Source organism: Eisenbergiella sp. OF01-20 (genome assembly GCF_003478085.1).
Taxonomy (GTDB): Bacteria; Bacillota; Clostridia; order Lachnospirales; family Lachnospiraceae; genus Eisenbergiella.
Map to the genome: position 1 here is coordinate 1 of NZ_QUES01000038.1, position 57,671 is coordinate 57,671.

55 protein-coding genes and 1 tRNA gene (1 of these 56 running past the window's edge) are annotated in these 57,671 nt (G+C 47.5%); 49 read left to right on the forward strand and 7 right to left on the reverse strand.

Features of this window, described 5'->3' with window-relative positions:
- The first annotated feature begins 365 nt into the window (after positions 1-365).
- The 7 genes from DXA36_RS27325 to DXA36_RS27355 all read left to right on the forward strand — a co-directional run bounded on the left by DXA36_RS27325 (position 366) and on the right by DXA36_RS27355 (position 5,719).
- Positions 366-1,160 carry a hypothetical protein gene (locus DXA36_RS27325; RefSeq protein WP_118682437.1) on the forward strand — a complete coding sequence of 265 codons (795 nt, stop codon included), beginning with the start codon at positions 366-368 and terminating at the stop codon, positions 1,158-1,160.
- A gap of 84 nt (positions 1,161-1,244) precedes the next feature.
- Positions 1,245-1,853 carry an imidazole glycerol phosphate synthase subunit HisH gene (gene hisH / locus DXA36_RS27330; RefSeq protein ID WP_118682438.1) on the forward strand — a complete coding sequence of 203 codons (609 nt, stop codon included), beginning with the start codon at positions 1,245-1,247 and terminating at the stop codon, positions 1,851-1,853.
- A 15-nt stretch (positions 1,854-1,868) separates the two neighbouring features.
- Entirely contained in the window at positions 1,869-2,630 is a 762-nt protein-coding gene (hisF, locus tag DXA36_RS27335) for an imidazole glycerol phosphate synthase subunit HisF (RefSeq protein WP_118682439.1), read from the forward strand.
- A 31-nt stretch (positions 2,631-2,661) separates the two neighbouring features.
- Complete coding sequence (locus DXA36_RS27340) at positions 2,662-3,339, forward strand: uracil-DNA glycosylase (protein ID WP_118682440.1); 678 nt, start codon at positions 2,662-2,664, stop codon at positions 3,337-3,339.
- Positions 3,340-3,462: 123 nt separating this feature from the next.
- Positions 3,463-4,242 carry a TrmB family transcriptional regulator gene (locus DXA36_RS27345; RefSeq protein ID WP_243114756.1) on the forward strand — a complete coding sequence of 260 codons (780 nt, stop codon included), beginning with the start codon at positions 3,463-3,465 and terminating at the stop codon, positions 4,240-4,242.
- Positions 4,239-5,510 (forward strand): diaminopimelate decarboxylase, encoded by a 1,272-nt coding sequence (locus tag DXA36_RS27350; protein ID WP_118682441.1) that lies wholly within the window; start codon positions 4,239-4,241, stop codon positions 5,508-5,510. The genes DXA36_RS27345 and DXA36_RS27350 overlap by 4 nt, the downstream gene beginning before the upstream one ends.
- Before the next feature lie 126 nt (positions 5,511-5,636).
- Positions 5,637-5,719 (forward strand) — tRNA-Leu (locus DXA36_RS27355).
- Between the two features lie 162 nt (positions 5,720-5,881).
- On the opposite strand, the gene DXA36_RS27360 is transcribed toward DXA36_RS27355, so the two are convergent.
- From DXA36_RS27360 to DXA36_RS27365, 3 genes are all read right to left on the reverse strand, one after another.
- Positions 5,882-6,418 (reverse strand): hypothetical protein, encoded by a 537-nt coding sequence (locus DXA36_RS27360; protein ID WP_118682442.1) that lies wholly within the window; start codon positions 6,416-6,418, stop codon positions 5,882-5,884.
- 174 nt (positions 6,419-6,592) lie between these two features.
- The gene (locus DXA36_RS33185) at positions 6,593-6,751 is read right to left on the reverse strand and encodes a hypothetical protein (RefSeq protein ID WP_182479280.1); all 159 of its coding nucleotides are present in this window, start codon (positions 6,749-6,751) and stop codon (positions 6,593-6,595) included.
- Between the two features lie 404 nt (positions 6,752-7,155).
- Positions 7,156-8,070, reverse strand: a complete 915-nt coding sequence (locus tag DXA36_RS27365) for a LysR family transcriptional regulator (protein ID WP_118682443.1) — start codon at positions 8,068-8,070, stop codon at positions 7,156-7,158.
- Between the two features lie 115 nt (positions 8,071-8,185).
- Here DXA36_RS27365 and DXA36_RS27370 point away from each other — a divergent pair, with 115 nt between their 5' ends.
- Together DXA36_RS27370 and DXA36_RS27375 are read left to right on the forward strand one after the other, a co-directional pair.
- Positions 8,186-8,794, forward strand: coding sequence for a chromate transporter (locus DXA36_RS27370; RefSeq protein WP_118682444.1), 609 nt, complete (start codon positions 8,186-8,188; stop codon positions 8,792-8,794).
- Positions 8,782-9,375, forward strand: coding sequence for a chromate transporter (locus DXA36_RS27375; RefSeq protein WP_118682445.1), 594 nt, complete (start codon positions 8,782-8,784; stop codon positions 9,373-9,375). The genes DXA36_RS27370 and DXA36_RS27375 overlap by 13 nt, the downstream gene beginning before the upstream one ends.
- Position 9,376: 1 nt before the next feature.
- Here the strand turns inward: DXA36_RS27375 and DXA36_RS27380 are convergent, their stop codons facing one another.
- Positions 9,377-10,201: a MerR family transcriptional regulator gene (locus DXA36_RS27380; RefSeq protein ID WP_118682446.1), complete on the reverse strand. Its 825-nt coding sequence runs from the start codon at positions 10,199-10,201 to the stop codon at positions 9,377-9,379.
- A 152-nt stretch (positions 10,202-10,353) separates the two neighbouring features.
- Between DXA36_RS27380 and DXA36_RS27385 the strand changes: the two genes are divergently transcribed.
- The 4 genes from DXA36_RS27385 to DXA36_RS27400 all read left to right on the forward strand — a co-directional run bounded on the left by DXA36_RS27385 (position 10,354) and on the right by DXA36_RS27400 (position 15,733).
- Complete coding sequence (locus DXA36_RS27385; protein WP_118682447.1) at positions 10,354-11,679, forward strand: MATE family efflux transporter; 1,326 nt, start codon at positions 10,354-10,356, stop codon at positions 11,677-11,679.
- A gap of 98 nt (positions 11,680-11,777) precedes the next feature.
- Positions 11,778-12,518, forward strand: coding sequence for an ABC transporter ATP-binding protein (locus DXA36_RS27390; RefSeq protein WP_118682448.1), 741 nt, complete (start codon positions 11,778-11,780; stop codon positions 12,516-12,518).
- Between the two features lie 71 nt (positions 12,519-12,589).
- Positions 12,590-14,317 (forward strand): COG1361 S-layer family protein, encoded by a 1,728-nt coding sequence (locus DXA36_RS27395; protein ID WP_118682449.1) that lies wholly within the window; start codon positions 12,590-12,592, stop codon positions 14,315-14,317.
- An 18-nt stretch (positions 14,318-14,335) separates the two neighbouring features.
- Positions 14,336-15,733: an ABC transporter permease gene (locus tag DXA36_RS27400; RefSeq protein ID WP_118682450.1), complete on the forward strand. Its 1,398-nt coding sequence runs from the start codon at positions 14,336-14,338 to the stop codon at positions 15,731-15,733.
- 79 nt (positions 15,734-15,812) lie between these two features.
- On the opposite strand, the gene DXA36_RS27405 is transcribed toward DXA36_RS27400, so the two are convergent.
- Together DXA36_RS27405 and DXA36_RS27410 are read right to left on the reverse strand one after the other, a co-directional pair.
- On the reverse strand, positions 15,813-16,664 hold the full coding sequence (locus tag DXA36_RS27405; protein ID WP_118682451.1) for an SGNH/GDSL hydrolase family protein: 852 nt from the start codon (positions 16,662-16,664) through the stop codon (positions 15,813-15,815).
- Positions 16,665-16,752: 88 nt separating this feature from the next.
- The gene (locus tag DXA36_RS27410) at positions 16,753-17,721 is read right to left on the reverse strand and encodes an SGNH/GDSL hydrolase family protein (protein WP_118682452.1); all 969 of its coding nucleotides are present in this window, start codon (positions 17,719-17,721) and stop codon (positions 16,753-16,755) included.
- A 521-nt stretch (positions 17,722-18,242) separates the two neighbouring features.
- Here DXA36_RS27410 and licT point away from each other — a divergent pair.
- The 13 genes from licT (at position 18,243) to DXA36_RS27475 (ending at position 31,740) form a co-directional block, all read left to right on the forward strand.
- On the forward strand, positions 18,243-19,100 hold the full coding sequence (gene licT, locus DXA36_RS27415) for a BglG family transcription antiterminator LicT (protein ID WP_118682453.1): 858 nt from the start codon (positions 18,243-18,245) through the stop codon (positions 19,098-19,100).
- A gap of 28 nt (positions 19,101-19,128) precedes the next feature.
- Positions 19,129-19,611: a PTS sugar transporter subunit IIA gene (locus DXA36_RS27420; RefSeq protein ID WP_118682454.1), complete on the forward strand. Its 483-nt coding sequence runs from the start codon at positions 19,129-19,131 to the stop codon at positions 19,609-19,611.
- An 18-nt stretch (positions 19,612-19,629) separates the two neighbouring features.
- On the forward strand, positions 19,630-21,246 hold the full coding sequence (gene ptsP, locus DXA36_RS27425; protein WP_118682455.1) for a phosphoenolpyruvate--protein phosphotransferase: 1,617 nt from the start codon (positions 19,630-19,632) through the stop codon (positions 21,244-21,246).
- 89 nt (positions 21,247-21,335) lie between these two features.
- Positions 21,336-21,593: an HPr family phosphocarrier protein gene (locus DXA36_RS27430; RefSeq protein ID WP_118682456.1), complete on the forward strand. Its 258-nt coding sequence runs from the start codon at positions 21,336-21,338 to the stop codon at positions 21,591-21,593.
- A 96-nt stretch (positions 21,594-21,689) separates the two neighbouring features.
- Positions 21,690-23,147 (forward strand): N-acetylglucosamine-specific PTS transporter subunit IIBC, encoded by a 1,458-nt coding sequence (gene nagE, locus DXA36_RS27435; RefSeq protein WP_118682457.1) that lies wholly within the window; start codon positions 21,690-21,692, stop codon positions 23,145-23,147.
- Positions 23,148-23,355: 208 nt separating this feature from the next.
- Positions 23,356-24,081 (forward strand): glucosamine-6-phosphate deaminase, encoded by a 726-nt coding sequence (nagB, locus tag DXA36_RS27440; RefSeq protein WP_118682458.1) that lies wholly within the window; start codon positions 23,356-23,358, stop codon positions 24,079-24,081.
- Between the two features lie 36 nt (positions 24,082-24,117).
- The gene (nagA, locus tag DXA36_RS27445; protein ID WP_118682459.1) at positions 24,118-25,257 is read left to right on the forward strand and encodes an N-acetylglucosamine-6-phosphate deacetylase; all 1,140 of its coding nucleotides are present in this window, start codon (positions 24,118-24,120) and stop codon (positions 25,255-25,257) included.
- Positions 25,258-25,545: 288 nt separating this feature from the next.
- Positions 25,546-25,869, forward strand: coding sequence for a zf-HC2 domain-containing protein (locus DXA36_RS27450; RefSeq protein ID WP_182479281.1), 324 nt, complete (start codon positions 25,546-25,548; stop codon positions 25,867-25,869).
- Entirely contained in the window at positions 25,866-28,514 is a 2,649-nt protein-coding gene (polA, locus tag DXA36_RS27455; RefSeq protein WP_118682461.1) for a DNA polymerase I, read from the forward strand. The genes DXA36_RS27450 and polA overlap by 4 nt, the downstream gene beginning before the upstream one ends.
- Positions 28,515-28,528: 14 nt before the next feature.
- On the forward strand, positions 28,529-29,152 hold the full coding sequence (gene coaE / locus DXA36_RS27460; RefSeq protein WP_118682462.1) for a dephospho-CoA kinase: 624 nt from the start codon (positions 28,529-28,531) through the stop codon (positions 29,150-29,152).
- A 91-nt stretch (positions 29,153-29,243) separates the two neighbouring features.
- Positions 29,244-30,044, forward strand: coding sequence for an MBL fold metallo-hydrolase (locus DXA36_RS27465; RefSeq protein ID WP_118682484.1), 801 nt, complete (start codon positions 29,244-29,246; stop codon positions 30,042-30,044).
- A gap of 33 nt (positions 30,045-30,077) precedes the next feature.
- Positions 30,078-30,350 carry an ACT domain-containing protein gene (locus DXA36_RS27470; protein WP_118682463.1) on the forward strand — a complete coding sequence of 91 codons (273 nt, stop codon included), beginning with the start codon at positions 30,078-30,080 and terminating at the stop codon, positions 30,348-30,350.
- Between the two features lie 25 nt (positions 30,351-30,375).
- Positions 30,376-31,740: a PFL family protein gene (locus tag DXA36_RS27475; RefSeq protein ID WP_118682464.1), complete on the forward strand. Its 1,365-nt coding sequence runs from the start codon at positions 30,376-30,378 to the stop codon at positions 31,738-31,740.
- Between the two features lie 61 nt (positions 31,741-31,801).
- On the opposite strand, the gene DXA36_RS27480 is transcribed toward DXA36_RS27475, so the two are convergent.
- Positions 31,802-33,052, reverse strand: a complete 1,251-nt coding sequence (locus tag DXA36_RS27480) for a tRNA(Met) cytidine acetate ligase (RefSeq protein WP_118682465.1) — start codon at positions 33,050-33,052, stop codon at positions 31,802-31,804.
- Between the two features lie 273 nt (positions 33,053-33,325).
- On the opposite strand from DXA36_RS27480, the gene pta reads away from it, so the two are divergent.
- From pta to ffh, 23 genes are all read left to right on the forward strand, one after another.
- Positions 33,326-34,327, forward strand: coding sequence for a phosphate acetyltransferase (gene pta, locus DXA36_RS27485; protein ID WP_118682466.1), 1,002 nt, complete (start codon positions 33,326-33,328; stop codon positions 34,325-34,327).
- A 17-nt stretch (positions 34,328-34,344) separates the two neighbouring features.
- Positions 34,345-35,553, forward strand: coding sequence for an acetate kinase (locus DXA36_RS27490; protein ID WP_118682467.1), 1,209 nt, complete (start codon positions 34,345-34,347; stop codon positions 35,551-35,553).
- A 144-nt stretch (positions 35,554-35,697) separates the two neighbouring features.
- Positions 35,698-36,318, forward strand: a complete 621-nt coding sequence (locus tag DXA36_RS27495) for a carbohydrate-binding family 9-like protein (RefSeq protein WP_118682468.1) — start codon at positions 35,698-35,700, stop codon at positions 36,316-36,318.
- A gap of 462 nt (positions 36,319-36,780) precedes the next feature.
- Positions 36,781-38,274: an anthranilate synthase component I gene (gene trpE / locus DXA36_RS27500; protein ID WP_118682485.1), complete on the forward strand. Its 1,494-nt coding sequence runs from the start codon at positions 36,781-36,783 to the stop codon at positions 38,272-38,274.
- The gene (locus DXA36_RS27505) at positions 38,271-38,858 is read left to right on the forward strand and encodes an anthranilate synthase component II (RefSeq protein ID WP_118682469.1); all 588 of its coding nucleotides are present in this window, start codon (positions 38,271-38,273) and stop codon (positions 38,856-38,858) included. Before trpE ends, DXA36_RS27505 begins: the two co-directional genes overlap by 4 nt.
- A gap of 65 nt (positions 38,859-38,923) precedes the next feature.
- Positions 38,924-39,931 carry an anthranilate phosphoribosyltransferase gene (trpD, locus tag DXA36_RS27510; RefSeq protein ID WP_118682486.1) on the forward strand — a complete coding sequence of 336 codons (1,008 nt, stop codon included), beginning with the start codon at positions 38,924-38,926 and terminating at the stop codon, positions 39,929-39,931.
- A gap of 68 nt (positions 39,932-39,999) precedes the next feature.
- Positions 40,000-40,782, forward strand: coding sequence for an indole-3-glycerol phosphate synthase TrpC (trpC, locus tag DXA36_RS27515; RefSeq protein ID WP_118682487.1), 783 nt, complete (start codon positions 40,000-40,002; stop codon positions 40,780-40,782).
- Complete coding sequence (locus DXA36_RS27520; RefSeq protein ID WP_118682470.1) at positions 40,779-41,435, forward strand: phosphoribosylanthranilate isomerase; 657 nt, start codon at positions 40,779-40,781, stop codon at positions 41,433-41,435. The genes trpC and DXA36_RS27520 overlap by 4 nt, the downstream gene beginning before the upstream one ends.
- A 78-nt stretch (positions 41,436-41,513) precedes the next feature.
- Positions 41,514-42,698 (forward strand): tryptophan synthase subunit beta, encoded by a 1,185-nt coding sequence (trpB, locus tag DXA36_RS27525; protein ID WP_118682471.1) that lies wholly within the window; start codon positions 41,514-41,516, stop codon positions 42,696-42,698.
- Positions 42,691-43,470 (forward strand): tryptophan synthase subunit alpha, encoded by a 780-nt coding sequence (gene trpA, locus DXA36_RS27530; RefSeq protein WP_118682472.1) that lies wholly within the window; start codon positions 42,691-42,693, stop codon positions 43,468-43,470. Before trpB ends, trpA begins: the two co-directional genes overlap by 8 nt.
- Positions 43,471-43,647: 177 nt before the next feature.
- On the forward strand, positions 43,648-45,084 hold the full coding sequence (locus DXA36_RS27535; protein ID WP_118682473.1) for an MBOAT family O-acyltransferase: 1,437 nt from the start codon (positions 43,648-43,650) through the stop codon (positions 45,082-45,084).
- Between the two features lie 12 nt (positions 45,085-45,096).
- Positions 45,097-46,338, forward strand: coding sequence for a GDSL-type esterase/lipase family protein (locus tag DXA36_RS27540; protein WP_118682474.1), 1,242 nt, complete (start codon positions 45,097-45,099; stop codon positions 46,336-46,338).
- Between the two features lie 99 nt (positions 46,339-46,437).
- Positions 46,438-46,962: a YceD family protein gene (locus DXA36_RS27545; protein WP_118682475.1), complete on the forward strand. Its 525-nt coding sequence runs from the start codon at positions 46,438-46,440 to the stop codon at positions 46,960-46,962.
- Between the two features lie 3 nt (positions 46,963-46,965).
- Entirely contained in the window at positions 46,966-47,148 is a 183-nt protein-coding gene (gene rpmF / locus DXA36_RS27550) for a 50S ribosomal protein L32 (RefSeq protein ID WP_009256444.1), read from the forward strand.
- Between the two features lie 265 nt (positions 47,149-47,413).
- Positions 47,414-48,427 (forward strand): phosphate acyltransferase PlsX, encoded by a 1,014-nt coding sequence (gene plsX, locus DXA36_RS27555; RefSeq protein ID WP_118682488.1) that lies wholly within the window; start codon positions 47,414-47,416, stop codon positions 48,425-48,427.
- A 15-nt stretch (positions 48,428-48,442) separates the two neighbouring features.
- Positions 48,443-48,670 (forward strand): acyl carrier protein, encoded by a 228-nt coding sequence (acpP, locus tag DXA36_RS27560; protein WP_118682476.1) that lies wholly within the window; start codon positions 48,443-48,445, stop codon positions 48,668-48,670.
- A gap of 92 nt (positions 48,671-48,762) precedes the next feature.
- Entirely contained in the window at positions 48,763-49,506 is a 744-nt protein-coding gene (gene rnc, locus DXA36_RS27565) for a ribonuclease III (RefSeq protein WP_182479282.1), read from the forward strand.
- Between the two features lie 4 nt (positions 49,507-49,510).
- Positions 49,511-53,125: a chromosome segregation protein SMC gene (smc, locus tag DXA36_RS27570; RefSeq protein ID WP_118682477.1), complete on the forward strand. Its 3,615-nt coding sequence runs from the start codon at positions 49,511-49,513 to the stop codon at positions 53,123-53,125.
- Positions 53,126-53,156: 31 nt separating this feature from the next.
- Entirely contained in the window at positions 53,157-54,131 is a 975-nt protein-coding gene (ftsY, locus tag DXA36_RS27575; protein ID WP_118682478.1) for a signal recognition particle-docking protein FtsY, read from the forward strand.
- Between the two features lie 72 nt (positions 54,132-54,203).
- Positions 54,204-55,415 carry a threonine ammonia-lyase gene (gene ilvA, locus DXA36_RS27580; protein WP_118682490.1) on the forward strand — a complete coding sequence of 404 codons (1,212 nt, stop codon included), beginning with the start codon at positions 54,204-54,206 and terminating at the stop codon, positions 55,413-55,415.
- A 154-nt stretch (positions 55,416-55,569) separates the two neighbouring features.
- Positions 55,570-56,451 carry a YitT family protein gene (locus DXA36_RS27585; RefSeq protein ID WP_243114757.1) on the forward strand — a complete coding sequence of 294 codons (882 nt, stop codon included), beginning with the start codon at positions 55,570-55,572 and terminating at the stop codon, positions 56,449-56,451.
- Positions 56,452-56,650: 199 nt separating this feature from the next.
- Positions 56,651-56,965, forward strand: coding sequence for a YlxM family DNA-binding protein (ylxM, locus tag DXA36_RS27590; RefSeq protein ID WP_118682492.1), 315 nt, complete (start codon positions 56,651-56,653; stop codon positions 56,963-56,965).
- 25 nt (positions 56,966-56,990) lie between these two features.
- Positions 56,991-57,671 carry the 5' portion of a signal recognition particle protein gene (gene ffh, locus DXA36_RS27595; protein ID WP_118682479.1) on the forward strand. 672 nt of this gene lie beyond the right edge of the window, so the window shows 681 of its 1,353 coding nt (coding positions 1-681); it begins with the start codon at positions 56,991-56,993; its stop codon lies beyond the right edge, outside the window.

Sequence of the window (57,671 nt, forward strand, 5' to 3'; positions counted from 1 at the left end):
ATGGAGCTGACCAGTACTAATCGGTCGAGGGCTTATCCTGAAGGTAAGAAAGAAGTTTTGGAAAAGATTAGATTCAATGTTCGGTTTTGAGGGTATGGATTTTATTCATTGTTATTTACCTTATCTGAAAACAGATAAGGTTTTTTTGTGTTATGAATCGGAAATAAAGAAAGAGGATTGGGTATGTATCCTTGACAATATACATCCTACAGTATGCATCCTTACGATATACATCCTTACTTGAAGCCCAGCTTTCAATATGGTACTATTAACAGGGTTATGGAACCGGAACGGCTGTTCCTTGATGCCTGCCTGGTGCGGTTCCTGAAAAGATTAACTTACGATTTTATGGAAGAGGAAGAAAAATGACGAATGAATTGCTGGAACAAATCGCGGATTCCCAGATGATTCTTATTGGAATCGGGAAAGAAATGGAAGAAAATTATCAGGGTATGGATGAAGATGATTTTTATAGGCCCCTTCTTGCCCAGGCACAAGACGAGAAAGACAGTGCCGCTATTATCCAGTATCTCAGGTGCCATTATGTGCGCAGGCATCCGAATCAACGCATAAAAGAATCCTATGAGAAACTGTCAGATATTTTAGATGGAAAAAATTATTTCATTGTATCTTTGACAGAAGATGATTATATTTATAATTCAACTATGGAAAAGGACCGTATTGTTACGCCCTGCGGCGGATTCAGAGCCTTACAGTGCAAAGAGGAATGCAGTACAGATCAGGAAGCGCTTGTTACGGATGAACATGTTATTTTACAGGTGCTTGAGAAAATAGATCATTGTGAGGGAACCCTTTCCTCTGTGGATTTTCCGGTCTGTGCGCAGTGTTGCCAAACGCTTTGGTTTAACCGGATAGAAACACCCGGTTACAGGGAAGAAGGGTACCTGCCCCAGTGGGGAAAATACACCGAATGGCTTCAGGGAACTCTCAACAGAAAACTTTGTATAATAGAACTTGGGGCCGGAATGGAATATCCTTCCGTAATCCGGTTCCCATTTGAAAAAGTTGCTTTCTTTAATCAAAAAGCTTCGTTTTTCCGAATCCACGGCAAGCTCCCTTATTTAACTGAAGAATTGGCAGGAAGAGCAACTTCTTTCAAGATTAATCCTGTGGATTTCTTATTAGGTGATGAAAAATAAAGGCTGAAATATTGCAGAGATACCTTAAGTATGCTACACTACGGTAATGGAATAAAGTAAGGTGCTTAAGAAGGGATGAGAAGCATGATAGCAATTATCGATTATGATGCCGGAAATATTAAGAGCGTGGAAAAAGCCCTGCAGGCTTTGGGCGAAGAGGCTGTGATTACAAGGGATAAGAAATGTATTATGGAAGCCGGCAAGGTAATACTTCCCGGTGTAGGAGCCTTTGGGGATGCTATGGAAAAGCTTCGTTCCTTTGGATTGACAGATGTCATTAGGGAAGTTGTGAAAAAGGGAACACCATTCCTTGGAATCTGTCTTGGCCTACAGCTTTTATTTGAACGAAGTGAGGAAAGTGAGGGGGTGGATGGTCTGGGTATTCTTCCGGGAGAAATTCTTCATATTCCGGAGAAGCCAGGAATAAAAATTCCCCATATCGGATGGAATTCTTTATCTTATCCTAATCCGGGGCGTCTTTTTGCAGGAGTGCGGGAGAATTCTTATGTTTATTTTGTCCATTCTTATTATTTGAAGTCGTCAGAACCATCGATAATTACAGCGGAGACTGAATATGGTACCCGCATTCATGCATCGGTGGAAAAGGATAATATTTTTGCCTGTCAGTTCCATCCCGAAAAGAGCTCTTCCGTGGGACTCGCAATATTAAAGAATTTTGTTTCCCTTACATAATAAGGAGATATCACGATGCATACAAAAAGAATAATACCTTGTCTGGACGTACATAACGGAAGAGTGGTAAAAGGGGTAAATTTTGTTAACCTTCAGGATGCCGGTGATCCTGTGGAGATCGGCGAAGCTTATGACAAAGCAGGTGCCGATGAACTTGTTTTTCTAGATATTACAGCTTCCTCCGATAACAGGAATACCGTAGTTGATATGGTACGCAAAGTGGCTGAAAAGGTGTTCATACCATTTACTGTAGGGGGAGGGATCCGGTCGGTAGAAGATTTCAAGGTCCTTCTGCGTGAAGGGGCGGATAAGATATCCATTAATTCTTCCGCTATAAACAGACCCGAACTGATAGCGGAGGCAGCGGATAAGTTTGGGAGCCAGTGTGTGGTGGTAGCTATGGATGCTAAAAGACGCCCGGATGGCAGTGGCTGGAATATTTATAAGAACGGCGGAAGGGTAGATATGGGAATTGACGCTCTTTCCTGGGCGGAAAAGGTAACCCGGCTGGGTGCGGGAGAGATTTTACTTACCAGCATGGACTGTGATGGGACAAAGGCAGGATATGATATTGAATTGACACGGCAAATTGCGGATCTGGTTCCTGTACCGGTGATTGCTTCCGGTGGGGCAGGAACACGGGAACATTTTTATGATGCACTTACAGAAGGAGGTGCACAGGCCGCTCTTGCAGCCTCCCTGTTCCATTACAAGGAGCTGGAAATCCGGGAGGTGAAAGCTTTTCTACGGGCCAGGGGAGTTTCCGTACGCTTATAATAAAAATAACGAAAAGTGGGAGAAACAAAAGATGGGAATGATTCAGAATGACTGGCTGGAGGAAATCAATGAAGAATTCAGAAAGCCATATTATGCGCAGCTGTTCCGTTTTGTACAGAAGGAATACTCCACATATGTGGTGTATCCTCCTGCCGATGAAATTTTTAATGCCTTTCATTTTACACCGTTAAGTAAGGTAAAAGTAGTAATTTTAGGACAGGATCCCTATCATAATGAAAATCAGGCACATGGCCTCAGCTTTTCCGTAAAGCCGGAGCAGAAGGAAATACCGCCTTCTCTGGTGAATATTTATCAGGAACTGCAGGAGGATCTGGGCTGTTATATTCCCAATAACGGTTATTTAAAGAAATGGGCCGATCAGGGTGTGCTTATGCTGAATACCGTATTAACGGTCAGGGCACATCGGGCAAATTCCCATCAGGGACAAGGATGGGAACAGTTTACAGATGCTGTGATTGAAGCGGTAAACCGTCAGGACAGACCGATTGTATATATGCTGTGGGGCAGACCTGCCCAGAGCAAAATTCCTATGCTCACCAATCCAAAGCATTTAATACTAAAGGCTCCGCATCCAAGCCCCTTGTCTGCATTCCGGGGATTTTTTGGATGCAGGCATTTCAGTAAAGCCAATGATTTCTTAAAAAGCAATGGTGTGGATCCTGTTGACTGGCAGATAGAAAATATCTGACAGGCGGGAAGCTCAATACCAATCTTTTGCAGGATAAAAAAGTCTTGTCAGGATTAAAATTCTGATGAGGCTTTTTATCATTTCCGTTTTTACGGCTTGACAAATGATTTAGGAGAGTTTATAGTGTTCCTGTATGAAACTACTAATGGATTTGAGATGAGGCAGCTTATGGATGAGATGAGTTATGTTGAAAAGCTGATGATGTTCGGTCTTACCAGACAGGAGGCATCCATTTACCTGTGTCTGAACAGGAACGGAACACTTACCGGATATGAGGCGGCAAAGCTGACTGGAATTTCACGGTCAAATGTCTATAATGCTTTAGCAGGATTGACAGAAAAAGGTGCCGCTTATTTGATGAAGGGAAGCAGCAGTAAGTATATGGCCGTTTCTGTGGAGGAATTTTGTGATAACAAGCTGCGTATGCTGGAGAGTACCAGGCAGTGGCTGGCAGAAAATATGCCGGCGGCGGACGAACCCAGCGACGGTTACATCACTATTGAGGGAGAGCAGCAGATTCTCGATAAGATGCATCATATGATGGAGCAGGCGGAAAAGCGGATATATCTTTCCGCATCAGGAACCAGACTTGCGGAAATGGAAAAGGACATATTGCAGCTGCTTCAGAAAAAAATAAAGGTGGTACTTCTTACTGATAAAGTTCCGGAACGGCTGAAAACTGCAGTCTGCTATAAAACAGAGGGAAAGGAAAACCAGATCCGTCTTATTTCCGATTCTAAGTATGTCCTGACAGGCGAATTGACGGGGAGCAGCAGGGATATCTGTCTGTATTCCGGCCAAAGGGTATTTGTAGATGCCTTAAAGGAAGCCATGCGGAATGAGATTAAGCTGATAGAACTTACTGGTAAGAAAAAGAAAGCAAAAGGAGACATAAGAGAATGAATAAAATACCTTTCGTGACCAAAGAACAAATAGAGGAAATTGTGAAAACGTATCCCACTCCCTTCCATATATATGACGAAAAAGGAATCCGGGAAAATGCGAGGAAGCTGAAGCAGGCTTTTTCCTGGAATAAAGGTTATAAAGAATTTTTTGCGGTAAAGGCTACTCCTAACCCCTTTTTAATGGACATACTGAGAGAATTCGGCTGCGGCTGTGACTGTTCTTCGCTGACGGAACTGATGCTCAGTGAGGCTATGGGTATCAGCGGGGAAGATATCATGTTTTCTTCCAACGATACCCCTGCTGAAGAATTTGCATATGCGGCAAAGCTGGGAGCGACAATCAATCTGGATGATATCACACATATCTCCTTTCTGGAAGATATTGTGGGAAAGCTTCCTGAGACTATTAGCTGCCGCTATAATCCGGGCGGCGTATTTAAAATAAGCAATAGTATTATGGATAATCCCGGAGATTCCAAGTACGGATTTACCACAGAACAGATGTTTGAAGGCTTCCGTATCCTGATGGAAAAAGGGGTGAAACATTTTGGAATCCATGCTTTTCTGGCAAGCAATACAGTCACCAACGAATATTACCCTGTTCTCGCAAAGGAAATGTTTGAGCTGGCAGTGCGGCTGAAAAAGGAAACAGGGGCGGATATCCGCTTTATTAATCTTTCTGGGGGTATCGGAATCCCTTATCTGCCTGACCAGGAGGAGAATGATATACTGGCAATCGGAGAGGGGGTCAGAGCGGTATATGAAGAGGTTCTGATTCCTGCCGGAATGGGAGACGTGGCTATTTATACGGAGCTGGGCCGGTTTATGATGGCACCTTATGGTCATTTGGTTACCCGGGCCATACATGAAAAGCATACGCATAAGGAATATATCGGCTGCGATGCCTGTGCCGTAAATCTGATGCGGCCTGCAATGTACGGAGCATATCATCACATTACGGTTCTTGGGAAAGAAAAACAGGACTGTGATCACAGGTATGATATTACAGGTTCCCTGTGTGAAAATAATGATAAGTTTGCTATTGACAGAATGCTTCCCGAAGTGGAGATGGGTGACTATCTGGTCATTCATGATACCGGGGCCCATGGTTTTGCCATGGGGTATAATTATAATGGTAAGCTTAAATCTGCCGAGCTTTTGCTGAAGGAAAACGGAGAAGTGCAGTTAATCCGCAGAGCGGAGACCCCTAAGGATTATTTTGCAACATTTGACTGTTTTGAGATATATGATAACTTTCATTTCTAAGTCAGACGGTACGTAACAGTTCAGACGGTACAAAGTTTTTGAAAAAGTAAACGGAAAAAGCTTGTCAGAAACTTCCGGATATGGTATTATTAGTTTCGGCTGAATTGGAAACAAGGAAGCTGGAATGCCGGCGTGTCGGAATGGCAGACGAGGCAGACTCAAAATCTGTTGTGGGCAACCACGTGCGGGTTCAAGTCCCGCCGCCGGCAGTGTGAAACCTCTGAGTTTATCAGGGGTTTTTCTTTTTGTGTTGTATTCCGTGCTGCACTTTTTGGGATTCTATTTGTTACGGACCGGGCAGCTTGTCAGAACATAAAAGAGGGGTGCGATCCCCTCTTCAATAGTTTCATAGGTTGTTTAAACAAACACTTTTACTCATCATATTTATTCAAAACAGAAGAATATATATCACTTATGTTTATGTAAGTGATTTCTTTATTCTCTTTAGAAGTATTGATGTATGCTTGAATTCCGTCTTTGAATTCCATATCTCTTATATTAACATCGTCGTTTTGTTCATATTTATCACCAGTCTGTTTATAATTAATGGTGCTGTCTAAATGCTGCCCATCCATTTCGAACCCATACTTTTCATAATCGGTGCTGCCAAGGCCTAATCCATTAAGCAGTGTAACATCTGAGTCTCCACTAAATTTAATAGATGATAAAAGGCCTTCGGTATAAGCCAGGCTTATAAATCCATAATCATATGTATGAAAAAAGTCATTATATTCATATTCATAATCGCTCATGATGTCTTCTGCTTTTTCACGGCTCATATATAATTCCAATTTTTTTCCTGACGGAAGTTTTACCCCAAACATTTTCTCTGTGGAATTACCGGAGCACGAGCATAAAAGCATTCCTAAAATTATAACAAGCGCATGAGATAGTAATTTCTTTTTCATAGATTTCCCCCTGATAAGTATTTTTTATACAAACATAATAAGGCATTTACAGATAATTTACAACAGAATAATACTAAAAATGAAGTAAGAGACATTCGGAACCGCTCCGGGTGTCCCCAACACCTGGAGCGGTTGTTTCCTTAAAAACTTTACTGACCTTCCAATATTTTCAGCTCAGAATGATTGATCTTCCTCAGAGACTATTTTCTCCAGAACATTGATTAAATCATAAACATTATTAATTTTAACATTTCTTTCTAATATATTATTTTTTAAATCAATGGATAGTGTTTCGAATTTTTCCCGAACTTCCGGGGATACATATGATGCCATGCTATCACCTCTTTTCGATAGTATGTGCAAGTGATAATAAGTTATGTAATAAGTCTGAAAAGAAACGTATGCAGGAATCTTAATTTCAACAGACAAAATCATTTTCATAGTCAAGCTAATCGCCCAGATGTGCAGTGCTCAGTATTGGTGAATCCCCTCCGGCTGCCCGGAGGGGATTGGCTGTATGGAATTAAGTTAGGAAATAGTCCAACAGCCTTTCAGTCAGATACTGAACAAAGACCATTATTACAGATATAAGGATTTCCTCTTTCATGAGCAGACACCTCCCTTCCTGTGTTTGAAGGGTAAGCTCTGCCGGATAGTCAAAACGGTGCTGATTGGCCTCTAAGGACCCTTTAGCATGTAAAAAAACCGGTATGGTTCAAATTTGTAGTATATATCATTTAATTGTCCGGATGCGGCAATAATTCTGACTTGTCCGAATTGCTGCCATTCGTTACCAAAAGGTTCACAAGTTCTGAGAGAGGGGCAGAGAGATATTTATCCCTGTGCATAACCAGAAGCAGTTCATTTACCAGGGAAAGATCTTCGATTTCCAACGATATCAGACTCCCCTTTTCCAAAGCTTTTTTTACCAATATGTCCGGCAATATGGTAATGCCCAGACCGGCCCTGGCAGCTTCTATAAGTGCCGGGGAATTCACGCTTGTCCACAGGGGATAGGCAGTATAGCCATGAAGATAGAGAGCGCTGTCCAGAACATCACGGATAGCGCTTCCTTTTTCCCGGAGAAGAAGCCGTTCTTTGCATAAAGAGGAAAGAGACAGCGGCTGGGAGAGACGGGGATAATCCGGTGCACAGACGGCAAGCAGGGGATAGGAGGAAAAGGGGATACTGCGATAGGGACCATGGGGAGGCAGCCCTTCTATGAGAGCGATATCGGCATACCCGGCCTGCAGCTCTAATATGGCATTTGCGGCACTCACCACATTTACGGTTACGGGGATTTCCGGATGGACGGCTTCGAAGCGCCGGAGTGGACCCGGAAGAAAATAAGAAGCAATGGTTATGCTGGAAACAAGCCGTATGGGGGCGCACCGCTCCAGCTTTTTGATTTTAGCTTCCAGGGCTTTGCAGGAAGCCAGGATGGGGAGAACATCCTGCAGAAGCAGACTTCCGGCTTCCGTCAGCCGGATGGTTTTGGACAGGCGGTCAAAAAGAAGGGTGCCGGCTTCTGTTTCCAATTCCTGTACGGCATGAGATACCGCGGATTGTGTAATGTATAAAAGACGGGCGGCTTTAGTAAAACTTCCGGTTTCTGAAACCGCCTTCAGAATTTCCATATGCCTAATAGTCATGAATGTTATTTCTCCGTTCTCTAATGATGAATAAAAGTAATAGATTTAATTAAAATATATCATTTTACTAATGGATAAGCAAGTTATATAATAAACCGGATGGGAGGATATATTTATGGGCGGAGAGAAAAAAAAGCGGTATTTATGGCTGCTGGGTATTCATATGTTTATCAGTGCCTTTACCTTCGGCGGAGGCTATGTGGTCGTTCCTATGATAAGAAAATATTTTGTGCTGCAGAAAAAGCTGTTTGGGGAGGAAGAACTGGCGGAAATGGCCGCTGTATCACAATCTGCCCCAGGTGCAATTGCCGTAAATCTGGCGGCGGTTACCGGTTACCGTGTGGCTGGAGCAGCCGGAGCACTAATCGGTGCATTTGCATCGGTGCTGCCGCCTTTTCTGATTATGGCGGTGATATCGAACAGCTACCAGGCGTTTATCGCCAATCACGTTATGGCGGCCATCCTGAAGGGGATACAGGCCGGGGCGGCGGTGCTGATTGCAGAGACCGCTGTTGGAATGTGCAGGAATATATGGCGGGAACATAATTTCCTGTTTACATTGATGATACCCGGAATTTTTATTTTCTGTTTTCTTGGAAAGGGGAGTGCGGCATTGGCTCTGCTTGCAGGTTGTATATTGAGTCTGGTACAGGCTTTGTATTTTTTACGCAGACATAAAGAAGATACGGAGGCGGTGAAGGAGGGACGGGAATGGGAATTATAGGAAAGCTGTTCGGCGTATTTCTTCAGATTGGGCTTTTCAGTATAGGAGGAGGCTATGCGGTCATAGGACTGATTCAGGATAAAATTGTAGGCAGATATGGGTGGCTGACTGAAAAAACGTTTGGGGACATCATTACGATTTCACAGATGACGCCAGGCCCTTTGGCTGTGAACGCTTCTACGTTCGCAGGCTTCCAGCTGGCAGGGACAGGGGGAGCTGCTGCCGCCACTGCAGGCTGTGTGGCGGGAGGGATTGTTTTGTCGCTGCTGTTGTATGTTTTTTTCAGGAAAAAGGGCGGATCTTTTTATATGACACAGCTTCTGAAGGGGTTGAAAGCGGCATCTACGGGATTGATTCTTTCTGCGGCCGGTACGATTGTACTGCTTACTTTTTGGGGAAGCTCTGACATCACTCAATTGTCCTGGAGGGAGATAGACGTGTGCAGTGTTGTACTTTTTGTATCGGCCCTTCTGCTTCCGAGGATAGTGGTGCCTCTTGTTACCAAAGGAAAGGGGAAGGGACTTGGTCCTGTTGCCCTGATGCTCCTGACAGGGGCGGCCGGTTTTTTTCTGTATCGGTAGGTCAGCCCGTCTGAATGGATATTTCTATTACATAATTATCTGATTCTCCGGTCGCCAGATAGTTAAGCAATTCATGTTCGTAGGAATTGCCTGTTATCTGAAGGCCGGTTTTTTTGATGTAATCCTTGAGAACGGAATAGGAATGGCAGAGGGTTTCGTAGGATCCCTTATGGTTCAGCATGGCATAGGTCCCTGCAGGTTTAACAAAAAGAAGAGGGTTTTGTATGGGGGCGGAAAGTTTGCTGCAGTAAAAGTCCTCTTCATAGCTGTTGCAGCAAAGGTTCTCTTTTAAAATAATGGAACCTAACGGATACTCCTCCCCCAGCAGGTTGGCTTCCAGATATTCCAGCAGTGCTTTCACCGTTTCGGACTGGTTGCGTTCGTGATCCTCATATTCTTTGGAAAAGGGCATCGCTATGAAATATTCTTCCGGACAAGCCTTGAGAAAGGGAACATTATATTCTGTCTGAAGAGCATGCTTTGTTAATGTGATGGTATTGCGCATCAGGCGGTGGATATGCATCAGCCGTTCTAATTCCGCAGACAAGAGCTTGTCATTTTCTTCCATAAGAGCCAGAAAGGAGGCCGGTTCCCTGGAAGTGATATATTCCCGGATTTCCTTTAACGGTGTGCCGCATTCCTTCAGCATGGCAATGATATCAAATAAATAAAGCTGATTGGCAGAATAATAACGGTAGCCGTTGTCACGGGTAATTTCCGGCTTCAGCAGCCCTATTTCATCATAATAGAAAAGAGTGTCCTTTCGTATGTTACAAAGCCTGGCAAATTCACCTGAGGTGAAAAGCGGTTTCGAATTATTGTTCATGATTCCTCCGCGGCGGCCATACCCTGCGGATGCCCGGAAAAGAAGCAGCGGGGTATAAAAAAGTATTGACTATGGGGTTACTCCATACATTATAGTAGGCTTTTGCGGGGCTTGCAAGCCCTGGTAATGCTAACAGGTCAGGAGGACGGAAAATGAGCCATTCTATTTCACAAAACTTTAAGGGAAGGACGTTATTAAAATTTGCATTCCCTACTATTATCATGATGGTGTTTATGTCCATGTACACCATGGTGGACGGATTTTTTGTGTCCCGGTTTGTGGGAGCGGATGCCCTGTCTGCTATCAATATTGTTTATCCTCTGATCGGGCTGGTCGTAGGTATGGGAATTATGCTGGGGACAGGGGGAAGCGCCGTGATCGCAAGGCAGCTGGGCTTTGGCCAGGCTGAAGAAGCAAGAAAAAATTTCACCCGGATTCTGGTGTTCGGACTGGTTCTCGGTATCCTTTTCACTATAGTAAGTATGGTATTTCTGGAACCTTTCTTGGATCTTTTAGGGGCAAGTGAAAGACTGATGGGTTATTGCAAGGAATATATGATCATTCTGCTCCCTTTTATGGCGCTGCAGATGCTTCAGACAATACTCGGAGTCCTTTTTGTAACTGCAGGAAAACCAAACCTGGGATTAGGGCTTACCATAGGCTCCGGTCTGGCAAACATGGTACTGGATTATATATTTATAGCGGTTTTAGGCTGGGGAATCGGCGGAGCCGCCCTGGCAACGGCGGTAGGGTATGCCATCATGCCTGTCTTTGCTTTTTTCTATTTTTTGAAACCCAGGACCGATCTATACCTGGTTAAGGCATCCTTCCAGAAAGCTGTGTTATGGGAAAGCTGTATGAACGGTTCCTCTGAAATGGTCAGTAATCTTGCCGCCAGCGTAATAACCTGGCTTATGAACCTGCTGATGATGCATTTTGCCGGGGAGGACGGTGTGGCGGCAGTTACGGTGGTTCTGTATACCCAGTTCTTTTTTACTGCTGTTTTCCTGGGCTTTTCCAATGGAGTCGCCCCGGTAATCAGTTACAACTACGGCAGCAGGAATACGAAACAGCTGAAAACCGTATTCCGGATCTGTCTGAAAAGTATGGTGCTGTGCTCCTTTCTGATGACCGGAGCTTCCATGCTGCTGGCAAAGCCTTTGGTAGGGCTGTTCCTTCCTCCGGGGACATCGGCGAATGAGCTGACCTATCAGGGATATTTATTGTATTCAATCAATTATCTTTTTGCCGGGATGAATATTTTTGTATCCTCTTTGTTTACGGCACTGTCCAATGGAAAAATATCGGCGATGATTTCCATGGTACGTACCTTTGGCTTTACCGTTGCCGGAATTCTTCTGTTTTCCTGGCTGTGGGAGATAAACGGGCTTTGGCTGGCAGTTCCGGCGGCAGAATGCGCCACACTGATCCTGGCAATGTACCAGGTAAAAAAATACAAAACTGTTTATGAATATTAAAAAAATCTTAAATAGGAAAAGCTATAAGAGTATGATATAATGTCGAAGGAAGAGTTGCAAAAATGCAGGATTTTTGTATGGCAGATTGAGAGGGATTCATGGGAACGGATACGAAGCCTGTAATTCAGGTTAAGAATTTATATAAGGTATACCGGGTGGGCGACAGCCATGTACGTGCGCTTGACGGTGTGAACCTGGAAATATACAAGGGGGAGTTCTGTTCTATAGTAGGTACCTCCGGTTCCGGTAAATCCACCCTTCTGAATATGCTGGCGGGGCTGGAGAAACCTACCAAGGGTGAAATTATCATAGCAGGAGAACATATGGAGAATAAGACGGAAAACCAGCTGGTTAAATTCCGCAGAGAACATATCGGCTTTATTTTCCAGTCTTTTAATCTGATGGGAACCATGAATGCGGTGGAAAATGTGGCTTTGCCCCTCACCTTTCAGGGAGTGGATAAGGATATCCGTATGAAGAAGGCGTCCAGGGTTCTGGATATGGTGGGTCTGAAGGAGCACAAGAAGCATAAGCCGACGCAGATGTCCGGCGGGCAGCAGCAGCGGGTGGGAGTGGCAAGGGCCCTGGTAGTGAATCCGGAAATCATTTTTGCTGACGAACCTACCGGCAACCTGGATTCCAATACCTCAAAGGAGGTAATGGAGCTGATGCAGAAGGTGGTCAGGGAGCAGAAGCAGACACTTGTCATGGTTACTCATGACAACTATCTGGCCAGTTTTGCCGACCGTATTTTTCATATCATTGACGGCAAGATCGTTAAGATAGAAGATAGGCGTAACCAAGCAGACAGGTCTGCGCATTTACTGTCCAGGCCGTAAAAAGCAGTGGAAACAGGCAGCCGGCGGGCAGACAATACAAGAGAACGTATAAAAGTACAGAGGGGAAGAAAATGAACGCAGGAAAAAAATTCATCATCAGCATCAGTGTAACATGTGCTTGCATAGCGCTGCTTACGGCAGTGCCGTTTCAGGGAAATGTAGGCCGGGTAGCCGCCTCGGCAACCAGCGGCAATACAATTGACCGTTCCTCACCCAATGTAATAACCGACGACGACAGGGCGGATGCCGATGCCCAGCTGAAGGCGCATGTGGACAGCATCCTGAAAAGAACACATCCGGATGAGTATACGCTTCAGAAGCTGAACGATACCTTTTACAGCGCGGTATATTATATTGCGAATACGGAGATGAGCGTCAGTGAACTTTGGGCGTATGTAAGCGAAATGAAGGCTAAGCTGGATGCGGTGGTGCCCGATACATCGGTAACCAAACCTACAACGGAATTCCTCCAGGTGGGAAATAACTGGGAAACGCCGTCGGTGAGCTACGGTCAGCAGGTATCCATTGTTCTGCCTATTATAAATCTGGGTAGTGAGAATCTTACGGATCTGGTGGTAAAGCCGGTTGTTTCCAATGATGTTAAGGTATGGCCCTTTGAACCGGATACGACAGGTTACGTGCAGTCTTTTGCGGAGATACCGGGCAATCCCTTCGGCGGAAATTATGAAGCGGGAATGTTTGCCAGAAGAGAGCTGACCTATAATTTTACGGTAAGGGACGATGTTATGACCGGTTATTATCCGCTTACGTTTGAAATCTGGTATACGAAGGCGGGCGTGAGGTGTGAAGAGCCGGTATCCATTTCGGTTTATGTATATACCCAGGGCAAACCGGGGGCCGGCCATATCGGCGGAGATGACGGTGCGGTGGAATCCAAACCCCGTATTATTGTAACCGGTTTTGAAACAAATCCCAAGGAAATATATGCCGGCGATACTTTTATGGTAACTATCCATGTAAAGAATACCTCCAGGGATAAAGCGGTTAATAATGTATTGTTTGATATGCAGGCGGTGGAAAGCGGAACGGAGGCCAACACCACCTATGCCGTATTTCTTCCCACATCAGGCTCCAGTTCCGTTTATACGGATTCCATTGCTCCGGGCAGTGAGTTCGACATTAACATAGAAATGACGGCAAAGACGGATCTTACCCAGAAGCCGTATGTTATTACTGTGAAAATGAAATATGATTCGGGAAAGGATATCGACCTGACAGATGAAGCCAAGGTATCCGTTCCTGTGCTTCAGGAAGCGAAATATGATACCAGCGACATTGAGGCTATGCCTTCCAGCATTTCCGTAGGCAATCAGTCTAATGTTATGTTCAGCATTTACAATACAGGTAAGACCACGTTTTATAATCTTCAGGTAAAATATGAGGGGGCTTCCATTGAAGGCGGAGACACCTTCCTGGGAACGCTTAAGCCGGGAGAAACCGGGAGCGTTGATTCTATGATCACCGCCATTGCACCCAACACAGACGATGGGACGATTAAAGTGAATATCTCCTTCGAAAATGAATCAGGGGAAGTGGTGAGCTTTGAAAGGAATTTTGTGCTGGATGTGTATGAGGAGGTTTATACCGATCCCATGATGCCGGAGGAACTTCCCCAGGAAGACCAGGGGGGCATTAATCTCGTACTGGTTTTAGGCATTGCTGCTGCTGTGACAGCTGTGGCAGCCGTGATAATCATCGCGGTAATCAGAAAAAAGAAAAAGAAAGCGGCAGCTCTGAAGCTGGAAGAAGAACTGCTGGAAACGGACAATGAAGAATAACCAGGGGCAGGAGCGGATATGAAATTTTTGGATTTGCTGCGGTTAAGCAGCAGCAGCCTGTGGAAAAGAAAAGTGCGTACCCTGCTTACGGTACTGGGAGTAACCATCGGCGTGGCATCCATTGTAGTGATGGTTTCTCTGGGCCTTGGACTGAATAAATCCTCCATGGAGGAAATGGAATCCTATGGCAGCCTTACTGCAATAACCGTCAACCTTTCCGGAGGTGGTGGGTATTCCTACTCTTCCTCCGGCGCCATGATGGTGCAAAGCTCTTCTTCAGGTAAGGAAGAAGAGGAAAAGCGTCTTGACGATGAACTGGTGGAAAACCTGAAGGCGATTCCTCATGTGAATCTGGTTTCTCCGGTCCTGAGTGTGGATGTTATAGCCAGAAGCGGGATTTATGAAGGTAATTTCAGGGTACAGGGAATGACGCCCGAAGCCTTTGAAGCGATGAAACTCCCTCTGGGCGAAGGAACTTTTCCTCAGAAAGATGCGGAAAAACTCGAATTTTTTTACGGGAACATGGTTCTGCAGAGCTTCTCCAATTCCAGGACCGGAAGCTATCCTTACTATGAGAAGGGGGAACTGCCGGACGTTGACTTGCTGAAAGATCCTATTTTTATTATTTTTGACACGAACGCCTATTATAATAATAAATACGGGGACGGCAGTTCCTCTGCCGCAAAGTCTCCTCCTCCCAAGAAGTATCTGATCGACACCTGCGGCATGATAGAAGGCGGGCCGGAGGACTGGAGCAGGTACAGCTATGATGTATATTGTGATATAGATGCGCTGAAAACGGAATTGAAACGTATCTTTAAAAATAAGGCGATACCGGGTCAGCCCACCACCAAGACTGGCAAACCATATAAAGAGATCTATTACAGTTCCCTTTATGTGGATGTGGATGATATGGAAAATGTGGCTGAGGTACAGAGTGCAATTAATGCCATGGGATATCAGGCTTCCAGCAATGCGGAATGGGTGCAGGCCATGCAGACCCAATATGGATATGTGCAGCTGGTTCTGGGCGGCATCGGTGCGGTGTCTCTTCTGGTAGCTGCCATAGGGATAACCAATACGATGATGATGTCTATTTATGAGCGGACAAAAGAAATCGGTATTATGAAGGTATTGGGCTGTGATCTGAGAAATATTCAAATGATGTTTTTAATGGAAGCGGGTTTTATCGGATTTATAGGAGGCATTGTGGGACTGGTATTCAGTTTTGCCATATCAATCCTCATTAACCAGATAGTGGCTTCTATGGGCAATATGATGACACTTTCCTATATTCCTCCCTGGCTTGCTCTTTTATCCCTGGTATTCGCCATTCTGGTAGGAATGGTTGCGGGATTTTTCCCGTCCCTGAGAGCCATGAGGCTGAGTCCTCTGGCAGCAATAAGAAACGAATAAAAAAGGCCTCCGGTTTTCCGGAGGTCCTTTTTATGTGTGCCCGCTGGGTACAGGTTTCAATCCGTACGTTTTGACGGGATCAGGAGTTCATTAAAGCAGCAGTAACACAATTGGCAAATAACTGTGCACCGGGAAGGTTCGGATGTACACCATCGCTGGTAAAAACAGATAAATTCTCATAAGTAATACCGCAGTTATACACATCGATGACAGACGCGCCGTATGCGGTGGCAATCGCCCGTATTTGCTTATTAAAATCCTTGATGGTATTACCATTTCTGTTTACCGGATTATTGGTGCCTGGGGCCCTCAGCCCGGGGTCTCTCGCAAAAAGGGTACAGCAGTATACAGACGCATTGGGATAAAGGCTCTTTATTTTCAGCAGCATTAATTCGTAAGCACTGCTGAAGGTGGTCTGCATTCCTTCTGTCTGAATGGAAGGAGATTGGAAGGAACCAAGAGGAATATCCCTGGCAAAATCATTGACGCCCATATATATGATAATAACATCCGGTGAAGTGCCGTCAGCTCCTTTTAAATCCATAATACGGCGGAAGCTGCAGCCTGGCGCAGAACCGTCTGCGGCAACAGAATTTCCTGTGACATTGGTATTGGCTGAAGAAGCATTACTGCATAAACGCATGCCGGTGGCATTCAGTACCTGATACCACCAGGTCCCTTCCACCATAGGAATACCGCTGTTTCCGGGATAATAAATATTATAATCAACAGGTATGTAATCATTGAAGGTAGATATGCTGTCGCCCAGGATAGAAAGGCTCAGTCCGGTATATTTCGTAGGAACATTGGAAGATTCCACTGTTTTCAGCGGAGTAGTTGCGGCTTGGGCGGTAATGCCGCTGCACAGCGGATAAGAAAACATCAGTGTAGCCGCCAGGGTCAGGGCTGTGAACTTTACTCCTTTTTTCATAAAATAAAAACTCCTTTTCTCATTTGTTATCCAATAAAAAAGGTAGCACAGAGAAAAGGAGTTTGTCAAGTTATGTCTGCTTTAGAAGTTAATATAAAAGGAAGTTGGTAATATATTCCGCAATAAGCCGGGCGCCTTCAGCGTTTGGGTGGACCCCGTCGATGGTATACTGCGGGAGATTATCATAGGTAATGCCGCAGTTATGAACATCAATTACCGTATAATTGTAGGCGGAGGCGATTGTGGCAATTTCTGCATTAAAATCGGCTATTGTATTACCGTTTTCGTTGGTGGCAGGGAACTGCTCGGGGTTATCATCCACATCCCCTGCACTTGTTTCCAAAAGCGTGCAGAAATAGATCTGCGTATTGGGAAAGGTTGCCGCCAGCTTTTGCAGCATCAGTTCATATGCATCGCAGAAATTATTGATTTCTCCTTCCTGCTGTGCTTCCGGTGTTGTGAAATTACCCAGTTCGACACTTCTGAGAAAGTCATTTACGCCCATAAAAACAATAAGAAGATCGGGAGCCGGGCCATTATCTCCGGGAGTTAAATCATTGATGCGTTTAAAACTGCATCCGGGAGCGCTGCCTGTGGTATCGGAAGAATCTCCCGAAATGGTAGTATTGGAAGATGACGCATTGGCATTCAGTTCCATCCCTGTGGCAGAGATAACCTGAAACCACCATGTTTTTTCTACGGTTGAAATATCTCCGTAATTAGGATAAAAGATATTATAGTCTGTCGGTATATATCCATCAAAAGTGGAAATGCTGTCCCCAAGAATAGAGAGCTTCAGGCCGGTAAGATTACGGGCTTCCTTTGGTTCGGAGGCTTCTTCAGATGATGGGGCTTGACTTTCCTGCAAGGATGCGGAATTATCGGATACGGTACCGATTTCGGAGAAAGTTTCCGGAGGCGTATTCTCTTCCGGGGATTCCGGAGAAGAAGGCTTGCCGCAGCAGACAAAGAAAATGCTGAAAACAGCTACGCATAAAAACAGCAGACATAACACACCTATGCCGATAAGATGACCGGATGATTTTCTTTTTTTCATGAGAACTCCTACCTGATTATTTTAGTATAAGTCTATGCCTGTTATTATAACATGATTCATAATGAATAGGCGGAAAAATTTTCTTAAGATTATTTCTCTGCTGCGTGAAAGTGATAGCATACAAAAGTAAAGGATTGGATACTTTATATAGAACCAGAGAAATAGAAATTGCCGGAAAAGATATGAATTGGATAATATGCATAAAAACAAGACTCTGAATCTGTGAAAATAACACGAATTTGCCTGTATGCCCTTGACATTGATTGTCAAGTTTGATATGCTCAATGCAGTTGAGGGAACAAGATAAATAGGGAGTGGGTTGTTACTGTCAGGCAGGCAAAACCAGATTTTATAAGTTAGTCGCAGCAGGTACATTGTGTACAGGTTGGTGAGGTTAACTTATAAGATTTGGTTTTTTTTATTAGCAAATTACATTCCGGATGGTATTTTGGGAATGCTAACAGCATAAGAGAAACCTGAACCCAGAATTATACTGTAAATCTCCATAGCAGAGGACAGGTATGATAATCGGAAAAATAATTAATAATAACGTAGTATCCTCCTGGGATGAGGAGGGTAAGGAAATAATTATCATGGGCCGCGGCCTTGGCTTTCAGAAAAAAGCGGGGCAGGAGGTGGCGGAGGACGGCATAGAAAAAATATTCCGCCTGGAAAGCAAGGATGTACGGGAACGTTTCAAAGACTTGCTTGCCAGCATGCCGTTAGAATATATTCAGGTATCTGCGGATATTATTTCCTATGCAAGAAAAAATCTGAATACCAAGCTCAGCCAGAATGTGTATTTAACGCTTACCGATCATATCGGATTTGCTATAGAACGCTTTAAAGACGGAATGGATTTTTCCAATGCCCTTTACCGTGAAATCAAACGGTTTTATCCCCAGGAGTTCGGAATTGGGATGCATGCGCTCTGTCTGATTGAAGAACGAACAGGGATCCGCCTTCCTGATGATGAAGCGGCTTCCATAGCCATTCATCTGGTGGATGCTGAATTTGATATCAAGGTCAGGGATACATGGGCTATGACCAATATGATTCAGGATATGATGCAGATTCTTGAGGGGAGCCTGAACCTTCCGCCGGAGGATTCCCTTTACAGGGACAGACTGGCGTCCAATCTGAAATTCCTTGCTCACCGTATGCTTCTCCTGCCTCCTGTGGAAGGCAGGGAGGATGAAGTGTTCCGGGATTTTGTAAGGAATCATTGCAGCAGGGAGTATGGACTGGCGGAGAAGGTGAAAATGCATGTTAAGGAGAAGTACGGCTGTGAAATGACCGGGGAAGAACAGATTTATCTGGCCCTGCAGCTGAAACAGGCCGGCAGTTTTACAGATATCATACAGAATAATAGAAAATAATCAGTCAAAAAAGAAGGGATGGAAGAAGATGGGATTGTTTGATGTTTTTAAGAAAAAAGGAATTATACTCGGGGCACCGCTGGAAGGGGAATGCGTTTCCCTCAAGCAGGTGAATGACCCTACATTCAGTGAAGAGATACTTGGTAAAGGAATTGCGATTGTGCCTGCCGACGGAAAGGTTTACGCTCCTGCCAACGGAGAAATAAGCACGGTATTCCCCACGGGCCATGCGCTGGGTCTTACCACGGAGGACGGTGTGGAGGTCCTGATTCATATCGGGCTGGATACGGTTAAGCTGAACGGACAGCATTTTACCATCCGCGCAAACGCCGGTGATAAAGTGAGAAAAGGGGATTTGCTGATAGAAGCGGATATCGAACAGATTAAGGCTGCCGGCTACGATGTTATTACCCCTATGATTATCTGCAATACAACGGATTTTGCCTCTGTTGAGGGAAAGACCGGAAAAACGGTAAAACCCGGCGATGATTGTCTGGAAATAACCAAGTAAAATCTGGGAGGAATAACCATGATTAAATGTTCCGGGAAAAGTGTATTAAAAGGAATTGCCATAGGAAGAATATATCTGTACAAAAAACAGGAATATGTCCTCAAGCAGGAAACGGTTGAAAATCCGGAAGCGGAAGCGGAGAGGCTGGAAAAGGCAAGGGTAACTGCCGGAAGCCAGCTGGAAGAGCTTTACCAGAAGGCTCTTGTGGAAGCCGGAGAAGAACAGGCCATGATCTTTGACGTGCATAAGATGATGCTGGAAGACGAGGATTATCTGGATTCCATACGCGGCATGATCCGGGATGAAAAAATGAATGCGGAGTATGCCGTAAGCCTTACGGGTGATAATTTCGCCGGCGTTTTTGCAAGCATGGATGATGAATATATGAAAGCCCGTTCGGCAGATGTGCTGGATATCTCCAAACGTTTAATCCGGATACTGGCAGGTGTCGGAGAAGAAGGAATGGTATCCGAGGAACCGGTAATACTGCTGGCGGATGACCTCTCGCCCAGCGAAACGGTGCAGATGGATAAGAGCAAAATACTTGCTATTGTAACCAAGCACGGGTCTACGAATTCCCATACGGCAATACTGGCCCGTTCCATGAATATTCCCGCACTGGTACAGACGGATGTAGCGCTTCTGGAAGAATATAATGGGGCAAAAGCTGTTGTGGATGGGTTCGGCGGCACCATTATCATCAATCCGGAGGAAGATGTTCTGGAAAGAATGATACAGAAAAAGATGGAATACGAAAAAGAGCGTACGGCTCTTCAGGAACTTAAGGGCAAGGATAACGTAACTTCTGACGGCCGCAGAATTAATTTATATGCCAATATCGGAAATGTTTCGGATGTGGATAAGGTACTGGAATCGGATGCCGGCGGAATCGGTCTTTTCCGGAGCGAATTCATCTATCTGGGACGGGAAGATTATCCCACGGAGGAAGAACAGTTTCTTATATATAAGGAAGTTCTTTCCAGAATGGAAGGGAAAAAGGTAATAATCCGTACCCTGGACATAGGGGCCGATAAGCAGGTGGATTATTTTAAACTTCCCCGGGAAGAGAATCCTGCAATGGGATTTCGGGCGATACGTATCTGCCTGGAAAGACCGGAAGTTTTTAAAACGCAGCTGCGGGCTATATACAGGGCTTCTGCCTTCGGTACTGCCGCGATAATGTTCCCCATGATTATTTCCGTAGGGGAAATCAGGAAAATAAAGAAGATTGTGGAAGAGGTTAAAAGCGAGCTTACCAAAGAAGGGATCAGCTTCAACCGTGTGGAGCTGGGAATTATGGTGGAGACACCGGCGGCGGCGGTTATCAGTGATGAACTGGCAAAGGAAGTGGAATTTTTCAGTATCGGTACGAATGATCTGACTCAGTATACACTGGCTATTGACAGGCAGAACCAGAATCTGGACGATTTCTATGATTCCCACCATGAAGCGGTCCTCAGATTGATTCGAATGACAGTGGAAAATGGCCATAAGGCAGGAATTTGGGTGGGAATCTGCGGTGAGCTTGGCAGTGATACCACACTTACCAAGAAGTTTGTGGATATGGGCGTGGATGAGTTGTCTGTGTCTCCCACCTATGTACTGAGTGTGAGAAAAGCGGTAAGAGACTTATAAGCCAAAGCTGTATAGTAAGGTATCTGCCATGGCCCGCGTGCAGCGGACGTGGTTAAGATAGATAATATTAGGAAGGGAGAGAGATTGACATGAAAGAATTCAAGTATACAATTACGGATGAACTGGGGATCCATGCAAGACCCGCCGGCCTTCTGGTAAAGAAAGCGGCAGAATTTGCAAGCACGGTTACCGTGGATAACGGAACCAAGAAGGGGGACGCAAAGAAAATTATGTCCCTGATGATGATGGCCGTAAAACAGGGCCAGACGGTTACATTCACTATAGAAGGACCGGATGAAGATGCGGCAGCGGAAGCGCTGGAAGCTTTCATGAAGGAAAATCTGTAAACCAAGTAGTATTCTGAAGGAAGGAGAATTCCTTTTGAATAAAGAAAATGTTCTGTAGCTAGGGCGGAACAGAAAAAGAAGGGGGCATTTTTAATTATGATGAAGTATTTGCAAAGATTAGGTAAATCCTTAATGCTGCCGGTTGCTTGTCTGCCGGTCTGCGGTATCCTGATGGGCGTTGGATACATTTTGGCACCTGCCGCAATGGCAGGAGAGGTTGCCGGCTTTACTGCGGGCGGTGTTGCCTATACTATCGGTTTGTTCCTGATTAAAGCCGGTGGTGCTCTGATTGATAACATGGCATGGCTTTTTGCCATTGGAGTTGGTGTCGGTATGTCTGATGACAATGACGGCACGGCAGGCCTGGCAGGTCTGGTATCTTTCCTGATGATAACCACACTGCTCAGCTCCGGAACCGTTGCTGGTCTGACCGGCGCGGACGCTAATCCCGCATTCGGGAAAATCAACAACCAGTTTATCGGTATCCTGGCCGGTTTAATTGGTGCTACATGCTACAACAAATTTAAAGGAACCAAGCTTCCCGACGCGCTTTCTTTCTTCAGCGGCAAACGTGCGGTTGCAATTGTAACAGCAATGTTTTCTATCGTTGCTTCCGCAATCCTGTTCTTTGTATGGCCTCTGCTTTACACAGGACTGGTTAAACTGGGAGAAAGCTTCCTGGGAATGGGCGCTGTTGGTGCCGGTATTTACGCATTCTTCAACCGTCTGCTGATTCCTTTCGGCCTGCATCATGCGCTGAACTCCGTATTCTGGTTCGACGTTGCAGGAATTAACGACCTCGGAAACTTCTGGGGGAATACAGGTGTTTACGGACAGACTGGTATGTACATGACAGGATTCTTCCCGTTCATGATGTTCGGTCTTCCCGCTGCCTGTCTGGCAATGTACCACACAGCAAAATCCAATAAGAAGAAAATCGTTTACGGTCTGCTTGCATCCGCAGCATTCTGTTCCTTCTTCACCGGTGTAACAGAGCCTATTGAATTCTCATTCATGTTCCTGGCTCCCGGACTGTATCTTGTTCATGCATTATTAGCAGGTATTACAGCTGGTATTACCGTAGCACTCCCCATCAGAGCAGGTTTCTCCTTCTCCGGTGGTGCTATCGACCTTGTACTCAGCTCCTTTACACCTTTGGCTGAGAATCCCTGGCTGGTAATACCGATTGGTATTGTGGTAGGTATCATTTATTATATTGTTTTCCGTTTTGTTATCACCAAATTTAACCTTAAGACACCTGGCCGTGAAGATGATGATCTGGAAGCCGAAAAGAGCGTGGTTCTGTCCAATAACGACTTTACAGCGGTTGCCAAGGTAGTTCTGGAAGGTATCGGAGGCAAAGATAACGTAAAATCGCTGGATAACTGTATTACTAGACTTCGTTTCGAAATTAAAGACTACACCAAGGTTGATGAGAAGAAGATCAAATCAGCAGGTGTCGCAGGTATTATCAGACCCAGCAAGACATCCGTTCAGGTAATCGTAGGGACCAAGGTTCAGTTTGTAGCGGATGAAATGAAGAAAATGCTTTAATAAAAAGCAATTCGGAACCCAAAATTTCCTGCCTAGCACAGTCGGAAGCTCCGTTACAGGAGCTTCCGAATTTGGTTATAAAGCTTTTCGGACAAATATGATTAAAAAAAGACCAGATTGTACATAGAACAGTCTGGAGCCTGGTTGTATAATGGTTTATAATATAAGAGAAATGTATATACTAAATTCATGAGAAGGAGCAGTAAATATGAAAATTATCAAAGCCAAGGATTATAAGGACATGAGCAGGAAAGCTGCCAACATTATTTCCGCCCAGGTTATTATGAAGCCTGATTGCGTACTGGGGCTTGCTACCGGTTCCACTCCTGTGGGAACCTACAGGCAGCTTGTGGAATGGTACAATAAAGGGGATCTGGATTTTTCAGAGGTTACCTCCGTTAATCTGGATGAATACAAGGGGCTTACCAGGGATAATGACCAGAGCTATTATTATTTTATGAATGACAATCTTTTCAAACATGTAAATATTAATAAGGAAAGGACGCACCTTCCTGACGGAACCGAACCGGACAGTACAAAAGCATGCACCGATTATAACAGGGTAATTGCTTCGGTGGGGGGTGTTGATCTTCAGCTGCTCGGGCTGGGCCATAATGGACATATCGGTTTTAATGAGCCTGCTGACAGCTTTGAGCTGGAAACACACTGCGTGGATCTGACGGAATCCACCATTAAGGCAAATCAGCGCTTCTTCGCATCTTATGATGAAGTTCCCAAGCAGGCGTATACCATGGGAATTAAAACCATTATGCAGGCGAAGAAGGTACTGGTAGTAGTAAGCGGGGAAGATAAGGCAGAAATCGTCAAAAAGGCTTTCTTCGGACCGGTAACGCCTCAGGTACCGGCATCTGTTCTCCAGCTTCACAATGATGTGATAGTTGTAGCGGATGAGGCGGCTCTTTCCAAAATCTGACAGAACCTTCCCAAAGCATTCAAGGAGGATATTTTAATGGTAATACAAAGTAAACGGGTATGGATAGCCGGACAGTTTCTTGCCATGCAGCTGGAAATAAATGACGGGAAAATAACGGATATCCTCCCTTATGGTACAAAAGACGCGGATGAAGATTATGGAGAAAAACGTATTCTTCCCGGTTTTATCGATGTTCACACCCATGGAGCCTATGGCTTTGATACGAATGATGCCGAGCCGGATGGCCTGCGTGACTGGATGAATCGTATTCCTGAGGAAGGCGTTACGGCTATTCTCCCTACTACGGTTACCCAGATGCCGGAGGTGCTGACCAAAGCGCTTGCAAATGTGGCCGCAGTCGTTAAGGATGGCTATGAAGGCGCGGAAATCCTGGGGGTTCATTTTGAGGGACCCTATCTGGATATGGAATATAAGGGAGCACAGCCGCCGGAGGCTATTGCCACGGCAGCGGTTGAACAGTTTAAAAAGTACCAGGATGCGGCGGAAGGCCTGATAAAGTATATTACCATGGCTCCTGAGCATGACAAAGATTTTGCGCTGACCAGATACTGCAGGGAAAACGGTGTGGTGGTAAGCATGGGGCATTCCTCCGCCACTTATGAGCAGGCGATGCTGGGGATTGCCAATGGAGCCACCAGCATGACCCATGTATATAACGGAATGACACCCTACCACCACAGGAAACCCGGTCTGGTAGGCACGGCTTTCCGTGTCAGGGATATTTACGGTGAGATTATCTGTGACGGCTGCCATTCCCATCTGGCTGCTTTAAACAACTATTTCCAGGCAAAAGGCAGGGATTACGGAATTATGGTGAGCGATTCCCTCCGTGCAAAGCATTGCCCTCCCGGCGGCAGTTACCAGCTGGGCGGCCATGATATTGAAATCGGCGAAGATGGACTTGCCAGGCTGAAGGGCACCGATACAATAGCGGGAAGTACCCTGAATATGAATAAGGGCCTGCAAATCCTGGTGGAAAATGCGCTGATTCCTCTGGATACGGCAATAAACTCCTGTACACTGAATCCTGCCAGATGCCTGGGTGTGGATGACCGCAAAGGCAGGCTGGTGGTTGGATACGATGCGGATATTGTGGTCCTGGAAGATAATTATGACGTAGTACAGACCTACTGCAGAGGAAAAAGGATGCTGTAATGGGATGGACGTTTGTTAAAATTGGAAACCGGGACAAGAGATATCCGTGTTAATACATTAGAAAATGAAATGCGCCGCATGAAAGAAAAAATAAATAGTTTTGCATAATATAAATCGAATGGTTCAGGTATATAAGGGAGTAAAGCTACTATGGGGTTTACTCTCTTATTTTTTTGTCTTTTTTCAGAAAAATCTTTTATATCTTCTTGTTTTAGTATATATTAATATAAGAGTGGAGGAAACTATACGTAGGTTTCCTGCATGGTTAAAAGGAAGGAGGCCGTCCGGATGGACTGTAAACAGGCGGAAAAACTGATTCCCGATTTTATTAAAGGAGAGATGGAAACCAGGGCGGCAAAGCAATTCCTGGAGCATGTAAAAAAGTGTCCGTCCTGTAAGGAGGAGCTGAGCATTCAGTTTCTGGTTACGGTGGGAATGGAACGGTTGGAGGACGGAGACGCTTTTAACTTAAATGATGAGCTTTCCGCAAGACTGCAAACTGCGGAGAGCCATGTAAAAATACGCCAGAGGCTGCAGTGGGGGCTGTATTATTTTGAAGTGATAGCTATACTGACAGTGATTCTGGTTATGACGACGGTGGTATTTATATGAGTAAAAAAATGGTTCTGATTGACGGGCACAGCATACTGAACAGGGCGTTCTATGGTGTGCCTGATTTGAGTAATGCCCAGGGGCTGCATACCAATGCGGTATATGGCTTCCTGAATATTATGTTTAAGATTCTTGAGGAGGAAAAACCGGAATTCCTGGCGGTTGCATTTGATGTACATGCCCCTACCTTCCGGCATGAACTTTATAAGGAGTATAAAGGGACAAGAAAACCCATGCCGGAGGAACTGCGGGAACAGGTACCGGTAATCAAGGAAGTGCTGCAGGCAATGGGTATTTGTACGGTGGAAAAGGCCGGACTTGAGGCGGACGATATTCTCGGCACGCTGGCAAAACGGGGAGAAAAGGAAGGTATGGAAGTGGCTCTGGTATCCGGAGACCGGGATCTGCTGCAGATTGCCAGCGACCATATCAAAATCCGCATACCCAAAACAAAGGGCGGAAAGACGGAAATTGAAGACTATTACGCCAGCGATGTGGAAGATGCATATCAGGTAACTCCGGAACAGTTTATTGAACTGAAAGCGCTGATGGGGGACTCTTCCGACAATATTCCGGGTGTTCCCAAGGTGGGGCCTAAAACCGCAACGGATCTCATGGTGCAGTATGGTTCCCTGGAAAATATATATACCCATTTGGATGAGATCAGCAAAAAAAGCATCCGGGAGTCGTTGGCTGAAAACAAAGAGCTGGCAGATTTAAGCAAGGTGCTGGCAACAATCCATACGGACTGTGAACTGGATGTGACATGGGATATGGTAAGCATGCAGGCGCTTTTTACACCGGAGGCCTATACGTTATTTAAGCAGCTGGAATTCAAAAACCTGCTTGGACGGTTTGAAGAAGAAGCAGTGACGAAAAATAACCAGAAGGACTTCTTTTTCATGACATCCGATCTGCAGGAAGCAGAAGCGGCCTTTGAGGAAGCCGGGAAAGCGGAAAGAGCGGCTTTTCTTGTTCTGGAAGACAGCGGCAGGGAAGAGGATTTTGCTGCGCTGGCGCTGGCGGCGGCTTCGGATAAAATATGGATTTTAAGGCCGCAGGGCTTTTTGACGAAAGAATATCTGACGGATAAGCTGGCTGCGCTGGCCCAAAGGGGAGCGGAGCTTTCCACCTTCCAGATCAAGCCGCAGTATGCCTATTTGAAGCAGGATGGGACAGAGCAGTTTTTTGATGTGCTGATTGCCGCGTATCTGCTGAATCCGCTGAAAAATGATTACAGCATAGAGGATATCGCCAACGAGCAGCTGGGACTGATGATCCAGAGCCGGCAGCAGCTTCTGGAGAAGCTTCCTCTTGCGAAAGCGGCTGGTGAAAGGGAAGAGGCATTCCGGGAATATGCGGGATTCGCCGTTTATACCATTTTCATGGCACAACCCCTGCTTTGGGGAAAGCTTCAGGAAACACAGATGGATAAGCTGTTCTGCGAAATAGAAATGCCTTTGACAAAGGTCCTTCATGAGATGGAAACAGAAGGGGTGGAGGTTCGTCCCGAGGAGCTGAAGGCCTATGGGGATGCGCTGGTGGACCGGATTACCGAATTGGAGGATTCCATTCACAGGCAGGCAGGCGAAGATTTCAATATCAATTCGCCCAAACAGCTGGGAGAGATCCTTTTTGAAAAAATGAAGCTTCCCGGAGGAAAGAAAACGAAGACCGGCTATTCCACTGCAGCTGATGTCCTGGATAAGCTGGCACCGGATTATCCCGTAGTATCGGAGATTCTGGAATACAGGGGCCTGACCAAGCTGAAGTCCACCTATGCGGATGGCCTGGCGGTTTATATCGGGGAAAACAACCGGATTCATACCACACTTAACCAGACTATCACGGCAACCGGCAGAATCAGCTCCACGGAACCGAATCTGCAGAATATTCCTATGCGAATGGAGCTGGGAAGGCTTATCCGGAAGGTTTTTGTGCCCAAGGAAGGCTGTGTATTTACCGATGCGGATTATTCCCAGATTGAGCTGCGGGTTCTTGCCCATATGTCCGGGGACGGGCAGCTTATTGAGGCGTACCGTTCCGACGCGGATATCCATCGGATTACCGCATCGAAGGTGTTCCATACTCCTTTTGAGCAGGTAACGGATCTGCAGAGAAGAAATGCCAAGGCGGTAAATTTCGGTATCGTGTATGGGATAAGTTCTTTTGGTTTGAGTCAGGATTTGAGCATTTCCAGAAAAGAAGCGTCCCAGTATATTGAGGAGTATTTTAAGACCTATCCCAAAGTGAAGGAATTCCTGGATGAAGAAGTGGAAAAGGCAAAAGAAAACGGCTATTCCGTAACGATGTTCGGAAGAAGAAGGCCGGTTCCGGAGCTGAAGTCCAGCAATTTCATGCAGCGCTCCTTCGGGGAACGAGTGGCTATGAATGCACCGATCCAGGGAACGGCGGCAGATATTATTAAGATTGCCATGATACGTGTCTGGAAGCGTCTGAAAGAGGAAAAACTAAAGTCCAGGCTGATTCTGCAGATCCACGATGAGCTTTTGGTGGAAACGGCACAGGATGAGGTGGATCAGGTTGCGGCTATCATGGAAACGGAAATGAAGAATGCCGCGGATTTGGCGGTGTCTCTGGAAATTGATCTTCATACGGGAAAGAACTGGTATGAAGCGAAGTAGGGGGAAGGATTAAGATGAAGCTGATTGGAATTACCGGCGGCGTGGGGGCGGGAAAATCCCAGGTGCTTATCTTTCTGGCTTCCCATTGCAATTGCCGTATCCTGCAGGCGGATGATGTGGGAAATGAAGTCAAGCTGCCCGGGCAGGAATGCTACGGGCAGCTTGTGAAGCTGCTGGGTGAAGATGTGCTGGAGGCGGACGGCAGGATAGATAAGGGAAAAATGGCCGCCCGCATCTTTGTGGACAGTAAGCTTCTTGCTGAAGTGAATGCGATTATCCACCCTGCCGTAAAAAGGTACATAGTAAAGGAAGTGGAGAAGGAAAAAAAAGCCGGGAGGGCAGATTTCTTTTTTTTGGAAGCCGCACTTTTGATTGAAGAGGGTTACGGGCAGATCGTGGATGAACTCTGGTATATCTATGCGGATGAAGAAATCAGGCGCAGGCGTCTGAAAGAAAGCAGAGGTTATACGGATGAAAAGATTACCCGTATTTTTGCCAGCCAGCTGCCGGATGAGGAATTCCGCAGGCACTGTGCACGGGTGATTGAGAATAACGGAGATTTGCGGGAAACCTGTCTGCAGCTGGAGAAAGCGCTGGAAAGTAACCGTTCAGGCAGGCCTGCGCTGGAAAAGGCCTGATTTTTTCAAATCCGGCTTTTTCCCTTGCAAGAATGATCCGGATATGGCATATTAGTACATGGATATTGCAGAAGATAAGGAGTTAAAAATTATGAGACTGTGCAGCATTGCCAGCGGCAGCAGCGGAAACTGCATTTATGTAGGAACGGATACGACCCATGTACTTGTGGATGTGGGGATCAGCAGAAAGCGGACGGAGGAAGGGCTGAACAGCTTAGGGGTGTGTCCGGGCGATCTGGATGCGATATTTGTAACTCATGAACACAGTGACCATATCAGCGGGCTGGGGGTGTTTTCCCGTAAATATAACGTTCCAATATATGCCACTCCCAGGACGGTGGAAGCGATCCGGGGATGCAAAAGCCTTGGGGCTATAGACGGCGATCTGTTTCAGCCGGTAAAGGCGGATGAAAGCTTTACCATTAAGGATATGACAGTAAATCCCATGCGTATTTCCCATGATGCGGCGGAACCTGTGGCTTACCGTTTTTCTTACGGGAAGCAAAAGATCGGGGTTATAACGGATCTTGGCACCTACAACGATTATACAATAGAATCCCTGAAGGGAATGGACGCCCTTCTCCTGGAAGCAAACCATGATGTGAATATGCTTCAGGTCGGCCCCTATCCTTATCCGTTAAAACAGCGGATACTGGGCGACCGCGGACATCTTTCCAATGAAAATTCAGGAAGGCTGTTAAGCCGTCTGCTGCATGACAAGCTTCAGTATATCGTCCTGGGACATCTCAGCAAGGAAAATAACCTGCCGGAGCTGGCTTATGAAACGGTGAAGCTGGAAATCACCCAGTCGGATACCTGTTATAAGGCGGGGGATTTCCCGATTCAGGTGGCTAAACGGAGCGAAGTTTCCCGGTTAATCGAAATCGCATAGTACATCGCATAAGGAAGAGTGGAGGAAGAGTAAATGAAAAAAACAATTATTACGGTAGTGGGCCACGATACGGTTGGGATTATTGCCAGAGTATGTACCTATCTGGCGGAAAATAATATCAATATCCTGGATATCAGCCAGACGATTGTCCAGGGATATTTCAACATGATGATGATAGTGGATATGAACCATACCGGCAAGCCTTTTGGTGACATCACGGATGAACTGACCGGACTGGGAGAGAAAATTGGTGTTATTATCAAATGCCAGAGCGAAGAAATCTTTAACCAGATGCACAGGCTCTGATAACGGGAGTGAAGAGGTTTAAGGTATGATTAATATATTTGAAGTCAATGAAACGAATAAAATGATCGAGAAGGAAAATCTGGATGTGCGGACCATAACCTTAGGTATCAGCCTTCTGGATTGTATCGATGCAGATCTTGACCGGGTAAACGATAAAATTTACCGTAAAATCACGCAGGCGGCCAGCAATCTGGTACAGGTCGGTGAAGAGATCTCCCGGGAATATGGGATACCTATTGTAAATAAGAGAATATCCGTCACCCCTATAGCACTGATAGGCGGAGCCGCCTGCAAAACGCCGGAGGATTTTGCAACCATAGCTGATACTCTGGACAGGGCGGCAAAGGAAGTGGGCGTGAACTTTATCGGAGGTTATTCGGCTCTGGTGTCCAAAGGAATGACACCGGCTGACGAACTGTTAATCCGCTCTATCCCCATGGCGCTTGCCAGAACAGAAAGAGTCTGCAGCTCTGTGAATCTGGGTTCCACCAAAACGGGAATTAATATGGATGCAGTCCGGCTGATGGGACAGATCATTCTGGAAGCGGCGGAATATACAAAAGAAACAGATTCCTCCGGCTGCACCAAGCTGGTGGTATTCTGTAATGCGCCGGATGACAATCCCTTTATGGCGGGGGCCTTCCATGGAGTGACGGAGGCGGATAAGATCATTAACGTGGGTGTCAGCGGGCCGGGTGTTGTGAAGACGGCGCTGGAAAAGGTGAGAGGAGAGAATTTTGAAGTTCTCTGTGAGACTATCAAGAAAACTGCATTTAAAGTAACCCGGGTGGGCCAGCTGGTAGCAAGAGAAGCCTCCAGAAGACTTGGGATCCCTTTTGGTATTGTGGATCTTTCCCTTGCCCCCACTCCTGCCATCGGCGACAGTGTGGCGGATATCCTCTGTGAAATCGGCCTGGAGCATGCCGGGGCGCCCGGGACGACGGCTGCGCTGGCACTGCTGAACGATCAGGTGAAAAAGGGCGGCGTTATGGCATCCTCCTATGTGGGAGGTTTAAGCGGTGCATTTATTCCCGTGAGCGAAGATCAGGGAATGATAGATGCAGTCACTGCAGGAGCGCTTACCCTGGAAAAACTGGAAGCTATGACCTGCGTCTGCTCTGTGGGGCTGGATATGATCGCGGTTCCCGGGGATACCAAGGCGTCCACGATTTCCGGAATCATCGCGGATGAGATGGCGATAGGTATGGTAAACCAGAAAACGACCGCAGTCCGCCTTATTCCCGTTATCGGGAAAAAGGTGGGAGATCATGCGGAATTCGGCGGTCTGCTGGGACATGCGCCCATTATGCCTGTGAATTCCTTTGGCTGTGAAGCCTTCGTGAACCGGGGAGGAAGAATCCCTGCGCCGATTCACAGCTTTAAGAACTAAACCATCCGGCCGGATGGTGCACAAATGCCGCCCGGTATAATTACGCCGGGCGGCATTTGAATTACAGGACAGGAATCTGACGCTGGTATTCATTCGGAAAAGGCTTGTCATATTTGCCGCTGACTACGGTCTGGTAAATATGAGAGGCCTTTATGTCTTCCTTCAGCATCTCTTCCTGATAAGGGGAAAGGAGGCTGGGAGCATCAGCCAGTTTGGAAAGAAAAGGAATTTTGGAATTCTGTTTAATGGCATGTAGGAGCGGGGCAGCACTTTTCCGGAAGCCTAGAGGACGGGCATAGGAGGAAAAAGACAGACGCTTGCTTTCTTCCTGTTTTTCCCCTGTAAGCCCCAGCAGGATATGGCACAGGCAGCGGCTGATCCGTGTATATGTCATATCTTTGGAATTCTGCAGGAGGCAGAATTCATGCCAGCCCGTAAAGCGGTTCAGATTCTTTCTCAGCCGGTCCGAAAGATCCGTTGTGACATCCGCATAAGAAGAAAGGCCATTTTCTGCTTCCATCAGCAGCCGGTAACATAAAAGAGGAGAAAAGTCTTTTTCGGAAACCGTCCCTCCTTCCCGGAGGCTGGATTGCCAGATTTCCCTTGTCTCTTCGGGAAGAGAACCACGGATATCGGCAAAGCCGCCGCCCTCCTGCAGGGCATGACGAATGGCAAATGCCGAACTGAAGCCGCAGGATCTGTCCTTTTCTCCTTGCATTTGTGCATCATGATAGCCGGCCCCCTTCCGGAGAATGGTAACCGGCCGTATGGCGCTTTGCAGACCCAGCAGAGCCCGGCAGTATTCAATTCCAAGGATATTGTTGGGAAGCGCAAACAAATCGCCGCTTTCATCTTCCCCATATCCCAGAGCCCTTGCCCGTGCGGCAGGAAAAGACAGTCCGCTGCGTAAGCCCTGCCGCAGCGTATTCCCATAGATTTCCGAAGCTTCCGCCTTCGAGAGCGCGGCAGCAGCTTTTTGCAGCTTCCCGGCGTTCCCGCATTCGCTTCCGAAACAGAGCGCATCCACAACACCCAGCTGATGCAGCAGCGAAACCGCACCGCCTGCGAAAAATTCCGCACTGGCACAGGCAAACCGCACCGGCAGCTCCAGAACCAGATCTGCGCCGCAGGCAAGGGCCATACGGGCACGGGAATATTTGTCAAGAAGGGCGGGTGTCCCTCTTTGTGTAAAATCACCGCTCATTACTACAAGCAGGTAATCGGCCTGCGTGAGTTCCCTCGCTTTCTGCATATGATAGGCGTGCCCTTTATGAAAGGGATTATATTCTGCAATAATTCCGGTAACTTTCATGTATAAAGTCCTTTCCGTTCGCTTCCTGTTTCTGAACAATTACAACAAGAATAGCATGTTTCAGAGGGCGGCACAATGATATAAATTTGTCAGACTGCTGGTTTTGTACAAATTCACGAACAATTTTGGCATATTTATGAAATGTGCAAGATTTTGTACAATAATTTCAGGAAATTAGCCTTGTATACAAAAAAGGAATCCGATATAATTTATTCAGACGATGAAAGAACGACAAAATCTGGAAGAAGTGGAATAGAAAGGAGTTTTTTGGGTATGTCTTATATTGATACAATTAAAGAGAAGGCAAGGGCTGACAGAAAAACAATTGTACTGCCGGAAACAAATGATAAGAGGACTCTTATCGCAGCGGCACATGTGCTGCATGAAGGGATTGCCAATATTATTATGGTGGGCAACGAAGAAAAGATTATGGACGGCGCCGGCTGGCTGGAAGTGGATCTGACCGGGGTGACGGTGATTGACCCCTCTAAGACGGATAAATTGGATGAATATGTGGAGCTGCTTTACGAAACGAGAAAGGCGAAGGGGATGACGGTGGAAAAGGCCAGGGAAATCCTGCTCAGTGATCCTCTTACCTTCGGCGTGGTTATGGTGAAGGCCAATGATGCGGACGGGATGGTGGCCGGAGCATGTCATGCCACAGCAGACGTTTTACGGCCGTCTCTTCAGATTTTACGGACGGCTCCCGGCGTAAAGCTGGTTTCCGCTTTCTTTATCCTGGATGTCCCGGATTGTGAATACGGAGAGCACGGAACCTTTTTGTTTGCAGACTGCGGCCTGAATCAGGATCCCACTTCAGAAGAACTGGCGGCCATTGCCGATACCAGCGCCAAGAGCTTTAAGCAGCTTATCGGGGCAAAACCTATTATTGCCATGCTGTCCCATTCCACGAAAGGAAGCGCCCATCATGCCCTGGTGGACAAGGTGGTAAAGGCGGTGGAAATCGCCCATGAGGAATACCCGCATCTGACCCTGGACGGAGAACTGCAGACAGATGCTGCACTTGTGCCCAAGGTTGCCAAATCCAAGGCGCCCGACAGCGATGTGGCAGGCAAAGCGAATGTATTGATATTCCCTAACCTGGATGCAGGGAACATCGGTTACAAGCTGGTGCAGCGGCTGGGCAGGGCAGAAGCCTACGGCCCTATGCTTCAGGGGATCGCAAGGCCGGTTAATGACCTTTCCAGAGGCTGTTCCTGGGAAGATATTGTAGGTGTTGTGGCACTGACGGCGGTACAGGCACAGCTGGTATAAAGAAAGGGATTACTACTATGAATATTTTAGTTATTAACTGCGGAAGCTCTTCCTTGAAATTTCAGCTGATTGATTCGCAGAGTGAGAAGCTGATTGCAAAAGGGCTGTGCGAGAGAATCGCGATTGAGGGAAGCCGTCTGGTATATACCCCTGCGGGCGGGGAGAAACAGATCACAGAGGCTTCCATGAAGGATCACAAGGAAGCTGTCAGCCTGGTGCTGAAAGCTCTTACAGATGAGAAAACCGGAGTGGTGGCGAGCCTTCAGGAAATTGAGGCGGTAGGACACAGGCTGGTACACGGCGGGGAGCATTTTGCAAAAGCTACGCTGATAACGGCAGAAGTGAAGAAAGCCATTCAGGATTGCTGCGAGCTGGCGCCGCTTCATAATCCGGCTAATCTTATCGGCATTGAAGCATGCGAAGCTCTCATGCCCACAACCCCTATGGTGGGAGTATTTGATACCGCATTTCATCAGACCATGCCGGAAGAAGCATATATGTATGCCATTCCCTATCACTATTATCAGGATTATAAAATCAGAAGATACGGTTTCCATGGGACAAGCCATGCCTACGTATCCCGGCGGGTGGCGGCGGTCCTGGGACAGCCTTATGACAGCCTGAAAACTATCGTCTGCCATTTGGGAAACGGAGCTTCCGTATCGGCTGTCAAATACGGGAAATGTATCGATACGTCTATGGGGTTAACACCCCTGGAAGGGTTGATAATGGGAACCAGAAGCGGGGATATCGATCCGGCGATCATGGAATTTATTGCCCATAAAGAAGGGAAGCGCATTGACGCGATCATGAATATCCTGAATAAGGAATCCGGTGTCTATGGCCTTTCCAACGGCTTTTCCTCCGATTTCAGGGATCTGGAGGATGCTTATCTGGAAGGAAATACGGATGCGGTCCGTGCGCTTAAGGCATTTTCCCAGAGGGTGATCAAATATATCGGCGCATATGCGGCGGAAATGGACGGCGTGGATGCAATCTGCTTTACCGCAGGATTGGGTGAAAACAGTCCCATTATCCGTGATATGGTATGCAGCAGCCTGTCTTTCCTGGGAATTTCCCTGGATGAGGAAGCGAATCATAAACGCGGGGAGGAAATTGTAATTTCCAGGCCGGGCAATGGAACGAAAGTGTTGGTAATACCCACGAACGAGGAATTGGCTATAGCCAGGGAAACCGCGGAAATCCTTAAGTCAGACCTTCAGTAAAGCTATGCGGCCGTAATCTTTGGCCTATCCGGGGGGCTTTCCCGTGTTTGGGTATCCTGTACCACGCCCTGTGCAGTCCTCTTCAGGCCGGTATGACGGGAAAATGAGAATCACTGCCAGGCAGGTGAGGAAGTGGGATGCAAAATGGAATATCAGGTTACAATAATCAATTCTGCAGAGGAGATCGGGAAATGCGAGGAAGCCCGGATGGACAGCTGCATGTGGACCTGCCGGGTAAAGCCGGCTGCCCGTGGGCGGATGGGTTATATCCGGGGAAAAGGCTTTTGGGTGGAAATGGTATGTGAGGAAGAAAATCCGAAAAGGGAATACCATAGTTACATGGATCCGGTATGCAGAGACAGCGCCATGGAAGTGTTTCTTGCATTTCCGCAAAAAGGGGAAGCCCTTACCAATGATGTTATGTATGTCAATTTTGAGGTGAACGGAAATGGAGCGCTGTATGCCGCATATGGCAAAGGCAGGAAAAACAGGGCGCCTATGCCGGAAGCATATCTGGAAGAATGCGGATGCAGGGCAGATATTGAGGATAAACAATGGAAGGTATCCCTCTTGATTCCGGAAGCCTTCCTGCGCGGAGAATGCGGGTTGGAGTCCCTGGATGAAACGACGGAATTTTATTGTAATTTTTATAAAATTTCCGAAAGCCCTGAAATTGAGCATTATGCGGCTTTTTGCAGCATTGAAAATGAAACACCGAATTTCCACCTTCCTGTTTATTTCGCAAAAGCCAATATTACAGCATAAAATAATGTAACCGTTCAGACGGGGTCAGACGGCAGAAAAAAATTTAATTTTATACTTGCATTTTATGAACTTTAGCGTTATAATGCAATAAAATAAAACATCAAACAACAAAACAATGTTTTTAAAACCGATGATGTGGAGATAAAAACAGATCGTGCACTTACAGAGAGTCCGGAATGCTGAGAACGGACAGAACGCAGCCTGTTAAATGGACCACGGAGGGCATGGTGAAAGAGGGCCGCAGGGCTTTTCTGTAGCTGTGACGTGAGGCATACGTCAGTTGCCGCGGATATGATGGTATCCGGCGAGAGCACGTTATTTTACGTGAATCAAGGTGGCACCGCGGGTGTTGGAATTTTACCCGTCCTTGACAGAAGGCTTTTATTGTATTCTGTCATGGACGGGTTTTTTTGTGTGGATAAACGGACACATACCGGGACCGGACAGAGAATCGGAGGGAATATGAAAACATTAAGTCTGGAACAGGCAGAAAAGTTGGTATCGGAAGGACAGTACGGCCTGATACCCCTGACAAGGGAGCTATATGCGGATACGATTACTCCTGCCGGGGTTATGCGGATTCTGAAAAATACCAGCCGTCACTGTTATATGCTGGAAAGTGCGGAGGATAATAAACAATGGGGACGCTACACTTTTCTCGGATATGAACCGCTTTTGGAAATCACCTGCCGTGACGGTCATGTGAAAATCACCTGCCCTGCAGGAGCCAGGAATGCGTTGCCTGCCATGGATTACGAAGGAAATCCAAGAGAAACTATCCGTCAGATTCTGAAAGATAACAGAAGCCCTCTGCTTAGGGGCCTTCCTCCTTTTACCGGCGGGCTTGTGGGATATTTTTCTTATGATTATATCAAATACAGCGAGCCGTCCCTGCAGCTGGATGCCGTGGATTCGGAAGGGTTTCAGGATGTGGATCTGATGCTTTTTGATAAAGTGATTGCCTTTGACAATTACAGACAGAAAATCATTCTGATTGCAAATGCAAAAACAGATGAGTTGACGCATTCCTACCAGAAGGCCATAGAAGAATTGAAACATATGGCTGACTTAATACAAAGCGGGCAAAAGGCGGATATACCGCCGCTGAAGCTTCGTTCCGGGTTCCGTCCGCTGTTTTGCCGGGAAGAATACTGTGCTATGGTGGAAAAGGCGAAGCATTACATCCGGGAGGGGGATATCTTTCAGGTGGTGCTGTCGAACCGGCTTGAAGCGGATATGGAAGGAAGCCTTTTTGATACTTACCGTCTTTTGCGGACGATAAACCCTTCCCCTTACATGTTCTATTTTTCCAGCGATAATATGGAAGTGGCGGGGGCTTCCCCGGAAACACTGGTAAAGCTGGAAGAAGGGCAGCTTTATACCTTCCCGCTGGCGGGGACCAGGCCCAGAGGCATGACACAGGAAGAGGACGAAAGGCTGGAGCGGGAGCTGCTTACTGATGAAAAGGAATGTGCGGAGCATAATATGCTGGTGGATTTGGGGAGGAACGATATCGGAAAAATCAGCCGGATCGGAACGGTAAAGGTGGAAAAATATATGTCGGTGCAGCGGTTTTCCCATGTCATGCACATAGGCTCCACCGTATCCGGAGCGCTTGATGAAAGCCGGGATGCCCTGGATGCGGTGGATGCCATTCTTCCGGCGGGGACCCTATCCGGTGCCCCCAAGCTGCGGGCCTGTGAAATCATTAATGAACTGGAGAACAATAAAAGAGGGATTTACGGCGGTGCTGTGGGCTATCTTGCCTTTACCGGAAACCTGGATACCTGTATAGCCATCCGGCTGGCCTATGCCAAAAATGGCAAGGTATTTATCCGTTCCGGAGCCGGCATTGTGGCGGACAGCGAACCGGAAAAAGAATACCAGGAATGCATCAATAAGGCAAAAGCCGTCAGAATGGCACTGGAAACGGCGGAAGGAGGAATTGACGGATGATTCTGCTGATAGATAATTACGACAGCTTTTCTTATAATCTGTATCAGCTGATCGGTTCCATAAACCCGGATATCCATGTGATACGTAACGATGAAATGACGGCGGATGCCATAATGGAGCTGGCCCCGGAGCTGATTATCCTGTCTCCGGGACCGGGAAAGCCGGCGGATGCGGGCGTTTGTGAAGATGTGGTGCGGTATCTGGCAGGAAAACTCCCCATATTCGGGGTATGCCTGGGACACCAGGCTATATGTGAGGTATTCGGGGCCGAAATCAGCTATGCAAAGGAACTGATGCACGGAAAGACCTCGAAGGCTTTTCTGGAAGAGGACAGTACACTTTTCCGGGGGATGGGGAAAGCCATAGAGGTGGCAAGATATCATTCCCTGGCAGCTGTACCGGAGACCATACCGGATGTCCTGCGGGTTACGGCAAAAACGGCGGACGGAGAGGTAATGGCGGTGGAACACAGGGAATTTCCTGTGTACGGGGTACAGTTTCATCCGGAATCGGTGCTGACACCGGAAGGAATTGGTATCCTTCGGAATCTGTTGGAACAAACGGCAGAAAAGCCGGATCATTGAAAATAAAAGTGTAGCAGGTCTGCGCATGTACGGCACAGGAGCGCAGGAATGAAAGGATGGAGAATATGATTAAAGAAGCAATTGCCAGACTGGCAAACGGAGAAAACATCGGATATGAAGCGGCAAAAGAGGTCATGAATGAAATTATGAGCGGAGAAGCCTCCGATATCCAGAAAAGCGCCTATCTTACAGCGCTCTCCATGAAAGGAGAGACGATTGAGGAAATTACGGGGTCTGCGGAGGAAATGAGAAACCACTGCGTGCGCCTTCTGAATGATATGGATGTACTGGAAATCGTGGGAACCGGCGGGGATAAATCCAATTCCTTTAATATTTCCACAACCTCGGCAATCGTGATCGCGGCGGGCGGGGTGCCGGTGGCGAAGCACGGTAACAGAGCCGCGTCCAGTAAGTGCGGTGCGGCGGATGTTCTGGAGGCTTTGGGAGTGAATATCGCCATAGCGCCGGCAAGAAGCGCCGAACTGCTGAAAGAAATCGGAATCTGTTTCCTGTTTGCCCAGAAATACCATACGGCCATGCGGTATGTTGGCCCTGTGCGCAAGGAGCTGGGAATCCGGACTATTTTCAACATCCTGGGACCGCTTGCCAATCCGGCCGGCGCCAATATGGAGGTTATGGGAGTATACGATGAGGCCCTGGTGGAGCCGCTGGCACGGGTTCTTGTAAATCTGGGAGTGAAGAGCGCCATGGTGGTTTACGGCATGGATAAGCTGGATGAAATCTCCATGAGTGCCAAAACCTATGTGTGTGAAGTGAGAGACGGGGACTATAAAACCTATTATATCGAACCGGAACAGTTTGGTTTTGCCAAGTGTGATAAAAAAGAGCTGGAAGGCGGCACACCGGAAGAAAACGCGGCCATTACCAGAAGTATACTGGATGGAGAAAGAGGCCCGAAAGCGGATGCGGTAATCCTGAATTCCGGGGCGGCACTCTATATTGCAGGTAAGGCGGATAGTATGGAAGCCGGTGTGAGGATGGCGGAAGAGATTATTTCCAGCGGAAGAGCGAAGAAAAAGCTGGAGGAATTTGTGGCGTATTCCAACGGCTGAACTGCAGTCAGACCGAATGGCCATCAACGTGGAGGCGGAGCTTTCACAATAAGAGAATGGAGAAAACCATGATACTTGATACGATAGCTGAAAAAACAAGAATACGGATAGCGGCAAAGAAACAGGTGTTCCCTTTGGAAAACCTGCGCAGGGAAGCGGAGAAACGGGAGAAAAATACCGGGTTTCCCCTGGAACAGGCTTTAGCGGCAGAGGGTCTGTCCTTTATCTGCGAAATAAAAAAAGCGTCCCCCTCCAGAGGGCTGATAGCACCGGATTTCCCTTATCTGGAAATCGCTGCGGCCTATGAGGCAGCAGGAGCCGCCGCCATATCCGTACTGACGGAACCGGAATTCTTTCTGGGAAGTGACAGTTACCTCCGGGAAATTGCCGGATGTGTATCCGTTCCGGTGCTGCGGAAGGATTTTACCGTGGATGCCTATATGATTTATGAGGCAAAGCTGCTGGGAGCTGCCGCCGTGCTTCTGATCTGCGCCATTCTCACAGAGGAGGAACTAAAAAGTTTTATAGCGCTTGCTGACAGCCTTGGCCTTTCCGCATTGGTAGAGGCACATGATGAAAAAGAGGTGGAAATGGCGCTGCGATGCGGGGCCAGGATCCTCGGTGTGAATAACCGGGATCTGAAAACCTTCCGGGTGGATATCACCAATTCCGTCAGACTGCGCCAGCTCGTACCGCCGCATATTCTTTTTGTTTCGGAAAGCGGTATGAAAACTCCGGAAGATATCCGTATCCTCCGGGAAAACGGAACCAATGCGGTGCTAATCGGTGAAACGCTGATGCGCAGTCCGGACAAACGCAGGGAGCTGGACAGACTGCGGGGGAACCTGTGAAGCCGGTTACGTCCCCTTTTTCACAGAAGGGGGAGGGAGATGTCCGGGTGAAAATCTGCGGCCTGAGCCGCCGGGAGGATATCCGCTATGCAAACGAGGCGGGACCGGATTATGTAGGCTTTGTATTCGCCAGAAGCCGCAGGCAGGTGAGCGCCCAAGAGGCAGCAGATTTAAGGAGACGGCTGCGTGAGGACATCTGTCCGGTTGGTGTTTTTGTTAATGAAAAACCGGAGCAGATTGTCAGGCTTCTGCAGCGAGGTGTGATTGATGCCGCCCAGCTTCATGGGCAGGAGACAGAGGCCGAAATCGCGTTCATACGTAAGGAAAGCGGGAAACCGGTGATTAAAGCGATACAGATTACCGACGGCAGGGAATTGGCGGAATGGAAGGACAGCGAAGCGGATTATCTGCTGTTTGACGGAGGCAGCGGAGAGGGAAAAACTTTTGACTGGTCCCTTGCCGGCCTGGCCCGTACCGTGGAAAAACCTTTTTTCCTGGCCGGGGGACTGCATGCCTGCAACGTGGCAGAAGCGGTACGGCTGTTTGCCCCGTTTGCCCTGGATGTGAGCAGCGGCGTAGAATGGGAGGGCAAAAAGGATCAGGGCAGAATAACAGACTTTATGAAGGCCGTCCGGATTTGTATGAACTGTTAGCGGCCGCCAGACTGGCGGGAAAGGAAGCCCGGATGCATCGGGAGAGCGGAAGGGCAGGAAAAGAAAGGAATCGATGTGATGAGTAAAGGACGTTTTGGTGAATTTGGCGGACAGTATATATCGGAAACCCTGATGAATGAACTGATCCGGCTGGAAGAGTGCTATGAATATTATAAAAAGGATAAAGAATTCAATGAAGAGCTTACGCGGCTTTTGAAGGAATATGCGGGCCGTCCCTCCCTGCTTTATTATGCGGAAAAAATGACGGAGGATCTGGGCGGTGCAAAAATATATTTGAAAAGGGAAGATCTGAACCATACCGGTTCCCATAAAATAAATAATGTGCTGGGGCAGGTGCTTCTTGCTAAAAAGATGGGAAAGACGAGAGTGATAGCGGAAACAGGGGCAGGACAGCACGGAGTGGCGACCGCCACGGCAGCGGCGCTTCTCGGAATGGAATGTGAAGTTTTTATGGGGAAGGAGGATACGGACAGACAGGCCCTGAATGTATACCGCATGGAGCTTCTGGGTGCAAAGGTGCATCCGGTAACAAGCGGAACACAGACGCTTAAGGATGCGGTGAACGAGACGATGCGGGAATGGACGAACCGGGTGACGGATACTCACTATGTCCTGGGATCGGTAATGGGACCCCACCCGTTCCCTATGATGGTCAGGGATTTCCAGAGCGTAATCAGTGCAGAGGCCAGAGAACAGATCCTTGCGAAGGAAGGGAAGCTTCCTGCGGCAGTAGTGGCCTGTGTTGGCGGCGGCAGCAATGCCATGGGTATGTTTTACCGCTTTATCCCTGATAACAGCGTGGCGCTTATCGGCTGCGAGGCGGCCGGGCGGGGACTGGAGAGCGGTCAGCATGCCGCCACGATGGCAAAAGGGACTTTGGGGATTTTCCATGGGATGAAATCCTATTTCTGTCAGGACGAATATGGACAGATTGCTCCGGTATATTCCATTTCCGCCGGCCTGGACTATCCGGGGATCGGGCCTGAACATGCGTATCTGCATGATACCAACAGAGCGCAGTATGTGCCTGTTACCGATGATGAGGCGGTGGACGCCTTCGAATATCTGGCCCGCACAGAAGGAATTATCTGCGCCATTGAGAGTGCCCACGCAGTAGCCCATGTCAGAAAGACAGCGGCACAGTACAGCAGAGATGACAGCATTATCATATGCCTGTCCGGAAGGGGCGACAAGGATGTTGCCGCGATTGCCCGGTATAGAGGGAGGGAAATCCATGAGTAAGATAAAAAATGCATTTCAGAACGGGAAAGCGTTTATTGCCTTTTTGACCGCAGGCGACCCGAGCGCGGATAAAACAGTGGAATATATTCTGGATATGGTAGAAGCAGGTGCGGATCTTGTAGAAATCGGCATCCCGTTTTCCGATCCGACAGCGGAAGGCGTGGTTATACAGGAAGCTAATATCCGCGCCCTGCAGGGAGGGATGACTACGGACGGCGTTTTTGAAATTGTCCGCAGGGTGAGGGAAAAATCACAGATACCGCTGGTGTTCCTCACTTATCTGAATCCGGTATTCCACTATGGGTATGAAGCTTTTTTTGAAAAATGCAGGGAGCTTGCCGTGGACGGTATTATCATTCCGGATCTGCCATATGAGGAAAAAGACGAGCTGGCTCCCGTTGCCGCTGCCAATGACGTGGATCTCATTTCCATGATTTCTCCCACCTCGGAGGAACGTATCCGTAAGATTGCCGGGGAAGCGTCCGGATTCCTTTATATCGTATCCTCTATGGGCGTAACCGGGGTGCGGAGCCAAATTACTACGGATCTTTCCTCTATCGTGGATATGGTACGTAAGGTCACCGATATCCCCTGCGCGGTGGGATTTGGCATCAGTACGCCGGAGCAGGCCGGGCATATGGCGGCTGTATCTGACGGAGCCATTGTAGGAAGTGCAATTGTAAAGATTATTGCCGCCAACGGCGGTCACGCCGGGGAAGCGTTGAAGGAATATGTAAGCAGTATGAAGGCAGGGGTTCTGGCGGCGGAATAAAGCCGCCGCGGGATATAAGGCAAAAGTTTACAATTCCTTTAAGAAAATATTAAGTTTAAAAAAATACGAAAATTCTCTTTTCATTCCTATTAAAATGTATTATGCTTAATAAGCTGAATCCGGTCGTTTTTTGTCGGTTACCGGGACAATAAAAAGACGGATAGGCAAGTAAATGTGATGTCTGGAGTGGAGATTGTGGCAGGATTTGATTTGGGAAACATAGTAAGTCAGAATAGCCTTGTATTCAGCAGTCTGGAATTCCTTTTTCGGTTCCTGCCTGTATTTCTGGTTATTTTTTACCTTACCCCTGTTAAATATCGGAAAATTGTACTTTTTATAGGAAGCATTCTCATGTATGCCTGCGGAGAGCCTCAGTTCGTGTTCCTTCTGCTGGCCTGTACCGGACTGAATTTCCTCATAGGAAAGAATATGAGGGCGGATATTGAATCCCCCTTCCTTCACAGCAAGTGGAGGGATAAAAAGAGGCGCAGATGGCTGCTGCTTGCTCTTATAACCGATGTGGGGGTACTGGCGTTCTTTAAGATTGGCAATGCGGCGGACAGCAATATCCTTCTTCCCCTCGGAATCAGTTTTTATACCTTTAAGATGATTTCCTATCAGATGGATGTTTTCCGCGGGAAAGTGGAAGCGGATACCTCGTTCTGGGGTTTCGGTGCCTATGTATGTATGTTCCCCCAGCTTACAAGCGGCCCTATCATGCGGTATGAGGATGCCTCAGAGGGGCTGGGGAATCTGGGCTGCAGGCCGGAGCGGTTTGAAGACGGACTGCGGCTGCTTGTGATTGGGCTGGGGGCCAAGGTGCTTCTTGCCGACAGGCTGGGTCTTCTTTGGAACGACATACAGACCATCGGGTTTGAAAGTATATCCACGCCGCTTGCATGGCTGGGGGCCTTTACCTATTCCCTTCAGCTGTATTTTGATTTCGAAGGTTATTCCCTGATGGCGGTGGGGATCGGTATGATGATCGGGCTGCCCTATATCAAAAATTTCAACCAGCCTTATATGGCAGCCTCCGTCAGCGATTTCTGGCGAAGATGGCATATGACGCTGGGAAGCTGGTTCAGGGATTATGTTTATATTCCTATGGGAGGCAACCGGAAGGGGCTTCCCCGTCTGCTGTTTAATTTATGTATTGTGTGGCTGCTTACGGGGCTGTGGCACGGAGGCAGTGTGAATTTCCTGCTATGGGGAATCACGGTCGGTGTGTTTGTTATTCTGGAGAAGCTTTTTTACGGAGAATGGCTGGGCCGGCATAAGGTGTTTTCCCACATTTATGTATGGATTGTCATTCCGCTTACCTGGGTGATTTTTGCTGTTACCAGTCTGCCGGATCTGGGTATTTACTTCGGCCGGCTGTTCCCTTTCTTCGGCATCGGGGAGACACTGAACCCTCAGGATATCCTCAAGTATTTTTCCATGTACTGGTGGCTGCTGCTGGCCGGGATTTTCTTCTGTGTTCCTATGGTTTCCGCATGGTTTAACAAGCACAGGAAAAGATGGTATGCCAACGCGCTTCTGCTGGTGTTATTCTGGATGGCCGTTTATCAGCTGACCAATGCGGCAAATAATCCGTTTATGTATTTCAGATTTTAAGGTGGCATATAAATGAAAAATTGGAACAAATATCCGCTTTTCCTGATTCTTCTGGTAAGCGGGCTGTTAATAACAGGTGCCGGATATGCGGGAGAGCATACCATATATGCCTCCTACAGCAAACAGGACGGTTGGATGACTCCCGGTTTATCGCTGGTTTTCCAGGGATGGAAGGACGGGGTTTATCCATGGGAGCTGTTCACGCGTGAAACCAGTCCGGCTATGGCGGGCGCGCAGAACGAAGGGGAAGAAGAAACTGCTTTTGCAGAGGAAACGGTGCAGGAGAGCATCCCGGCAGCGGAGGAAACTGCGGATGCCGGCGGTGAAACGACGGTTTCCGATAATTCACAGAAGCAGACAGACGGGGTATCGGAAAACAGCGCCGCTCCGGAAGTACTGGACGGCAGCAGTATGGTATCGGCAAATACGGCCCAGCCAAAGTATGATAAATTCGGGCAGCTGATTCAGGGAGAAGCGCCGGATCAGCAAACACAGCAGATACCGATGCAGATACCCGGCACGGACAGTGTGTCAGGCAACCAGGGAACGGAAGTAAGCGGAGGGCAGGAAACCGCTGAGAGCCAGCAGGCAGAAGCCGGGGAAGAGACGGCCCGAGACGGCCTGGCAGAGGAGGAAAACAAGACCTACGCGTTTACCCAGGTGGATGAATCCTATTTTGACGATGCCCTGTTTATCGGCGATTCCAGAACGGTAGGCCTTGATGAATACGCCGGTTTTGATGATAAGGTAACTTTCTATGCGGCAACCTCACTCACTATTTACAATGTATTTGACTCTCCGAAAAAGGTTGCACAGCTGGAGGACGGCACCAAGGTTACTATTGAGGAAGCGCTGTCGCAGAAACAGTTCGGGAAGATCTATATTATGCTTGGCATTAACGAGCTGGGCAGAGGTACGACGGAAAGCTTTTTCACCGTGTATGCGAATGCGGTAAACCGGATCAGGCAGCTGCAGCCGGATGCAATTATCTATGTGCAGGGTATTATGCGTGTGAGCGGGGAAAAGAGCCGGACGGACAAAATTTTCAATAACGAGAATATCAATGCCAGAAACGCGGCGCTTGCGGCTATGGCGAATAACCAGGATATCTTTTATCTGGAGGTTAACGATGCGGTGAGCGATGCCAATGGTGATCTGGTGACGGAATATACCTTTGACCAGATCCATCTGAAGGCGAAGTATTACCAGCTCTGGAAAAATTACCTATTGGGACATGCTGTTGTGCGGGATTAAGTCCTTTTGAATTTGGTGGTTGACAAAGCGTTTCCGGTTATGTATAATTGTTGAAGTGCGAATGAGATTCGGTTTGACCGGATTCGTTGGGAGTCTACTATGTTAATCAATATGACAGATGTCTTTACAGAAGAAGAAAAGTCTGTTACAAAAGAAGTTCCGCTGGAACTGACAAGCATATGCTTTCAGGGTGAAGAATTCCGAATACTGGAGAAAACACCGGTTACGCTTACCCTTGCCAATAACGGACAGGGAAGAGCATCCATTGAAGCAGAGGCGGAAGTAAAGGTAGAATTAAAATGTGACAGGTGCCTTCGGGAAGTAACAAGGGAATTTGCACTTCACTTTTCTGTACAGGCTGTTTCGCCCGATGCGGCGGATGAGCAGGAGCAGGATGAGGAGCGTGGGTTTCTGGAAGGATATCAGCTGAATGTAGACAGCCTGATAAGCAATGAAATCATTACATGCTGGCCGATGAAAATCCTCTGTAAGGAGGACTGCAAAGGACTTTGCAGTGTCTGCGGGAAAGATTTGAACGAAGGGAATTGCGATTGCGATACTTTTGTTCCGGACCCCAGAATGGCGGCAATTATGGATATCTTTCGTGAGAACAAGGAGGTGTAAGTAATGTCTATCTGTCCTAAGAATAAATCTTCCAAATCCAGAAGAGATAAGAGAAGAGCAAACTGGAAAATGAGTGCTCCGACTCTGGTTAAGTGCAGCAAATGCGGCGCTCTGATGATGCCCCACAGAGTATGCAAGGCTTGCGGTTCTTACAACAAGAGAGAGATCATTAACACAGAAGCTTAATGAAAAGAAGAAAACAGCAAAAGCTTTCCTGAGGATGAAGAATCCTTGAGGAAAGCTTTTTTAGTGTAACAAATCAGACAGGTCTGACCTGCCTCCGGGGACAATTCGCTTGATTTTTACAGGCATGTCTAGTATATTTATAGAGGACACTCAAATTCCGCAGGTGGGCTTTGCCCCTCTCCGGCCGGTAAAAGGCGTCGGGGATTGCCGGAGCCTGGCTGCGAGGTTTGAGCGGTTATGCAGGATAAACAGAAAGGGATATTTTATGGCTGAATATGTAAAAGTAGCAGTGGATGCTATGGGCGGTGACAATGCTCCCGGTGAGATTGTAAAGGGTGCGGTGGAAGCGATCCAGGCGGAAAAGAAGATAAAGGTATACCTGGTAGGGAAAGAAGAACAGATAAAGGCGGAGCTTTCCCGATATACCTATCCGGAAGAACAGGTGGAGGTAGTGAATGCCACGGAAGTGATTGCTATGGCAGAGCCTCCTGTGGCGGCTATCCGCAGCAAGAAGGATTCCTCCATTGTAAAAGGGCTGTATATGGTCAGGGAAGGCAGATGCGATGCTTTTGTTTCTGCGGGAAGCACAGGGGCCGTCCTGGCCGGAGGACAGGTTATTGTAGGACGGAGCAAAGGGGTGGAACGTCCGCCTCTGGCGCCGCTTATCCCGACGGAAAAAGGGGCCTCTCTTTTGATTGACTGCGGGGCCAATGTGGATGCCAAGCCTTCCCAGCTTGTGCAGTTTGCCAAAATGGGATCCATTTATATGGAAAATGTTATGGGTATCAAAAATCCCAGAGTGGGGATTGTCAATATCGGTGCGGAAGAAGAAAAAGGAAACGCGCTGGTAAAAGAAACCTTTCCCATGCTGAAGGAATGCTCCGACATTAATTTTATCGGCAGTATAGAGGCCAGGGATATCCCCGCGGGTGCTGCAGATGTGGTTGTGTGCGAAGCGTTTGTGGGAAACGTGGTGTTGAAGCTGTATGAAGGAGTGGGAGCCACGTTGATTAAAAAAGTAAAAGGCGGGATGATGGTGAACCTGAGAAGCAAAATCGGCGCCCTTCTTGTAAAACCGGCCTTAAAGCAGACACTGAAGGCTTTTGATCTCGAACAGTATGGCGGTGCTCCTTTGCTCGGCCTAAAAGGGCTGGTGGTAAAGACCCATGGAAGCTCCAAAGCTGTGGAAATCAAAAATACGATTCTGCAGTGTGTAACCTTTAAGGAACAGGATATTAACGGCAAGATCCGGAAGGTGATTTCCGGAACCGCTGAGTGAGAAAGGACAAAGGATATGGAACTTGACAAGCTCAGAACTATCATTGCGGAAGTATTGTGTGTGGATCCCAAGGAAATTACGGCAGACACCACCTTCATTGATGACCTGTGCGCGGATTCCCTGGATGTGTTCCAGATTGTGATGGGGATAGAGGAAGAATTCGGAATCGAAATTTCACCGGTGGATGCAGAACGGATCAGTACGGTGGGAGAAGCGGTTGCGTTGATAAAAAACAGCAATTAAGAGGCTGGAAACAAGAACCATTTTTGAAATTTGCCAAAAAAGCCCGAAGCGGGGAAACCTGGACAGGGCTTTTTAATTGTGGAAAGGACCTTATGAGTATAAAATATACATTGGAAGGGCTTGAGAAAAGGATCGGTTATGTTTTTCGTAATAAAAATCTGCTTCGCCAGGCATTGACCCACAGTTCCTTTGCCAATGAGCAGAAAATAAATAAGCTGGAAGATTACGAACGGCTGGAGTTTTTGGGTGACGCGGTGCTGGAGCTGGTGTCCAGCGAATTCCTTTTTTCCGAGAACCCGCAGATGCCGGAAGGAAAGCTGACGAAGCTGCGTTCTTCTATGGTTTGTGAGCCTGCATTGGCTTATTGTGCCAGGGATCTGGAGCTGGGGCAGTATATGCTTCTGGGAAAAGGGGAAGAGACTACAGGCGGCAGAGGCAGGGACTCCATAACTTCGGATGCTATGGAAGCGGTTATCGGTGCTCTGTATGTAGACGGCGGTTTTCAGGCGGCCCATGATTTTATTCATCGGTTTGTTCTCTCGGATCTGGAAAATAAAATCCTTTTTTATGACAGTAAGACAGTTCTTCAGGAGATGATCCAGACCATGCCGGAAGCTGTATTTGTTTATGCGCTTACCGGTGAAGAAGGACCGGATCATGACAAAGAATTTCTGGTGGATGCCGTTCTGAACAATGAGGTCATCGGAAAAGGAAAGGGCCGCACCAAAAAAGCGGCGGAACAGCAGGCTGCTTATGAAGCGATTCTGGCCCTGCGGAAGAAAATGGAAGTAAAGTGTTCTGTGGATGCATTGCCTTCCGACGAAAATAAGGATTAAAATTATGTATTTAAAAAGTATAGAGATACACGGATTCAAATCCTTTGCCAATAAAATAACGTTTCAGTTCCATAACGGAATCACCGGTATTGTAGGGCCAAACGGCAGCGGGAAAAGCAATGTGGCGGATGCTGTCCGCTGGGTTTTGGGCGAGCAGCGCATCAAACAGCTGCGCGGCGCTTCCATGCAGGATGTCATATTTTCCGGTACGGAAATCCGTAAGCCCATGGGCTATGCCTATGTGGCGATCACACTGGATAACCGGGATCACCAGCTCGCCATCGAGTTTGATGAAGTCACCGTTGCCAGGCGGATTTACCGTTCCGGGGAGAGTGAATACCTGATGAACGGTTCTCCGGTGAGACTGAAGGATGTGAATGAGCTTTTTTATGATACCGGTATCGGCAAGGAAGGCTATTCCATCATCGGCCAGGGCCAGATTGATAAAATCCTCAGCGGAAAACCGGAAGAAAGAAGAGAGCTTTTTGACGAAGCCGCCGGCATTGTGAAGTTTAAAAGACGGAAGTCCGCCGCCCAGAGGAAGCTGGAGGATGAAAAGCAGAATCTGCTGCGTGTCAGTGATATATTGAGTGAACTGGAAAAACAGGTGGAGCCCCTGGAAAAGCAGTCGGAAAAAGCAAAGGTTTATCTGAAGAAAAAGGAAGCGCTCAAAGCCCTGGATGTCAATATTTTTCTTCTGGAAAACGCCAGGCTCAGGGAACAGCTTGCCGGGGTGAAGGAAAAACAGGAAATCGCTTCCGGCGATTTGGCGGACACCACATCCAAATATGAACATATTAAAGAAGAGTACGAGCGGGTACAGGCAGAAATCGAGCGTTTGGATAAACAAATCGAAGAGGAACGTTCCCAGCTTACGGATACCGGTATGCTCCGTGGAAAGCTGGAAGGTGAAATCAATGTCCTGAAGGAACAGATTAATTCTGTCAGAGGCAATGAAAAGCATTTGCTGAACCGGCAGGAAAACCTGCAGAAGGAAATTGATACACAGACCGGGAATAAAGAGTCCATCCTGGAGGATAAGGGCAGAGTGGATGCCCAGCTTTCCCGGCTGGAGGAAGCCAGAGAAGAAGCGAGAGCCGAACTTGCCAGAGTGCAGGCGCAGATGGATGAGTTGAATGCGAATATAGAAAATGGGAAAAATACCATTATTACCGCATTGAATGACCGGGCTACGATTAAATCCCGCATGGGCCGGTTTGATACCATGCTGGAGCAGATACAGATACGAAGGGCCGAACTGAACTCCCGGCTTTTGCGCGCCAAATCTGATGAAGCACAGCAGGAGGATCGGATCCGGGAGCTGGAGGAAGAATTTCTGCGGATCAATGATAATATTTCCGCATTCAATGACAGGCAGACGGTCCTTGAGGAAGAACTGAACCAGATGAGGGATGAGCTTTCCGGGAAGGATCAGAAGCTGCGGGATACGCAGGTAGTCTATCACCAGGATAAGTCCAGACTGGACGCACTTTCCAACCTGACGGAACGGTATGAGGGCTATGGGGGCAGCGTGAAGCGTGTCATGGAGCAAAAAGGAGCCAATCCGGGTATTATCGGAGTAGTTGCCGATCTTGTCAAGGTGGATAAAAAATACGAGGTTGCCATTGAAACCGCCCTGGGAGGAAGTATACAGAATATAGTTACGGAAACGGAAGATACGGCAAAGGAAATGATCGCCTTCCTGAAACAGAATAAAGCGGGTAGAGCGACCTTCCTTCCCTTGACCAGTATCCGGAACCGCCAGGAATTCCGTATGAAGGAGGTTCTGGCTGAACCGGGGGTGATCGGGCTGGCGGATTCCCTTGTGGATACACAGGAGCGCTACCGGGATGTGGCATCGTCCCTGCTTGGGCGGATAGTCGTGGTTGACAATGTAGATAATGCGGTACGGATTGCCCGTAAATATAAGTACAGCCTCCGTATGGTAACGCTGGAGGGAGAACTGTTTAACCCCGGAGGATCCATCAGCGGCGGCGCCTACAAAAATAACAGCAATCTGCTGGGAAGACGCCGGGAGATGGAGGAACTGGAAAAAAGGGTCAGGGAAACACTGAAATCCATTGACCGCCTGTTGGATGAAATCGAAAAAACAAAGCAGCGCAGAAACAAGCTGCGGATGGAACTGGAGCAGGTGAAGGCATCTCTCCAGGAGGAATTTATCCATCAGAATACAGCGAGAATGAACGTGGCTGCTGCCAGGGAAAAGAAAGAACAGACAGAGCAGGGTTACGGGGATCTGCAGAATGAGCAGAAAGAAATCGCATCTCAAATCGAAGAAATCCAGAGCGGAAAAGAGGAAATACGCAGAGAGCTGGAAGCCTCCGAGCTTTTGGAAAAGGATGTGGAAGCCCGGATTCAAGCGGCCCAGAAGGAACTGGAAGCGCGGAAAGAAGAAGAAAGCCTTCACAGCTCCAGGGTGACGGAATGGGATTTGGAAGTGGAAAAAATCCGGCAGAAACAGGGCTTTGAACAGACGAACCTGGATCGTATCCAGGGCGAAATTCTTAAATTCACGCAGGAACTGAGAGAGATACAGGAAGGAATGGAAGCGGGAAGGCAGGAAATCGCCGGGAAGGAAGCCGATATCCTTGCGCTGCAGGAAACAATAGACGCTTCGTATACGAACCAGAATAACGGGGAAGAAAAGCTGAAAGAGGATATGGAACGAAAAGAAAACCTGTCCGCCAGACAGAAAAATTTCTTTACGGACAGGGAAAGCCTGGCAGAACGGCTCTCCGGGCTGGACAAAGAAGTATACAGGCTGAATGCACAGCAGGAAAAGCTGGAAGAAGCGGTAGAAGCCCAGATCAATTACATGTGGGATGAATACGAAATCACACTGAGTGATGCTTCGGCGCTTAAAATGGAAGCACAGCAATCCATGGAAGCGGGGAATTCCATGGAATCGGGGAATTCCATGGAGGAAATGCAGGATTTGGCTTCCATGAAGAAAGAAATCACATCATTGAAGGAGCAGATCAGAAGGCTGGGAGATGTGAATGTCAATGCCATTGAAGATTATAAAAACCTCATGGAACGTTATACCTTCCTGAAAACCCAGCATGATGATTTAATAAAAGCGGAAGAAACCCTGAAGGGTATCATACTGGAGCTGGATGATGCCATGCGGAAGCAGTTCCGGGAAAAATTTGCCCAAATCTGTCAGGAGTTTGATAAGGTATTCAAGGAACTGTTCGGCGGCGGAAAGGGTACGCTGGAGCTGATGGAGGATGAGGATATCCTGGAGGCAGGAATCCGTATTATTGCCCAGCCCCCGGGTAAGAAGCTGCAGAACATGATGCAGCTTTCCGGCGGTGAGAAGGCGTTGACGGCAATCTCCCTCCTGTTTGCCATACAGAACCTGAAGCCTTCCCCCTTCTGTCTGCTGGATGAAATAGAAGCCGCCCTGGATGACAGCAATGTAGGTCGTTTTGCCAATTATCTACATAAACTGACGAAGTATACCCAGTTCATCGTCATAACGCACCGTAGAGGAACCATGGAAAAAGCGGATCGATTATATGGTATCACGATGCAGGAAAAAGGGGTATCGACTTTGGTAAGCGTAAGCCTGATTGAAAAAGAGATAGAAGGCTGATGATTAGTGATAATGGTGAAGGAGAGAGAATATGAATATGGAATTAAAAAATTCCACGGAATCTAAACCCTCTGAGGAAAAGAAAGGCTTTTTTGCCCGGCTGAAGGAAGGGCTTAATAAAACAAGAAATAATATTGTAAACGGGATCGATTCGGTTTTTAACGGTTTTTCTGCAATCGACGATGAGTTTTATGAAGAACTGGAAGAGATTCTGATTATGGGAGATATCGGTGTTAACGCCACCTCCGATATTCTGCAGCGCCTGAAAAAGCAGGTGAAGGAGCAGCATGTTAAAGAACCTGCGGCCTGTAAACAGCTTCTTATCGACAGTATAAGAGAACAGATGCAGGTGGGGGAAACCGCATATGATTTTGAAAAGAAACAGTCCGTAATTCTTGTTATTGGAGTGAACGGTGTGGGAAAGACCACATCCGTGGGAAAACTTGCCGGCATCCTAAAGGAGCAGGGGAGAAAGGTGCTGATTGCGGCTGCGGATACCTTCCGTGCGGCGGCAGGGGAACAGCTTGCGGGCTGGGCTAACCGGGCCGGCGTGGATATGATAGGCGGCGCAGAAGGCTCGGATCCGGCCAGCGTGGTATTTGATGCGGTGAATGCGGCAAAGGCCAGACATGTGGATGTGCTGCTGTGTGATACGGCAGGCAGGCTGCATAACAAGAAAAACCTGATGGAAGAACTGAAAAAAATGAACCGTATTATCGATCGGGAATTTCCGGATGCCCATCGGGAAAATCTGGTCGTGCTGGACGGGACAACCGGTCAGAATGCCCTTGCCCAGGCGAGAGAATTCGGAGAAGTGGCGGAACTGACCGGCATTATCCTGACCAAAATGGACGGAACAGCAAAAGGCGGTATTGCGGTTGCCATACAATCGGAGCTGAATGTCCCGGTAAAATATATCGGTGTGGGAGAAGATATGGAAGACCTGCAGAAATTTGACCCGGAACAGTTTGTGAATGCCCTGTTTGACAAAAAAACAGAAGAATAAGACACCAGGGCCTGCGCGGAACGGTCTGTCCGTACAGACACCGGAATGGAGGAAAACATGGAAGAAAGCAAGATGCTTACCCTGGAGAAATTTGAAGAAGCTTCCGAGGTGGTAAAAAAAGTAACACAGGAGACCAAGCTGGTATACAGCGAATATTTCAGCAGCCAGTCGGGAAACAAGGTATATTTTAAACCGGAAAATATGCAGCTTACGGGCGCATATAAGCTGCGCGGCGCTTATTATAAAATAAGCACCCTGACGGAAGAAGAACGAGGCAAGGGCCTGATTACCGCATCTGCGGGGAATCATGCCCAGGGCGTAGCCTATGCGGCAAAAGCCTATGGCTGTAAAGCGGTTATTGTAATGCCGACCACCACTCCTTTAATGAAGGTGAACCGCACCAAAAACTATGGTGCACAGGTGGTCCTTTACGGGGATGTATACGATGAAGCCTGTGCCAGGGCCTACGAACTGGCGGAGGAGATGGGGTATACCTTCATCCATCCGTTTGATGACCCGGTGGTGGCAACCGGCCAGGGAACCATTATGATGGAAATCTTCAAAGAACTGCCCCTGGTGGACTATATACTTGTACCGGTGGGCGGAGGCGGCCTGGCTACCGGGGTATCCACGCTTGCGAAGCTTCTGAACCCTAAAATCCATGTGATTGGTGTGGAGCCTGCCGGGGCTAATTGTATGCAGGCGTCTTTGGAAAAGGGCAAAGTGGTGACCCTGGACCGTGTGAATACAATTGCCGACGGTACGGCTGTAAAAACACCGGGCAGCATTATCTTCCCTTACATACAGAAAAATATGGATGAAATCATTACCATTGAGGATGAAGAACTGGTAGTGGCTTTTCTGGATATGGTGGAAAACCACAAGATGATAGTGGAAAATTCCGGACTGCTGACCGTTGCGGCACTGAAGCACCTGGATGTGAAAAACAAAAAGGTGGTATCTATTTTAAGCGGCGGCAATATGGACGTGATTACAATGTCATCTGTGGTCCAGCATGGCCTGATATTCCGTGACCGCATCTTTACCGTATCCGTCCTGCTGCCGGATAAGCCGGGTGAGCTTTCCCGTGTGGCGGATGTGATCGCAAAGGAAAACGGGAATGTGATTAAACTGGAGCATAACCAGTTTGTTTCCATTAACCGCAGCGCGGCTGTGGAACTGCGGATTACACTGGAAGCCTTTGGCACCGAGCATAAGCAGCAGATTATCACTGCCCTTGAAAGAGAAGGATACAAGCCTAAAAGCGTAAGAACGAATATTTAGGGCGCGGATTGCAGAAAATGATCCGGACGGTTCCTCTTCACTGATGTTTCATTGTTTTGATAGGAAAGAAGTGCAGCCCGCTGCACGGATAAAACCGCGTAAGTTAATTATGCGGTTTTTCCTTTTTCCGGCTATAGTAAAATAGGAGGTATGTATGGCAGAAGAATTTATGGAAAAAAAGACGGTAAAGAGACGGATATTTGATTATATCCTGATTACGGTGGCTGCCTGTATTTATGGGGTGAGTATCAGCCTTTTTCTGGATCCGAATAACCTGGCGCCCGGCGGGGTGACAGGTATTGCAGTTATCATTAACCGTCTGACAGGCCTGCCTACAGGGTCGGGCATGCTTCTGATCAATATCCCCATACTGATAGCAGGACTTTGGAAATTTGGGCTGCGTTTCATTGTTTCCACGATTTACGCCACATTTATGTGTTCGGTATTCACCAATTTTTTTACCCGTTTCGGGGCACTGACTTCCCAGCCGCTGCTTGCGGCCCTGGCCGGAGGTCTTTTGATGGCAATCGGCCTGGGAATAGTATTTAAGGCGGGTGCCACTACCGGCGGAACAGATATTATTGTTAAATTCCTGAGGCTGAGATATAAGCATCTGAAAACCGGACGGCTCTTTTTCCTGACGGATATCCTGATCGTTTCCGCATCCCTGTTTGTATTCGGCGATTTTGATACGATTATGTATGCCATACTGGCAGTGGTGATATGCAGTATTACGTTTGATGCAGTTCTGTACGGGCGGGACGAAGCAAAGCTTATCTACATTATCAGTGATCATTCGGAAAAGATAACGGCCAGGCTTCTGGAGGAACTGGATATCGGAGTGACCTATCTGGAGGGAAGAGGGGCATACAGCAATAACCCCAAACAGGTTATCATGTGTGTGATGCGCAATACCATGTCTCCCAAAGCGGAGGAGATAGTGAAGGAGGAGGATCCGCTGGCTTTTATGATTGTATCCAGCGCCACTGAGATTTATGGGGAAGGGTACAAGAATATATTCAGTGAAAAAATTTAAGTATTTTTACGGAAAAAGCGGGTAGGGTACAAGGGACTTTGAACAGTAATGTCAGGTGTGAGGGTGTCAAGAAAAAATACTTGACACCTTTCTTTGTTTATAGTAAGATAACTCATGCGGTGAGCGGACAGTGTCTGTCCGAAAGACAGAATACGCCATGACAGTAAACAAACCGATAACAGGCACAGGATGGATGAATATGGAAAAGATTGTGGAACAGGGTCTGTTATATGATTTTTACGGCGAATTACTCACGGAGCATCAGCGCCGGATCTATGAGGATGCGGTAATGAACGACATGTCTTTAAGCGAGATTGCCCAGGAAGCGGGTATCAGCAGGCAGGGGGTTCATGATTTGATAAAAAGGTGTGATAAGACGCTGGAGGAATATGAAAGCAGGCTGCACCTGATGGAGAAATTCCGGAATATCACGGAAAAGCTGGAAGAGATCAAGCGCCAGGCTTCGGAAGAAGCGGTAATTAGGCTGGCTGACGAGATTCTGGAAGAACTGTAAAGTATCAGTAAAGGAAATTGTGTTTATGGCATTTGAGAGCTTAACCGATAAACTCCAGAACGTTTTCAAGAACCTGCGTGGAAAGGGACGGCTGACGGAAGAGGATGTGAAAACAGCCCTTAAAGAAGTCAAAATGGCCCTTCTGGAAGCGGATGTTAATTTCCGTGTTGTAAAGCAGTTTGTTAAATCCGTGGAAACCAGGGCGATTGGTGCGGATGTGATGAACGGGCTGAACCCCGGGCAGATGGTAATTAAGATAGTTAACGAAGAAATGACTGCCCTCATGGGATCGGAAACCACGGAGATCGCCATGCAGCCGGGAAAGTCTACTACGGTTATTATGATGTGCGGCCTTCAGGGTGCAGGTAAAACCACCACTGCGGCCAAGCTTGCGGGCAAGTTTACGCGGAAGGGGAAAAAGCCTCTGCTGGTTGCCTGTGATATTTATCGCCCGGCGGCTGTGGAGCAGCTGGAAATCAATGCAAAGAAGCAGAACGTGGATGCCTTTTCCATGGGAACGAAGAACCGCCCTCTGGATATTGCCAAAGCAGGCATGGAGCATGCACAGAAAAACGGAAATAATGTGGTAATCCTGGATACGGCAGGCCGCCTGCATATTGATGAAGATATGATGCGGGAGCTGCAGGAAATCAAGGAGAATATCACCGTTCACCAGACGCTTTTGGTGGTGGATGCCATGACCGGC

Excerpts from the sequence above, each read along its gene's own strand:
- DXA36_RS27325 (WP_118682437.1), top strand. The coding sequence starts at position 366 with ATGACGAATGAATTGCTGGAACAAATCGCGGATTCCCAGATGATTCTT.
- hisH (WP_118682438.1), top strand. The coding sequence starts at position 1,245 with ATGATAGCAATTATCGATTATGATGCCGGAAATATTAAGAGCGTGGAA.
- hisF (WP_118682439.1), top strand. The coding sequence starts at position 1,869 with ATGCATACAAAAAGAATAATACCTTGTCTGGACGTACATAACGGAAGA.
- DXA36_RS27340 (WP_118682440.1), top strand. The coding sequence starts at position 2,662 with ATGGGAATGATTCAGAATGACTGGCTGGAGGAAATCAATGAAGAATTC.
- DXA36_RS27350 (WP_118682441.1), top strand. The coding sequence starts at position 4,239 with ATGAATAAAATACCTTTCGTGACCAAAGAACAAATAGAGGAAATTGTG.
- DXA36_RS27360 (WP_118682442.1), bottom strand. The coding sequence starts at position 6,418 with ATGAAAAAGAAATTACTATCTCATGCGCTTGTTATAATTTTAGGAATG.
- DXA36_RS33185 (WP_182479280.1), bottom strand. The coding sequence starts at position 6,751 with ATGGCATCATATGTATCCCCGGAAGTTCGGGAAAAATTCGAAACACTA.
- DXA36_RS27365 (WP_118682443.1), bottom strand. The coding sequence starts at position 8,070 with ATGACTATTAGGCATATGGAAATTCTGAAGGCGGTTTCAGAAACCGGA.
- DXA36_RS27370 (WP_118682444.1), top strand. The coding sequence starts at position 8,186 with ATGGGCGGAGAGAAAAAAAAGCGGTATTTATGGCTGCTGGGTATTCAT.
- DXA36_RS27375 (WP_118682445.1), top strand. The coding sequence starts at position 8,782 with ATGGGAATTATAGGAAAGCTGTTCGGCGTATTTCTTCAGATTGGGCTT.
- DXA36_RS27380 (WP_118682446.1), bottom strand. The coding sequence starts at position 10,201 with ATGAACAATAATTCGAAACCGCTTTTCACCTCAGGTGAATTTGCCAGG.
- DXA36_RS27385 (WP_118682447.1), top strand. The coding sequence starts at position 10,354 with ATGAGCCATTCTATTTCACAAAACTTTAAGGGAAGGACGTTATTAAAA.
- DXA36_RS27390 (WP_118682448.1), top strand. The coding sequence starts at position 11,778 with ATGGGAACGGATACGAAGCCTGTAATTCAGGTTAAGAATTTATATAAG.
- DXA36_RS27395 (WP_118682449.1), top strand. The coding sequence starts at position 12,590 with ATGAACGCAGGAAAAAAATTCATCATCAGCATCAGTGTAACATGTGCT.
- DXA36_RS27400 (WP_118682450.1), top strand. The coding sequence starts at position 14,336 with ATGAAATTTTTGGATTTGCTGCGGTTAAGCAGCAGCAGCCTGTGGAAA.
- DXA36_RS27405 (WP_118682451.1), bottom strand. The coding sequence starts at position 16,664 with ATGAAAAAAGGAGTAAAGTTCACAGCCCTGACCCTGGCGGCTACACTG.
- DXA36_RS27410 (WP_118682452.1), bottom strand. The coding sequence starts at position 17,721 with ATGAAAAAAAGAAAATCATCCGGTCATCTTATCGGCATAGGTGTGTTA.
- licT (WP_118682453.1), top strand. The coding sequence starts at position 18,243 with ATGATAATCGGAAAAATAATTAATAATAACGTAGTATCCTCCTGGGAT.
- DXA36_RS27420 (WP_118682454.1), top strand. The coding sequence starts at position 19,129 with ATGGGATTGTTTGATGTTTTTAAGAAAAAAGGAATTATACTCGGGGCA.
- ptsP (WP_118682455.1), top strand. The coding sequence starts at position 19,630 with ATGATTAAATGTTCCGGGAAAAGTGTATTAAAAGGAATTGCCATAGGA.
- DXA36_RS27430 (WP_118682456.1), top strand. The coding sequence starts at position 21,336 with ATGAAAGAATTCAAGTATACAATTACGGATGAACTGGGGATCCATGCA.
- nagE (WP_118682457.1), top strand. The coding sequence starts at position 21,690 with ATGATGAAGTATTTGCAAAGATTAGGTAAATCCTTAATGCTGCCGGTT.
- nagB (WP_118682458.1), top strand. The coding sequence starts at position 23,356 with ATGAAAATTATCAAAGCCAAGGATTATAAGGACATGAGCAGGAAAGCT.
- nagA (WP_118682459.1), top strand. The coding sequence starts at position 24,118 with ATGGTAATACAAAGTAAACGGGTATGGATAGCCGGACAGTTTCTTGCC.
- DXA36_RS27450 (WP_182479281.1), top strand. The coding sequence starts at position 25,546 with ATGGACTGTAAACAGGCGGAAAAACTGATTCCCGATTTTATTAAAGGA.
- polA (WP_118682461.1), top strand. The coding sequence starts at position 25,866 with ATGAGTAAAAAAATGGTTCTGATTGACGGGCACAGCATACTGAACAGG.
- coaE (WP_118682462.1), top strand. The coding sequence starts at position 28,529 with ATGAAGCTGATTGGAATTACCGGCGGCGTGGGGGCGGGAAAATCCCAG.
- DXA36_RS27465 (WP_118682484.1), top strand. The coding sequence starts at position 29,244 with ATGAGACTGTGCAGCATTGCCAGCGGCAGCAGCGGAAACTGCATTTAT.
- DXA36_RS27470 (WP_118682463.1), top strand. The coding sequence starts at position 30,078 with ATGAAAAAAACAATTATTACGGTAGTGGGCCACGATACGGTTGGGATT.
- DXA36_RS27475 (WP_118682464.1), top strand. The coding sequence starts at position 30,376 with ATGATTAATATATTTGAAGTCAATGAAACGAATAAAATGATCGAGAAG.
- DXA36_RS27480 (WP_118682465.1), bottom strand. The coding sequence starts at position 33,052 with ATGAAAGTTACCGGAATTATTGCAGAATATAATCCCTTTCATAAAGGG.
- pta (WP_118682466.1), top strand. The coding sequence starts at position 33,326 with ATGTCTTATATTGATACAATTAAAGAGAAGGCAAGGGCTGACAGAAAA.
- DXA36_RS27490 (WP_118682467.1), top strand. The coding sequence starts at position 34,345 with ATGAATATTTTAGTTATTAACTGCGGAAGCTCTTCCTTGAAATTTCAG.
- DXA36_RS27495 (WP_118682468.1), top strand. The coding sequence starts at position 35,698 with ATGGAATATCAGGTTACAATAATCAATTCTGCAGAGGAGATCGGGAAA.
- trpE (WP_118682485.1), top strand. The coding sequence starts at position 36,781 with ATGAAAACATTAAGTCTGGAACAGGCAGAAAAGTTGGTATCGGAAGGA.
- DXA36_RS27505 (WP_118682469.1), top strand. The coding sequence starts at position 38,271 with ATGATTCTGCTGATAGATAATTACGACAGCTTTTCTTATAATCTGTAT.
- trpD (WP_118682486.1), top strand. The coding sequence starts at position 38,924 with ATGATTAAAGAAGCAATTGCCAGACTGGCAAACGGAGAAAACATCGGA.
- trpC (WP_118682487.1), top strand. The coding sequence starts at position 40,000 with ATGATACTTGATACGATAGCTGAAAAAACAAGAATACGGATAGCGGCA.
- trpB (WP_118682471.1), top strand. The coding sequence starts at position 41,514 with ATGAGTAAAGGACGTTTTGGTGAATTTGGCGGACAGTATATATCGGAA.
- trpA (WP_118682472.1), top strand. The coding sequence starts at position 42,691 with ATGAGTAAGATAAAAAATGCATTTCAGAACGGGAAAGCGTTTATTGCC.
- DXA36_RS27535 (WP_118682473.1), top strand. The coding sequence starts at position 43,648 with ATGTCTGGAGTGGAGATTGTGGCAGGATTTGATTTGGGAAACATAGTA.
- DXA36_RS27540 (WP_118682474.1), top strand. The coding sequence starts at position 45,097 with ATGAAAAATTGGAACAAATATCCGCTTTTCCTGATTCTTCTGGTAAGC.
- DXA36_RS27545 (WP_118682475.1), top strand. The coding sequence starts at position 46,438 with ATGTTAATCAATATGACAGATGTCTTTACAGAAGAAGAAAAGTCTGTT.
- rpmF (WP_009256444.1), top strand. The coding sequence starts at position 46,966 with ATGTCTATCTGTCCTAAGAATAAATCTTCCAAATCCAGAAGAGATAAG.
- plsX (WP_118682488.1), top strand. The coding sequence starts at position 47,414 with ATGGCTGAATATGTAAAAGTAGCAGTGGATGCTATGGGCGGTGACAAT.
- acpP (WP_118682476.1), top strand. The coding sequence starts at position 48,443 with ATGGAACTTGACAAGCTCAGAACTATCATTGCGGAAGTATTGTGTGTG.
- rnc (WP_182479282.1), top strand. The coding sequence starts at position 48,763 with ATGAGTATAAAATATACATTGGAAGGGCTTGAGAAAAGGATCGGTTAT.
- smc (WP_118682477.1), top strand. The coding sequence starts at position 49,511 with ATGTATTTAAAAAGTATAGAGATACACGGATTCAAATCCTTTGCCAAT.
- ftsY (WP_118682478.1), top strand. The coding sequence starts at position 53,157 with ATGAATATGGAATTAAAAAATTCCACGGAATCTAAACCCTCTGAGGAA.
- ilvA (WP_118682490.1), top strand. The coding sequence starts at position 54,204 with ATGCTTACCCTGGAGAAATTTGAAGAAGCTTCCGAGGTGGTAAAAAAA.
- DXA36_RS27585 (WP_243114757.1), top strand. The coding sequence starts at position 55,570 with ATGGCAGAAGAATTTATGGAAAAAAAGACGGTAAAGAGACGGATATTT.
- ylxM (WP_118682492.1), top strand. The coding sequence starts at position 56,651 with ATGGAAAAGATTGTGGAACAGGGTCTGTTATATGATTTTTACGGCGAA.